Origin of the sequence: Candidatus Accumulibacter meliphilus (assembly GCF_036625345.1) — a bacterium.
In the GTDB taxonomy this organism is placed as follows: Bacteria; Pseudomonadota; Gammaproteobacteria; order Burkholderiales; family Rhodocyclaceae; genus Accumulibacter; species Accumulibacter meliphilus.
The window spans coordinates 112,416-170,086 of record NZ_JAZKTZ010000005.1; the positions used below are offsets into that span (position 1 = coordinate 112,416).

At 63.8% G+C, this 57,671-nt stretch carries 49 protein-coding genes (2 of these 49 cut by a window edge); 27 read left to right on the forward strand and 22 right to left on the reverse strand.

Translation table 11 applies throughout. The features are described from left to right. The 7 genes from V5B40_RS11575 to V5B40_RS11605 form a co-directional block, all read left to right on the forward strand. Positions 1–628, forward strand: partial view of an MATE family efflux transporter gene (locus tag V5B40_RS11575; RefSeq protein ID WP_332354633.1) — the final stretch only. It extends 707 nt beyond the left edge of the window; the window shows 628 of its 1,335 coding nt (coding positions 708–1,335); the start codon falls outside the window, past its left edge; it ends in the stop codon at positions 626–628. A 348-nt stretch (positions 629–976) separates the two neighbouring features. Further along, a complete protein-coding gene (locus tag V5B40_RS11580) occupies positions 977–1,336 on the forward strand; it encodes an Hpt domain-containing protein (RefSeq protein ID WP_332354634.1) in 360 nt (119 codons plus the stop codon). Then, positions 1,323–2,210, forward strand: coding sequence for a response regulator (locus V5B40_RS11585; protein WP_332354635.1), 888 nt, complete (start codon positions 1,323–1,325; stop codon positions 2,208–2,210). The genes V5B40_RS11580 and V5B40_RS11585 overlap by 14 nt, the downstream gene beginning before the upstream one ends. Further along, complete coding sequence (locus V5B40_RS11590) at positions 2,207–3,268, forward strand: GGDEF domain-containing protein (protein WP_332354636.1); 1,062 nt, start codon at positions 2,207–2,209, stop codon at positions 3,266–3,268. The genes V5B40_RS11585 and V5B40_RS11590 overlap by 4 nt, the downstream gene beginning before the upstream one ends. Before the next feature lie 51 nt (positions 3,269–3,319). Continuing rightward, positions 3,320–4,219, forward strand: coding sequence for a fructosamine kinase family protein (locus tag V5B40_RS11595; protein ID WP_332354637.1), 900 nt, complete (start codon positions 3,320–3,322; stop codon positions 4,217–4,219). Between the two features lie 13 nt (positions 4,220–4,232). Next, the gene (locus tag V5B40_RS11600; RefSeq protein WP_332354638.1) at positions 4,233–5,735 is read left to right on the forward strand and encodes a bifunctional aminoglycoside phosphotransferase/ATP-binding protein; all 1,503 of its coding nucleotides are present in this window, start codon (positions 4,233–4,235) and stop codon (positions 5,733–5,735) included. Positions 5,736–6,222: 487 nt separating this feature from the next. Beyond that, the gene (locus tag V5B40_RS11605) at positions 6,223–6,579 is read left to right on the forward strand and encodes a hypothetical protein (protein WP_332354639.1); all 357 of its coding nucleotides are present in this window, start codon (positions 6,223–6,225) and stop codon (positions 6,577–6,579) included. 67 nt (positions 6,580–6,646) lie between these two features. On the opposite strand, the gene V5B40_RS11610 is transcribed toward V5B40_RS11605, so the two are convergent. After that, positions 6,647–8,143, reverse strand: coding sequence for a CHAD domain-containing protein (locus V5B40_RS11610; RefSeq protein WP_332354640.1), 1,497 nt, complete (start codon positions 8,141–8,143; stop codon positions 6,647–6,649). Between the two features lie 304 nt (positions 8,144–8,447). Here V5B40_RS11610 and V5B40_RS11615 point away from each other — a divergent pair, with 304 nt between their 5' ends. From V5B40_RS11615 to V5B40_RS11630, 4 genes are all read left to right on the forward strand, one after another. Then, a complete protein-coding gene (locus V5B40_RS11615; protein WP_332354641.1) occupies positions 8,448–9,080 on the forward strand; it encodes a class I SAM-dependent methyltransferase in 633 nt (210 codons plus the stop codon). 94 nt (positions 9,081–9,174) lie between these two features. Next, entirely contained in the window at positions 9,175–9,843 is a 669-nt protein-coding gene (locus V5B40_RS11620; protein WP_332354642.1) for a hypothetical protein, read from the forward strand. Between the two features lie 59 nt (positions 9,844–9,902). Next, the gene (locus tag V5B40_RS11625) at positions 9,903–10,460 is read left to right on the forward strand and encodes a hypothetical protein (protein ID WP_332354643.1); all 558 of its coding nucleotides are present in this window, start codon (positions 9,903–9,905) and stop codon (positions 10,458–10,460) included. Between the two features lie 19 nt (positions 10,461–10,479). After that, positions 10,480–11,373 carry a sensor domain-containing diguanylate cyclase gene (locus V5B40_RS11630; protein ID WP_332354644.1) on the forward strand — a complete coding sequence of 298 codons (894 nt, stop codon included), beginning with the start codon at positions 10,480–10,482 and terminating at the stop codon, positions 11,371–11,373. A gap of 299 nt (positions 11,374–11,672) precedes the next feature. Here the strand turns inward: V5B40_RS11630 and V5B40_RS11635 are convergent, their stop codons facing one another. Genes V5B40_RS11635 through V5B40_RS11660 form a run of 6 tightly spaced genes read right to left on the reverse strand, consistent with a single transcriptional unit; the run spans position 11,673 to position 17,520 of the window. Next, entirely contained in the window at positions 11,673–12,473 is an 801-nt protein-coding gene (locus V5B40_RS11635) for an enoyl-CoA hydratase (RefSeq protein ID WP_332354645.1), read from the reverse strand. 57 nt (positions 12,474–12,530) lie between these two features. Next, positions 12,531–13,148 (reverse strand): ABC-type transport auxiliary lipoprotein family protein, encoded by a 618-nt coding sequence (locus V5B40_RS11640; protein WP_332354646.1) that lies wholly within the window; start codon positions 13,146–13,148, stop codon positions 12,531–12,533. Next, positions 13,145–14,089: an MlaD family protein gene (locus V5B40_RS11645; protein ID WP_332354647.1), complete on the reverse strand. Its 945-nt coding sequence runs from the start codon at positions 14,087–14,089 to the stop codon at positions 13,145–13,147. The genes V5B40_RS11640 and V5B40_RS11645 overlap by 4 nt, the downstream gene beginning before the upstream one ends. A gap of 2 nt (positions 14,090–14,091) precedes the next feature. Next, positions 14,092–14,871, reverse strand: coding sequence for an ABC transporter ATP-binding protein (locus V5B40_RS11650; protein ID WP_332354648.1), 780 nt, complete (start codon positions 14,869–14,871; stop codon positions 14,092–14,094). A gap of 14 nt (positions 14,872–14,885) precedes the next feature. After that, complete coding sequence (locus V5B40_RS11655; protein WP_332354649.1) at positions 14,886–16,001, reverse strand: ABC transporter permease; 1,116 nt, start codon at positions 15,999–16,001, stop codon at positions 14,886–14,888. A gap of 7 nt (positions 16,002–16,008) precedes the next feature. Next, positions 16,009–17,520 carry a Ppx/GppA phosphatase family protein gene (locus tag V5B40_RS11660; RefSeq protein ID WP_332354650.1) on the reverse strand — a complete coding sequence of 504 codons (1,512 nt, stop codon included), beginning with the start codon at positions 17,518–17,520 and terminating at the stop codon, positions 16,009–16,011. A 213-nt stretch (positions 17,521–17,733) separates the two neighbouring features. Between V5B40_RS11660 and ppk1 the strand changes: the two genes are divergently transcribed. After that, positions 17,734–19,854: a polyphosphate kinase 1 gene (gene ppk1, locus V5B40_RS11665; RefSeq protein WP_332354651.1), complete on the forward strand. Its 2,121-nt coding sequence runs from the start codon at positions 17,734–17,736 to the stop codon at positions 19,852–19,854. Between the two features lie 61 nt (positions 19,855–19,915). Here ppk1 and V5B40_RS11670 read toward each other — a convergent pair whose 3' ends face one another. Further along, positions 19,916–22,141: a RelA/SpoT family protein gene (locus tag V5B40_RS11670; RefSeq protein WP_332354652.1), complete on the reverse strand. Its 2,226-nt coding sequence runs from the start codon at positions 22,139–22,141 to the stop codon at positions 19,916–19,918. 38 nt (positions 22,142–22,179) lie between these two features. On the opposite strand from V5B40_RS11670, the gene V5B40_RS11675 reads away from it, so the two are divergent. The 3 genes from V5B40_RS11675 to V5B40_RS11685 all read left to right on the forward strand — a co-directional run bounded on the left by V5B40_RS11675 (position 22,180) and on the right by V5B40_RS11685 (position 25,274). Next, positions 22,180–23,112, forward strand: a complete 933-nt coding sequence (locus tag V5B40_RS11675) for a DMT family transporter (RefSeq protein ID WP_332354653.1) — start codon at positions 22,180–22,182, stop codon at positions 23,110–23,112. Then, positions 23,109–23,897 (forward strand): zinc-dependent peptidase, encoded by a 789-nt coding sequence (locus tag V5B40_RS11680; protein WP_332354654.1) that lies wholly within the window; start codon positions 23,109–23,111, stop codon positions 23,895–23,897. The genes V5B40_RS11675 and V5B40_RS11680 overlap by 4 nt, the downstream gene beginning before the upstream one ends. Before the next feature lie 117 nt (positions 23,898–24,014). Further along, positions 24,015–25,274 (forward strand): amidohydrolase family protein, encoded by a 1,260-nt coding sequence (locus V5B40_RS11685; RefSeq protein WP_332354655.1) that lies wholly within the window; start codon positions 24,015–24,017, stop codon positions 25,272–25,274. A 99-nt stretch (positions 25,275–25,373) separates the two neighbouring features. Here V5B40_RS11685 and V5B40_RS11690 read toward each other — a convergent pair whose 3' ends face one another. Both V5B40_RS11690 and V5B40_RS11695 read right to left on the reverse strand, forming a co-directional pair. Next, a complete protein-coding gene (locus V5B40_RS11690; RefSeq protein WP_332354656.1) occupies positions 25,374–26,261 on the reverse strand; it encodes a ketopantoate reductase family protein in 888 nt (295 codons plus the stop codon). A 54-nt stretch (positions 26,262–26,315) separates the two neighbouring features. Continuing rightward, positions 26,316–28,202, reverse strand: coding sequence for a sulfatase-like hydrolase/transferase (locus V5B40_RS11695; RefSeq protein WP_332354657.1), 1,887 nt, complete (start codon positions 28,200–28,202; stop codon positions 26,316–26,318). 270 nt (positions 28,203–28,472) lie between these two features. Between V5B40_RS11695 and sodC the strand changes: the two genes are divergently transcribed. After that, the gene (gene sodC, locus V5B40_RS11700) at positions 28,473–28,994 is read left to right on the forward strand and encodes a superoxide dismutase [Cu-Zn] SodC (RefSeq protein ID WP_332354658.1); all 522 of its coding nucleotides are present in this window, start codon (positions 28,473–28,475) and stop codon (positions 28,992–28,994) included. A gap of 25 nt (positions 28,995–29,019) precedes the next feature. On the opposite strand, the gene V5B40_RS11705 is transcribed toward sodC, so the two are convergent. After that, a complete protein-coding gene (locus tag V5B40_RS11705) occupies positions 29,020–29,919 on the reverse strand; it encodes an alpha/beta fold hydrolase (RefSeq protein ID WP_332354659.1) in 900 nt (299 codons plus the stop codon). Positions 29,920–30,408: 489 nt separating this feature from the next. Here V5B40_RS11705 and V5B40_RS11710 point away from each other — a divergent pair, with 489 nt between their 5' ends. Next, positions 30,409–30,666 carry a hypothetical protein gene (locus V5B40_RS11710; RefSeq protein ID WP_332354660.1) on the forward strand — a complete coding sequence of 86 codons (258 nt, stop codon included), beginning with the start codon at positions 30,409–30,411 and terminating at the stop codon, positions 30,664–30,666. Between the two features lie 35 nt (positions 30,667–30,701). On the opposite strand, the gene V5B40_RS11715 is transcribed toward V5B40_RS11710, so the two are convergent. The 5 genes from V5B40_RS11715 to V5B40_RS11735 form a co-directional block, all read right to left on the reverse strand. Further along, complete coding sequence (locus tag V5B40_RS11715; protein WP_332354661.1) at positions 30,702–33,989, reverse strand: two-component regulator propeller domain-containing protein; 3,288 nt, start codon at positions 33,987–33,989, stop codon at positions 30,702–30,704. 171 nt (positions 33,990–34,160) lie between these two features. Further along, positions 34,161–36,581, reverse strand: coding sequence for a DNA internalization-related competence protein ComEC/Rec2 (locus V5B40_RS11720; protein WP_332354662.1), 2,421 nt, complete (start codon positions 36,579–36,581; stop codon positions 34,161–34,163). Between the two features lie 48 nt (positions 36,582–36,629). Further along, complete coding sequence (locus V5B40_RS11725; protein ID WP_332354663.1) at positions 36,630–38,651, reverse strand: methyl-accepting chemotaxis protein; 2,022 nt, start codon at positions 38,649–38,651, stop codon at positions 36,630–36,632. A gap of 85 nt (positions 38,652–38,736) precedes the next feature. Beyond that, positions 38,737–39,423, reverse strand: coding sequence for a lipoprotein-releasing ABC transporter ATP-binding protein LolD (gene lolD, locus V5B40_RS11730; protein ID WP_332354664.1), 687 nt, complete (start codon positions 39,421–39,423; stop codon positions 38,737–38,739). Continuing rightward, the gene (locus tag V5B40_RS11735) at positions 39,416–40,663 is read right to left on the reverse strand and encodes a lipoprotein-releasing ABC transporter permease subunit (RefSeq protein ID WP_332354665.1); all 1,248 of its coding nucleotides are present in this window, start codon (positions 40,661–40,663) and stop codon (positions 39,416–39,418) included. Before V5B40_RS11735 ends, lolD begins: the two co-directional genes overlap by 8 nt. A 241-nt stretch (positions 40,664–40,904) precedes the next feature. Between V5B40_RS11735 and V5B40_RS11740 the strand changes: the two genes are divergently transcribed. The 10 genes from V5B40_RS11740 to fliR all read left to right on the forward strand — a co-directional run bounded on the left by V5B40_RS11740 (position 40,905) and on the right by fliR (position 51,401). Further along, a complete protein-coding gene (locus tag V5B40_RS11740) occupies positions 40,905–41,975 on the forward strand; it encodes a hypothetical protein (protein ID WP_332354666.1) in 1,071 nt (356 codons plus the stop codon). Further along, the gene (recJ, locus tag V5B40_RS11745) at positions 41,975–43,714 is read left to right on the forward strand and encodes a single-stranded-DNA-specific exonuclease RecJ (RefSeq protein ID WP_332354667.1); all 1,740 of its coding nucleotides are present in this window, start codon (positions 41,975–41,977) and stop codon (positions 43,712–43,714) included. Before V5B40_RS11740 ends, recJ begins: the two co-directional genes overlap by 1 nt. A gap of 840 nt (positions 43,715–44,554) precedes the next feature. Next, positions 44,555–45,659, forward strand: a protein-coding gene (prfB, locus tag V5B40_RS11750; RefSeq protein ID WP_332354668.1) for a peptide chain release factor 2 whose coding sequence is annotated in 2 segments (ribosomal slippage) — positions 44,555–44,635 and positions 44,637–45,659 — 1,104 coding nt in all. Because the reading frame shifts where the segments join, the coding sequence is not laid out codon by codon here. A 3-nt stretch (positions 45,660–45,662) separates the two neighbouring features. Further along, positions 45,663–46,172 carry an Ivy family c-type lysozyme inhibitor gene (locus V5B40_RS11755; RefSeq protein WP_332354669.1) on the forward strand — a complete coding sequence of 170 codons (510 nt, stop codon included), beginning with the start codon at positions 45,663–45,665 and terminating at the stop codon, positions 46,170–46,172. A gap of 33 nt (positions 46,173–46,205) precedes the next feature. Continuing rightward, positions 46,206–47,720, forward strand: coding sequence for a lysine--tRNA ligase (gene lysS, locus V5B40_RS11760; RefSeq protein WP_332354670.1), 1,515 nt, complete (start codon positions 46,206–46,208; stop codon positions 47,718–47,720). A 20-nt stretch (positions 47,721–47,740) separates the two neighbouring features. Continuing rightward, complete coding sequence (gene mnmC / locus V5B40_RS11765) at positions 47,741–48,946, forward strand: FAD-dependent 5-carboxymethylaminomethyl-2-thiouridine(34) oxidoreductase MnmC (RefSeq protein WP_332354671.1); 1,206 nt, start codon at positions 47,741–47,743, stop codon at positions 48,944–48,946. A 183-nt stretch (positions 48,947–49,129) separates the two neighbouring features. Next, positions 49,130–49,582 (forward strand): flagellar biosynthetic protein FliO, encoded by a 453-nt coding sequence (gene fliO, locus V5B40_RS11770; RefSeq protein ID WP_332354672.1) that lies wholly within the window; start codon positions 49,130–49,132, stop codon positions 49,580–49,582. Beyond that, entirely contained in the window at positions 49,569–50,342 is a 774-nt protein-coding gene (gene fliP / locus V5B40_RS11775) for a flagellar type III secretion system pore protein FliP (RefSeq protein ID WP_332354673.1), read from the forward strand. The genes fliO and fliP overlap by 14 nt, the downstream gene beginning before the upstream one ends. Next, entirely contained in the window at positions 50,339–50,608 is a 270-nt protein-coding gene (gene fliQ, locus V5B40_RS11780; RefSeq protein ID WP_332354674.1) for a flagellar biosynthesis protein FliQ, read from the forward strand. Before fliP ends, fliQ begins: the two co-directional genes overlap by 4 nt. A 7-nt stretch (positions 50,609–50,615) precedes the next feature. Continuing rightward, the gene (fliR, locus tag V5B40_RS11785) at positions 50,616–51,401 is read left to right on the forward strand and encodes a flagellar biosynthetic protein FliR (RefSeq protein WP_332354675.1); all 786 of its coding nucleotides are present in this window, start codon (positions 50,616–50,618) and stop codon (positions 51,399–51,401) included. Here fliR and V5B40_RS11790 read toward each other — a convergent pair. The 6 genes from V5B40_RS11790 to V5B40_RS11815 form a co-directional block, all read right to left on the reverse strand. After that, positions 51,398–51,940, reverse strand: a complete 543-nt coding sequence (locus V5B40_RS11790; RefSeq protein ID WP_332354676.1) for a hypothetical protein — start codon at positions 51,938–51,940, stop codon at positions 51,398–51,400. The two genes, fliR and V5B40_RS11790, sit on opposite strands and share 4 nt — an antisense overlap. Positions 51,941–51,949: 9 nt before the next feature. Further along, positions 51,950–53,281, reverse strand: a complete 1,332-nt coding sequence (gene flgL / locus V5B40_RS11795) for a flagellar hook-associated protein FlgL (protein WP_332354677.1) — start codon at positions 53,279–53,281, stop codon at positions 51,950–51,952. Between the two features lie 10 nt (positions 53,282–53,291). Next, entirely contained in the window at positions 53,292–55,337 is a 2,046-nt protein-coding gene (gene flgK, locus V5B40_RS11800) for a flagellar hook-associated protein FlgK (RefSeq protein ID WP_332354678.1), read from the reverse strand. Positions 55,338–55,420: 83 nt separating this feature from the next. Beyond that, complete coding sequence (gene flgJ, locus V5B40_RS11805) at positions 55,421–56,440, reverse strand: flagellar assembly peptidoglycan hydrolase FlgJ (RefSeq protein WP_332354679.1); 1,020 nt, start codon at positions 56,438–56,440, stop codon at positions 55,421–55,423. A 39-nt stretch (positions 56,441–56,479) separates the two neighbouring features. Continuing rightward, a complete protein-coding gene (locus tag V5B40_RS11810; protein ID WP_332354900.1) occupies positions 56,480–57,595 on the reverse strand; it encodes a flagellar basal body P-ring protein FlgI in 1,116 nt (371 codons plus the stop codon). A 43-nt stretch (positions 57,596–57,638) separates the two neighbouring features. Next, positions 57,639–57,671, reverse strand: the final stretch of a protein-coding gene (locus tag V5B40_RS11815; RefSeq protein ID WP_434735871.1) for a flagellar basal body L-ring protein FlgH. The gene runs 660 nt beyond the window's last position; only the last 33 of its 693 coding nucleotides appear in the window; its start codon lies beyond the right edge, outside the window — the gene reads right to left on this strand; the stop codon is at positions 57,639–57,641.

Genomic DNA, 57,671 nt, shown 5'->3' on the forward strand with positions numbered 1-57,671 from the left:
GCGTCTCGGCCTGCCGATGGGTTTTTCGAGCTTCGTCGAGATTTCCTCATTCACGCTGATGGCCTTGTTCATCGCCCAACTCGGCGCAACGGTCGTCGCCGGTCACCGCATCGTCGCCAACCTCGCCGCGATCTGCTACATGCTGCCCCTGGCGCTGGCCATCGCCACGCTGGCCCAGGTCGGACATGCCGCCGGCGCACGCGACTGGCGGCGGGCCGAACTGTCGATCAGCGCCGGACTGCTGCTTGCCGGTGTGCTGTCGACGCTGCTCGGCCTCTTGCTGTGGCTGATCGCGAAGCCGCTGACCGCCGCCTACACCGACGATCCGGCGGTACAGGCGGTGGCCCTGGCGCTGATCGGCTACGTCGCCCTGTACCAGGTCTTCGACGCCATACAGACGATTGCCGCGCACGCCCTGCGCGGCTACAAGATTACGTTCGTGCCGATGCTGGTACACGTCGTCTGCTTCTGGGGCGTCGGCCTGTTCGGTGGCTGGTGGCTCGCCTTTCATGCCCGACAGGCAATGGGCGCCGCCGGCTTCTGGCTGGCCTCGCTGCTCGGTCTGATCCTGGCGTCGATTCTGCTCGGCTACCTGCTGCGCCGCGCCGTACGGGCGGTGAAGGCGTAGCCGCTACTGCCGGATGATGGCCGCAGGTTGGCCATCATGGTGCCCTCTGCCGACCCCGCCATGTCGTCCAAGGCCCGTGCGTCGCTTTCGACCATCCGGGTTCTGCTCCCATTCCCCGTTCATGGCGGTGGTCCGCCAGCTCGCGGCGAGGGCAGCACACGCGAATGTCGACCGGGTGATGATGGACGACAAACACACGCTCCGGGCTAAAGCTCTTGCCGCGGATTGCCGTTAGGTTTATTGCCTTGAGAAAAAGACGATTAACTTAATGTGACAGTCGCGCAAGCGACTCACGAATCGCCCTTCTCCCCTCGCGGGAGAAGGGTCGTGGAAGAGGGGAAAACGGTCATGACTTTCATGATCTGGGCTGTCTCGATTGTCATGACCGTTAGCAAGCCCTTCTCCCGTGAGCGCCTGCTCGCCACTTTGCAGCGCTGGCTGCCACTGGCAACAACAGCGACACAAACCGCTGCCGCAGCAGGCGACGCCGAAGCCCTGCGCAAGACGGCGCATGCGCTGAAATCCAGCAGCTCGAATGTCGGCGCCGAACAACTGGCAACGCTATGCAGGGAACTCGAAACACTCGCCCGCAAAGAAGCCGTGGACGGCGCGAAGCCACTGCTGGAAGTAGTAGAATTCGAGCTCCCGCGCGTACTCGCCTTGCTGGCGACCATCCTTGCCGAAAGTCCAGACCATGCAACTGCCTGAGGCAGCCACACGACCGAGAGTCCTAAGCGTCGACGACGACCCTGTGATGCGCATGCTCGAACAGGAAACGCTGGCGCAGTTCGACTTCGAAGTCAGCGTCGCGGCCGACGGCGATGAAGCGATCGAACTGCTGGCTGGGCCACCTCCCGCGCTGGTCCTGCTCGACGTCGACATACCGGGAGTCGACGGCTTTGCCGTTTGTAGACACATTCGCCAACGCTGGGACATGAGCGAGGTGCCGGTGATCATGGTCACCGGCATGGATGATATCGAATCGGTCAACCAGGCCTACGAGTCGGGTGCCAGCGACTTCATCTCCAAGCCGATCAACTGGCCGCTTCTCGGTCACCGGGCGCGCTACGTGTTGCGTTCGGCGCAGGAGGCGCGACAGTTGCGCACGCACGACTTCCTGGGCTCGGTTGCAACAATCATCGCCGCGACGGGCAGCGAGGCCAGCCAGCTCGAACTCGAACTGACCGAGAGCATCCTGATGGAGCCGGAGGCACGACGGATCGACGGTTTCCATCGTCGGCGCAAACTCGGTGTCCATTTTTCGATCGACCAGAGCTTCGTCCGCGGCCTGCCGGACAATGGCGATGATGCCGGTATCACCACTGCCATCATCGCCATGGCGCACAGCCTCGGGCTGGAAGTGATCGCGGAAGGCGTCGAAACCCGCGCGCAGCTTGAGTTCCTGCGCCAGGCCAACTGCCCGAAGATGCAGGGTTATTTGTTCAGCCGACCGCGGCCACCTGAAGGGTCGAGCATCTGCTACGGCAGGGCAGCATCAAGCCGCCGCCCTAAGCAAGCCCGGCAGGTGAAGAATTTGCAACGACCGCTTGCTGATCACCAGGACAAGAGAGAACGACAATGAGGTACGAGCACACTTTTGAGCAAAGCGCCGAGTTTCTGCGCCAGGCAGTGAAACGCATGAGCCAGCAGGGTGCCGGCCTGCACCCGTTCAGCTACGCGATCTGGTACGAATATGTGTCGGGCATCAATCGGGACCTGCAGATAGCACTCGACGCGCGCCTCACGACCGAAGGCAAGCTCGACGACCCCGCCGCCTGCGCGCTGTATTACAAACACGTCGCCGACCTGGACGCGAACACCGCGCTGCGTATCGGCGACAGCGTCGGCCATCTGGTCGACCAGGTAGCCGCCTCGGCAACCCATGCCGGTGATCAGGCCTCACATTACAGCGACTCGCTGGAACGTTGGGGCGAGACGCTGCAGCACCCGGCAAATGCCAAGGGGGCACAGCCATCCCCACCCGGTCTCGCCGACATCCTGCGCGGTACACGCGACATGCAGAAGGCGATCAGTGACCTGCAGGAGCAGCTGGCGAACAGCAGTCGTGAAACGCAGGAGCTCAGACAGGAGGTCGCGCGTGCCCGCGAAGAAGCCCTGGTCGACGGCCTGACCGGGCTGGCCAATCGCCGGGGATTCGATCTGGCCCTGACCGCCTGCCTGCAACAAGACCTCCCTTCCGGCCCCGGACCATGCCTGCTGATGATCGATCTGGACCGTTTCAAACGGCTCAACGATACCCACGGTCACCTGTTCGGCGACAAGGTGCTGGCCGGTGTCGGCGACATGCTCAGGGCCAATGTGAAAGGCAAGGACACAGCTGCTCGTTATGGTGGCGAAGAGTTTGCCGTGATCCTGCCACGAACGCCGCGCGGCGGCGCGGTCGGCCTGGCCGAGGCCTTGCGCGCATTGGTCGCTGCCAGCCGTATCAGGACCAGCGGCAGCAAGCAGCTCTTGATCGGCAACATTACCGTTTCCATCGGTATCGCCGATTACGTCGCTGGCGAGTCGGCCGCGGAGTTCATCGCACGCGCCGATCAAGCGCTCTACGCGGCCAAGGGCGAGGGTCGCAATCGTGTCAATCTGGCACCGCGCCCGCAGGCTGAAGTGGTCAACAAGTGAGCTGACGTCAGCCTCGGCCCTGGCGGGAAGCACATGAAATCGAGCTTGGCCATGAATGCTGCACTGGGCGACGCGCTGCGTGCGCTGATCGATGGCGACAGCGAAGAGCAGCCCACCGCGATCGACGCCGCCACACCGATTGGGGGTGCTTCGATCTCGCGCACGCTGCTGCTCGAGAGCGGCCAACGGCGCTGCTTCGTCAAATTGAATGACGCCAGCCTGCTCGACATGTTCGTCGCCGAAGCGGACGGCCTGCAGGCGCTGGCGGCCTGCCCGGCGCTGCGCGTGCCGCACGTCGTCGGCCACGGCTGCGCCGGCGGGCAGGCCTACCTGGTCCTCGAACACCTGCGCCTGCACGGCCTGCGAGAAGAGAAGCAGGTGGCGGCGGCGGGCCGCTCGCTCGCCGCACTGCATCGCATCAGCGGCCCACAGTACGGCTGGCATCGCGACAACTTCATCGGCAGTACGCCACAACACAACGCCGGGCGGGCTAGCTGGCCGGCGTTCTTTGCCACGCAGCGATTGCAACCACAGCTCGCACTCGCCGCAGCTCGCGGCTACCAGGGCAGACTGATCGCCAAAGGTGAGCGGCTGGCGGAGAATCTTGCCGCCTTCTTCGCCGCTCACCGGCCAAGCGCCAGCCTGCTGCATGGCGACCTGTGGTCCGGCAATGCAGCCATCGACGAAACGGGCAGGCTGGCGCTGTTCGACCCGGCGGCCCATTTCGGCGACCGCGAATGCGACCTGGCAATGAGCGAACTGTTCGGCGGCTTTCCGGAGCGCTTTTACGCCGCCTACCGCGAGGCCTGGCCAGTGCCCGACGGCTACCAACAGCGGCGAACGCTGTACCAGCTCTACCACGTACTCAACCACCTGAACCTGTTCGGCGGCAGCTACCTGCGCCAGGCAGAAGCGATGATCGCCTCGCTGTTGGCCGAAGTCGGCCGCTGATCGGCGCCGGCAAGTGCTACCCCCGCTGATCGCCGCCCTGCTCGAAGCCGATCGCTATCCGGACCCGGCGACCGGCGTCGAACTCGTCGAAACGCACGCCTCATGGCTGCTCCTGGCCGGGGCCTTCGCCTACAAGATCAAGAAGCCGGTGCTCCTGCCCTTCCTCGACTACAGCACGCTTGCCAAGCGCCAAGCCTGCTGCGAGGCCGAGCTGCGCCTGAATCGTCGCTTCGCGCCGGACCTCTACCTGCAAGTCGTCGCCATTGTCGGCACGGCGGCCGACCCGCAGATCGGCGGCAGCGGCGAGGCCATCGAGTTCGCGGTCAAAATGCGCCGCTTCGCCGAAGCGGGTCGACTCGATCGCCTGTGCGGGCGCCGAAAACTGCATGCGAAACAGATGTCCGCCCTGGCCGCCACGATTGCCGAGTTTCACGAGCGGGCGGCAGTGGCACCGGCCGGCACGCATTTCGGCGAACCCGAGCAGGTGCTGGCACCGGCCCTCGCCAATTTCTCCGAGCTGGCGCCGCTGCTGCCAGGCCGGGAAGAACAGACCCGGCTGGCACGGCTCGCCGCGTGGACGCACCGCGAATTCGAGCGGCTGGCACCCCGCTTCGCCGCCCGCAAAGCGGCCGGCCGGGTACGCGAGTGTCACGGCGACCTGCATCTGGGCAACCTGGTTGTGATCGACGGCAGCGTACGCCTCTTCGACTGCATCGAATTCAGTGAAGATCTGCGCTGGATTGACGTCGCCAGCGAGATCGCGTTCACCTTCATCGATCTCCTCGACCACGATCAGCCCGGTCTGGCCGCCTGGCTGGTCAACGAGTGGCTGTCCTGCAGTGGCGACTACGATGCCGTGCAGGTGCTACGCTTCTACGCCGTCTATCGCGCACTGGTGCGCGCCAAAGTGGCGGCGCTGCGGGCCACGCAGACGAGCAGTGATGGCGGCCACGCCGACCATTACCTGGCGCTCGCCGAACGCTTGGTCAACCCGCCACCTGCACGGCTGATCATCACCCACGGAGTCTCCGCGTGCGGCAAGAGTCGCGCCGCACGCCGAGTCTTGCTGCACGATCCCGCCGCGGCGACGCTACGCCTGCGCTCCGACGTCGAGCGCAAGCGCCTGTTCGACCTCGACGCAGCCGCGCGAAGTGGCTCGCCGGTAGACGGCGGCCTCTACACCAGGAACGTCAGCGAACTGACCTACCGCCGCCTGTACGAGCTAGCCGAGGAGCTGCTGGCAGCCAACTGGTCGGTGATCGTCGACGCCGCCTTTCTCGAACGCGCCCGGCGCGACAGCTTCCGAGCCCTGGCCGCGCAGGCGGCAGTCGCTTTCTTTATCGTCGCGCCACAGGCCAGGCCAGCGGTGTTGCGCGCGCGCATCCTCGGCCGCCTGCGCAAAGGTCGTGACGCCTCCGAGGCGACATTGGCCGTACTGACGCAACAGCTGGCCAGGATAGAAGCACTCGCTGCCGACGAAAGCGACTGCCTGTTGCAGAGTGCGCTGGACGCTTGAAAGCTGCATCGGCAACGGCCCAGCAAGCCGTCAATGGAAACGCCGAATGTCATTCGCCGACTGGCTCACTCGCCCACTCGCGCGCGGCAAGTGTCGATAAATTTTACACGGCATTTCTTGCCGTTAAAACGCAGCAACTCTAAGCTATTGCTTTAATGGCGTCACCTTATTTATGCCAAAGTGGCAAGGTTTTTGCTTCTATCAAGATACGTCTGCTTGCTGCGATAGCTGGAACGGTCTCCCGACGGGTCGCTGTGGACAGTAACGGCGGTGGCCGGCCAGCTTCCCACCTTCGGGCAGGACTCTTAACAAGCTTGCTTGGTTTGCAAATCTCTGAATTAACACATGACCAAATCTGCGAAGACAACTATTGACGAAGCACATCACGGCATTCGGCCTACTTCCGAAAGGCGGCGCAGCCTTGATTTGTCGGCTAGAATGGTGAGTCGCTTGGCTACTTGGCATTGAAAATGGGGGCGGGAACACTATGAATATGCTCAATAACTGGAAAACTCTGGAACTGATCACCCGTGAGGGCGAAAGACTGGTGTGCATCGAAGGGCGCGTGTATGGCACTAATCCGCGCTTTCCCTCGTCCTCGCACATCAGGACGTCGCCGATCACTGGCCACAGATTCGAGTCCAATTCGATGGTCGTGATGACCAAACGCGGCTCGGAGTATCTACTGGGCAAGCCCGACCCTGCGGAGACTTTTGCGCAGCAGCGCCTGATGCGACGCCTGTCGCGTTTGAGCCAGCAAGCGCCTTCAGCTTTCAACGAGCTCGAGTCGCAACTTACCGGTTACGTCGAGGTGCAAAAGGACAGCACGACCAAGGAAAGCTGAGACGACCTCAGTAGCGCTCGCTGTAAACCTGAAAAAAAAAAAAGCAACCCGCCGCAAACCCACACGTTCACGGCGACGGCGCTGACCACGGCGCGTCTTGACGTCGAAAAGCGTCCAACAGCGTTTCCAGTTCCGGTAGCAGTGCCTCGCTTTGCGTCGCCAGCCAGTCATGAACACCTTCGGCTCGGCGCCCCGGCAGCGCCTCAACGACCAGTTGCATGGCGACGGCCAAGTCGTTCTGCTGCCCGAGCTGTTCCTGCAGGGCGGTAAGCGACTGATGATAGTTCTGCAACACGGGCCCGGCGAAAATTGGCGAAAAGAATTCGAGCGCGTAGCGCAATTGCTTGAACGCCAGGCGCAGACGGTGACGAGCCTCGTCGCCGCCCTGCTGTGCCTCTGCGGCGCGCTGGTTGACGCGCTGGGTACACTTGTTGAGCCAGGCGGGAACAAAGTCTCCCAGCGAACCGCGCTTCGCTTCGGGCAACGCCTGAAGAGCTGCCGAGAAGTCGAGCAACAGACGCGAATAGGTGGCCGACTTGAAAGCGGCTCGCGCGGCCCGGCGATTGTTCGTGCAGCGCCGGCGGGCGTAGCGGAACAACAACTCTATTTTCGTCTGATCTTCTGCCCGGTCGGCAAAGGCCGCACTCAATAGCGGCGCGGTATCGGCCAGGAAAACGTCCCAGTTGCGTACCCCCCCCAGATGTTTGGCGAGTTCTTGCCAGAGAGGATCAAAACGGGCCACGAATGGTGCCGGCAGGTGGCGCTGCCAGACACGTACGGCCGACCGCAGGCGGCGAATGGCGACGCGCGCCTGGTGCACAAACTCGGGCGCATCGGTCGCGAGAATACCTTGCTCGTTGCTCTGCAACTGGTTGACGCAGGACAGGGCAATGCGACGAAATGCGCTGATGCTCGACAAGCTGGCGTCGATCGCAACCGGCAGCGCTTTGGCCGCGGTCATCGGCGTGTCGAGCATCAGGCGATAGGCGCGATCGGACTTGCTGCGAGCTTCCGGATGCAAAGGCAGGCTGGCCTGCAGCGCAACGGCCAGGTCGAAAAGATCGCCGATGGCTCCGGACAGCAGCTCCAGCTCGACCTCACGGATTGGCTGGCGACGACCGCTGGCCTCGATCGTCCCGCGGTCGAGCGCCAGTTCGATGCGCACGCCCTCGCGCGGTTCCAGCAGCCAGGTGTGGCGCTGGAAGCGGGTGACAAACGCCGACTGCAACTGATCTCGCAAGGACTCGAGAAGATCGCGAACAGCGCTTTGGTCGACATGCGAAAAGTCGAACTCGCCGGGCCGACCAGGGCACTCCCACTCCTGGCGCTGGGCCAGCCCACCGCTGAGTTGAGCAGCAGTCTTGACGCCCAACAGCCAGTCGCCCCCTTGCTGACGATAGCGCACGATCAGCCGCTCGCTGCGCAGGCGGCAATCGGGCGTATCGTAGTAGGTATTGATCAGCAGTTGCCGCTGCGACGGCACGCCCGACAGCAAGACATGGCGGCTCAACTGGCTGGCCGCGCGCGCCGACAGCGATAGCTTCATTTCGGTTTCAGTGGCCATGGCGAACCCTCGTAGAGGAAAAGGCATGCCTTCCCCGGGTCATATTATGTCGTCTCCCCTGGCGTCAGCCCGTCATCGCTCCCACTGCAGCGAGCCCGGCAAAGCCGCACGCCGTCACGTAGATTAGCACAGGAATATTTCTTTTCCTGTTTTCGGCAGCCGGTCGCGCCAAGCTGACCTTGTCGGCGAGCAAACGCAGCTCGTCGAGCCAAATGGCGGGCCTATGGTTTACCATCAATGGCCACCTCCGTTCCGCCATATTCCATCTTGCCCGCTGCTCATAACCCGACCGCCCACACCAGCCATGCCATTACGTCCCGACGATCTCGACCTTATCACCACCCAGACCCTGGCCCATTACGACCAGCGCGCCGAGGACTTCCGTGCAGGCACTCGCGAGCACGACGTGACGCAAAACATCGCCGCACTGTTGCGCCATATCCACGGCCAGGCACCTTTCACGGTTCTCGACTTCGGCTGTGGGCCGGGCCGCGACCTCAAAGCGCTTACCCAGCTCGGCCATCTGGCGATCGGACTCGACGGCTCGCGGAACTTCGTCGACATGGCACGCCAGGACAGCGGCTGTACGGTCTGGCAGCAGGACTTCCTCAAGCTCGATCTGCCTGAAGCACACTTTGACGGGGTCTACGCCAATGCCTCGCTGTTCCATATCCCACGCCAGGAACTGCTACGCGTCCTGCGACAATTGCGCGCCACCCTCAAGCCCGCCGGGGTCTTGTTCTGCTCGAACCCGCGTGGCGACAACGAGGAAGGCTGGAGCAGTGGCCGCTACGCCAGCTACCACGACCTCGCCGCCTGGCGCGAACACATGGCGGCGGCGGGCTATCTGGAGATCGAACACTATTATCGTCCGACCGGCCTGCCGTGCGCGCAGCAACCCTGGCTGGCGAGCGTCTGGCGTCGGACCAGCGCATGAAGCAAAATGGCGCTTCCTTCCGCAAGACGGCAGACGGGCACTTTTCTGTTCGTGAGTCGCGGACGCGACTTTCACATTAAATGGCACTCTGACCATGCAAGATAAACGCTTCTCGAAACGCAACGCGCAGCTCAAGGCAGGGCCCCGAATCGCCGAGGCGATTCTCGACTTCGTCGGCCAGACACCGCTCAGTACGGAACTTGAAGCACGCAAACCGGAACTTCGCGCGCGCGCGATTGCCGCCAGCGCAGCACGACGCGCTGCCGTGACGTCCAGCGGACTCAGCCTGCCGCCCGGCCCGCTCGGCTGGCTGACCCTGCTTCCGGAACTGCGCTCGCTGTGGCAACTGCAGACCCAGCTGGTCGCCGACATCGCCGCTTGTTATGGAAAAACTGCAGAATTGGGCCGCGAGGAAATGATCTACTGTCTTTTCCGGCATACCGACGCGCAAGCGGTTCGCGACCTGGTCGCCCAGATCGGGCAACGTTTTGTCGTTCAGCGGGCTTCGCGGCCGCAGGTCCAGGCGGTAGTGCTGAAGATCGGCATGCACATCGCGCAAAGGCTGATCGGCAAGGGGATTTCCCGCTGGATACCGGTTTTTGGCGCGCTTGGCGCTGGCGCCTACGCTTACTACGACACCACGCAGGTTGCCGACACGGCGATCGAGTTCTTCGCCGGGGTCATCGATGTTGAGGCCGAGGACGCCAGGGTGGTCGGCGACGACGAGCGGGACGTCGACGACGAGCGGCGCTGGCAGCGTTAGCGCGACTACGCTGCTAGAATGACTCTCCGTGTGTGACAGCGGACTACGCTGCAGACAGCATGTGTCAGGGGGCCACCAGCAAGCATCTTGAGGAATGGGCGAGCCCGCGAACGGTCATCGTCTTCTCGCTGCTGTTTGTCGCGGCCTTGTGGGCTGCCGTGAGCTTCTGGATCGTCTCGGCTCGCGATGAACGCGTCGCCACGACGCGCGAATCCCTGCAGCGCATGACCCACGCCGTCGAAGACCAGACGCGGCGGCAGTTTCGTCTGGCCGAGGTCATTCTTGCCGCGTGTGCCAACTGGCTGGCGGCAGACCCCGACCTCGACCCAGCCAGTGCCCCCGGTTTTCGGCGCTTGCTCAAGGACTTTCGCGACCACACGGCCGCCACCATAGAGATTCGCCTGCTCGCTGCCGACGGCACGGCGAGTAGCCCCACTTTCCGACGCCTCCGAGCCATTGGCAAACGTCGCCGACAGCGACTACTTCAGAAGCACGCCGGCAGGCGGTGGCCTGTTCATCGGCGCCCCCACACGCAGGAAGCCGGAGGGAAATCCCGAACTACCCATCGCCAGCCGTCTGCCCACGCAGGCTTTCCCAATCCTGGTCGCGGTGATTGACCTGAGCAAACTGACGACCGTGTACGAGAAACAGCGCCGCAAGCCGGGCGGGGTAATCACCCTCCTCCGCTCTGACGGCACAATTCTGGCACGAGCACCCGACGACCCGCGACTGCTCGGCCAAGCGATCACCGGCGTCACGCTTCCCGGCGCGCAGCTCCTACAGAAGGAACAGGCGGTGGTGCTCGAGGAGAGCAGCGACAAGCAGCGGCGACAGTTCACCAGCTACTCGTCGGTCCCCGATTTCCCCTTGCTGGTGGCCGTCTCGGTAGCCTACGACGAGGCACTCGCGCTGTGGCAGAAACAAACCCTGTGGATCCTCATGCTGGCCACCTGCGTCACCGTGCCACTGGCCGTGGTGGCTTTTCGATCCTTGCAGCTGCTGCGCACGCTGGCCAATCAAGACGCCGAGCTGCAACATCTGGCGACCACCGATCGGCTGACCGGCGTCAGTAGCCGGCAGCACTTCGTCGCAGCGTTCCACGCGCAATTGCAGCAAGCAGAGCGTGCGCAGAGACCGCTATCGATCCTGGTAGTCGACATCGATTTCTTCAAGCGCATCAACGATGGTTATGGCCACGCCACCGGCGACCAGGCGCTGATCTCGTTTGCCGAGGCCGCCACCACCTGTCTACGCGGCGCGGATATGATCGGGCGACTCGGTGCCGGAGAGTTTGCCATGCTCCTGCTCGACACCGATATCAGCGCAGCGATCGCGGTTGCCGAGCGCATCCGCAAGGCGGTTGCCGACATCTCGATCCCGACCGAGAACGGCACCGTCCAGTTCACGGTCAGTGTCGGCGCCAGCCAGGCCAGCGCCACGGACCAGTCGTTCGAGGACGTGCTGAAGCGCGCCATCGAGGCACTGCACGCTGCCCGAGCCAGCGGCCCCGATCAACTGGCAGTCGTCTGAGTCGCCGCTGGCCGCCTAACGGTCATGACACGTGGCGACACCCCAAGTCATGAAAGTCATGACCGTTTCCCTCCACTGGCAGTGCGCATTCCGGCTTGCACGCCGGAATCGTTCGACGGGCTGGGCGCATGCGCCCAGAATTCCCCGTCTCACCCCCGACCCTTCTCCCGCGAGGGGAGACGGGAGTTTCGTGAGTCGCGTGCGCGACTTTCACATTAAACCAGCACGCAATGACGGTGGGTGGGAAATGGTTGCCGAAAGTCGGTTGCCGAAAGTCTCATCAAGAATGCAACACTACATCAACGACCCCTCCACTCCGCCTTGCGTTTGCCGATAAAGGCATCGATTCCCTCGCCCGCGTCTTCGCTCATCATGTTGCAGGCCATCACTTCGGAGGCGTACTGGTAAGCGCCTTCGAGACCCATTTCGAGCTGTTTGTAAAACATCTGCTTGCCCATGCCAATGGCCACCGACGACTTGGCGATGATCGAGCCGGCAAGCCTGTCGACCTCGGCATCGAGCGCGTCGCCAGCCACCACGCGATTGACCAGCCCCTGCTGTAGAGCGGCCCGTGCATCGATGAAATCGCCGGTGAGCAACATTTCCAGCGCCTGCTTGCGCCCCAGGTTGCGCGACAGGCCGACACCCGGCGTCGCGCAGAACAGGCCAACATTGATTCCCGAGGTCGCAAAGCGCGCGCTGTCGGCGGCAACGGCGAGGTCGCACATCGAAACCAGCTGACAGCCGGCCGCGGTGGCAATGCCATGCACGCGCGCGATCACCGGCTGTGGCATCTGGGTCAGGGCCATCATCATCCGGCCGCAGCGCCGGAAGAGGTCCTGCATGAAAGCCTTGTCGTGATTGGCACGCATCTCCTTGAGGTCGTGTCCGGCACAGAAGGCCTTGCCGGCCCCGGCAATGACCAGCACGCGCACGGCTGGATCAGGCGCGATGGCGTCAATCTGCGCCTGCAGGGCGGCGATCATCGCCTGTGATAGCGAGTTGAACTGCTGCGGGCGGTTCAGAGTCAGCGTGGCGACGCCCTGGTGATCGCTGCGAACAACGTAGGGGTCGTCCTGAATTGGCATATCGGTGCTCATCTTGCCTCCTTGCTCTGTCGATAGAAAAAGCTTCTGCGCGGGCCAGGGCAAAGCCCCTCAGTCAGCGATCGTCGCCGGGCACTGCTTCAGCCGGCCAAGTTTCTCGAGTTCCTGCAACCAGCCGGCGAGTTGCTGCCCGAGGGCGTTGCTGGCCACAACCAGGGCGCCCACGCCGCCACTGGCATCGGCGCCGGCTGCCGGCTGCTCGATGCTGAACGCACGTTCGGCGACGATCTGGTGCCTGGCGTCAAGTATACGCGCCGTTCCCTGCAACACGCCACGACTCAGCAGCGGCGTCTCAAAGACCTGCGAGAACTCCTGCAGCTCAAGGCGCAGCAGGCAGCTGACGGCTGTACGTCCGCTGCTGTCGAGCAGCCCCAGTTGTTGCCGCAGGTGCTGCGCGAGCAGCAGTCCGGGCGCACCAGCCCAGCGGCTGGCGGCGTAGCTACGCAACTTCAGAGGATCGTCGTAGAGCAGGCGATATTCGATACTCGGCGAGTCAAACCAGTACGCTGCGCGAATCTCGAGAGCCAGCTTCGACCAGCCGCTGCCTTCGGCCAGACGCGCGGCCGGCAAACCGAAGTCATAGACCTCGGCGGGGGTGTTGTTGCGTGCCCCGCCTGCGCAGGCGGCGAGCAACAGGCACGCTGCAAGGCAGATCGACCGTCTCTTCATGGAGATCCTTCACGCTTTGGTGGGGCTACGAAACCGGCTTCGCCGGGTCCGGGCGAATGCTTTGGCGAGCCAAAAACGAAACTTTGTGGCGCATCCTCGAGCATCTGCAACACCCGCTGCAATTGTCGCGAGTTGGCCGACAACTCGCTACCGAGTTCGTTGAGACGCGGCGCGAGCGCGGCGACCCCGCTCGGCGACGGGTCGCCAAGCAAACCATCGACGCGCTTGCTGACCGCCTGCAAACGCACGACCAGTTCACGTGTTTCGAGCAGCAATGGTGTCGCATGGCCCGCCGCCTGCTCGGCATGAGCCAGCGTGGCGTTGAGCCGACGCAGGCTTTCCGGAGTTTGCGCCAACAACTGACGAAACTCGCTGATCGTTTCGTTGGCGTTGGCGGTGGTCGCTTCGAGATTGGCCAGAATACCCGCGAAACGTTGCTGGTTGTCGTTGTCGAGCAGTTTGTTGGCCTTGCCAAGAAACTCTCCGGCCGCGCGCAAGGTGGCACCACCAGCATCGGACAGTTCCTCGATCAGCGATGGCCGCATGAGAATGCGCGAAGCCTCCCCGGCATTACCCGGCAGTGGCTGCGGATCGGCGCCGGTTTCTTCGAGCAGGACATGCGCAATGCCTGTTACTCCCTGATAGCCCATTTTGGCAACCGTCCCACGCGTCACCGGTACCGAATCGTTTACGCTGATGCGAACGAGGATGTTGCGCACATCATCCGGGTCGAGTTCAATGGTCTGCACTTTGCCGACGCGAATGCCGCGGTAGCGGACCTGTCCTTGCAGGCTCAGTCCGGTAACGTTCTGCCGCGTCACCACGATATAGTCGCGGCTGGTCTCGTGCTTGCCGCCGATCCACCACACCGAGAGCACCACCGCAACTCCCAGCAACAGGGTGAACAATCCGGCCAGCAGCGCGTGCGAACGGTTTTCCATGGCTAGCTCGCCTCCTGTCGAATCGCTGCCGCGGCGCGCTTCGGAGCAAAGAAGTTGCGCACGAAGGGATGATCGACGGCCAGCACTTCTGCCGCCGTGCCGCAGGCAACGATCTCCTGATCCGCGAGTACCGCCAGACGCGTCGCCAGGCCAAGCAGGGTATCGAGATCGTGCGTCACCATGACCACCGTAAAGCCGAGCTCCTGCTGCAGTAGTTTGAGCAAGGTGATGAAGTTCTCGCTACGGTCGGGGTCGAGCCCGGCCGTCGGTTCGTCGAGAACGAGAAGTTCCGGTTCCAGGGACAGGGCACGCGCCAGCGCCACGCGCTTGATCATCCCGCCCGACAATTCCGCAGGCATCAGCTGAGCGTGGCGCGGCTCAAGTTCGACCATCGCCAGTTTGAGCAGGACCAGATCACGAATCATTGCTTCGTCAAGGGTGCGCAGTTCGCGCAGCGGAAAGGCGATATTGTCAAAGACCGAAAACGCCGAAAAGAGTGCGCCTTGCTGAAAAAGCATTCCGAAGCGGCGGCGAAGCGCTCGCCCCTGCTCATGATCGCCGTCGAACAGCGTCTGGCCAAAGAGTTTAAGCGTCCCCGCGCTGGGCCGCAACAGACCGACGATCTCGCGCAACAAGGTCGTCTTGCCGCTGCCCGAGCCGCCGACCAGGCCGAGTATCTGCCCGGCTTCGACCGCGAGATCGATGTCGCGATGAATCACCACCGCATCGAAGCGCGTACACAAGCCGCGAATTTCGATGGCCGGTACCGTTGTTCGGGCCACCTCTCCTGCTGCGCTCACAGCGGCAGTCCGATATTGCGAGTCAGAATTGCAGCCACGGCGTCGACCAGAATCGCCACCGTGATCGCCGTCACCACCGAAGCGGTCGTCTGCGAGGACAAGCTTTCGGTATTCGGCTTGACTCTGAGGCCGAAGTGACAGGCAATCAAGGCAATCAGAAAGCCGAAAATCACGCCCTTGCCCATACCGATCCACAGATTGGCGACCGGCACCACCTTGGGCAGGGTATCAATGAAAAAGCCATACGACAGGTCCATCTGCAAATTGGCCGAAACCATGCCGCCGAAAATCCCCGCCGCCGAACACCAGATCACCAGCAGCGGCATCGCCACCGAAAGCGCAGCGACCTTCGGCAAGACCAGGCGCTGGCTTTGCGAAACGCCCATCGTGGCCAGCGCGTCGATCTCGTCGGTGACCCGCATGACGCCGATCTGGGCCGTCATTGCCGACCCCGAACGACCGGCGACGAGAACGGCGACCAGCACCGGCCCCAGTTCGCGCACGATACTGATGCCAAGCAGATTGACGATGAAGACGTCGGCACCAAAGCTCGCCAACTGCAAGGCCGAAAGGTAGGCCAGAACGACTCCGATCAGGAAACCGATCAAGGCCGTCACCGGCAGCGCCTGCGCACCGCTCTTGAAGAGGTTTGCCGAAAATTCTCGCCAGGGGATGTCCCCTGGGTGCCGACAGAGGTAAAACAGGTCCAGGACAAGCTGGCCGATCAAGGCCACCAGGCCGGTGAAGTGACTGGCCGCGGCGAGGACCAGCCGACCGACGGCGAGCAGCACCGACAGGCCGTCGCGCGAACGCGCCGACGGGAGATCAAGCGGCATGAGCTCAACACGCGTAATCAAGGCTCGATGCCGGCTCGAAATGATCAGCGACGGCGGCCACTGTCGGCCCCAGGCGCGCCACAACAGAATTCCGCCGGCGCTGTCCATACGCGCGATGGCCTGCAGGTCCCACGCCGGATTGCCGGCTGCCAGCTCGCGCAGGCGCCGCTCGAAGCTGACAATCGGCTGCGGCATCGTCGCCAGCGTCCAGTCCCCGGACAGGCGCAACTGCAGCCCCCCCGGCTGCTGCACCAGATCGATCGCGGCGACGTTCATCGGAGCCTCACTGGCACGTCCCTGCAGGCGGCAGGGCAGTGAGCTGCAGCTCACTGCCGATACCACCCCAGAGCAGGGACTCTTCGCGCAAAGCGGCAAGAGCCAGCGGGTTAGCGTCCAGCCAGGCGGCCGCGACAGCGAGCTGGAAACCCACGGGCGACTCGCGGATCACCAGCTCTGGCGGTGCCTGCTCGTGACGCGAACGATGCAGCAAGACCGCCAGCCGAAGACAGAAGAGCAACCGCCAGTTCGGATCACCGGCAGGCAGCGAGGCCATTTTCTGCAGCCTGCCGCGCTGGCCGAGAAGCAGCAGCGCCAGGCGCGACTGATCGCGCTGCGAAAATCCCGGCATGTCGGCGTTGCTCACGAGATACGCGCCATGCTTGTGAAAGCTGCCGTGCGCCACCGAAAGGCCGATCTCGTGCAGGGAGACGGCCCAGCGCAGGAAGTGGACTTCGCTCTCGTGCTCAGGAGAATCGAGCTGTATCAGTTGTCCGAGCACGGCCAGGGCGGTACGCTCGACGCGCCGAACCTGCTCCTCGGCGACCCGATAGCGGCGCATGAACTGCGCGACGGTCAGGTCGCGCGTGTCATGATGCTCGAAACGGCTGCGCAGATCGTGCAGGACGCCGAGTGGCAAAGCCCCCGCCGAATAGGTCATTTGTTCAAGTTCGAGCGAGGAAAACACCGCCGACATGATGGCCAGGGCACCGGGGAAGATTTGCAGGCGTTCGCGGTGCAGGCCTTTGAGCGGCAGCCGTTCCGCCGCGCCGGCGGCGATGATCATCTGCCGCAGGCGGGTCAGCCCCTGGCGACTGATGCCGCCGCAGCGCTCAGGGTTGAGGCCGTTCAACTCAAGCACGGCGGCAAGTTCCTGCGCCGAACCCGAGGCGCCGACGGCCTCGTGCCAACCGCAGCCCCGGTAGTCGGTGACCACCGCTTCGATCTGCCGAGCGGCCGCCACTTCGGCGGCGCTGAAGCGCTTCTGGTCTACCTTCCCGCTCGGGAAGAAACGCTGACGGAAATTGATCCCCCCCATGAATAGCGACTCCATCAGCAAGGGTTCGGACCCCTGGCCAATGATCAACTCGGTCGAGCCACCGCCGATATCGACCACCAGACGCCGATGCGGCGCGGCCGGCAGTGCATTCGCGGCGCCGATGAAGATCAGCCGGGCTTCCTCGCGCCCGGCGATGATTTCGATCGGGAAGCCGAGCGCGGCCTCGGCTTGCGGCAGAACGAGGGCGGCATTGCGCGCGACGCGCATCGCGTCGGTAGCCACCGCTCGCACCTGCTCCGGAGCGAAACCGCGCAGCCGCTCGCCAAAACGGCGCAGGGCAGCAAGCGCGCGCTGCTGTGCGGCGTGATCGAGGATTTTCTCCGTGCTCAGACCGGAAGCCAGGCGAACAGGCTCCTTCAGGCTATCGAGCGTGTGAATCTGATCGCCAACGATACGCCCAAGTTGCAGGCGAAAAGTGTTGGAACCCAGATCGACACCGGCAATCAGTTCGTAACTCATGCCCGTTCTTCTTCTGTCCACACGGCGAAAGAGGTTTGCAGGATGAGCATGTTACCACCGCCGACAGCCCTGCCAGCACGCGACACCTGATCAAACAGCCCCGTTCTGACAACAAAACAGGGCTATTGGCGACCAGCGATAGAGCGATGGTTGTAATATGTTTGCTGTCTTCAGCAAGCCTGCCTGATCCATCAATTTTCGCGGAAGGAACCCATGAATACCGTCGCCACGCCCACCGAAACCTCTCTCACCAAGGCCACTGACGGCTTCCCGTCGGACTACTTCCAGAATCGCGAGATGGGGCTGCTGGCTTTCAATCGGCGCGTGTTGTGGCAGGCCAGGAACCCCAAAACCCCACTGCTCGAACGTTTGCGTTTCCTGTGCATCGTCAGCAGCAACCTCGACGAGTTCTTCGAAATCCGGGTTGCCGGCGTCAAGGAGCAACTCAAACTGGGATCGGTAGCGCTCACCACCGACGGCAAGACGGCGCGCGAAGTCTACGCCCTGGTCAGCGACGAAACACACGCCCTGGTCAAGGAACAGTACGCGCTGTTTAATGAAGAGATCCTGCCGCAGCTGGCGAGTGAAGGCATTCGCTTCCTCAAACGCGGCGACTGGAGCCCCGCCCAGCGCGAATGGATCAGCGCCTTCTTTTTCCGCGAAGTGATGCCGGTGATCACCCCGATCGGCCTCGACCCCTCGCACCCCTTCCCGCGCGTGCTCAACAAGAGCCTCAACTTTGCCGTCGAACTCGAAGGTCGTGATGCTTTCGGGCGCAGCTCGAACGCGGCCATCGTGCAGGCGCCACGTGTCCTGCCCCGCGTCATCCGGCTGCCACGCGAACTCGGCGACAGCGAATACTGCTTCATCTTCCTGTCGTCGATCCTGCATGAGTTCGTCCACGAGTTGTTCGCCGGCATGAAAGTCCTTGGCTGCTACCAGTTCCGCGTCACGCGCAACAGCAACCTGTTCGTCGACGAAGAAGCGGTCAAGAATCTGCGCGCCAAGATCCAGGGCGAATTGCCGCAGCGACACTTTGGTAATGCGGTCCGCCTCGAGGTCGCCAACAACTGCTCGGAAACGATGGCCGAGTTCCTGCTCGGCCAATTCGACCTCACCGAGCGCGACCTCTTTCGGGTCGCCGGGCCGGTCAATCTGGTCCGCCTGATGCAGGTTCCCGACTGGGTGCTGCGCGACAACCTCAAGTTTCAACCCTTCAAACCCGGCACACCGAAAGTGCTGCAGAAGAATGCCAACCTGTTCGACGCCATCCGCGGCGGCGACATCCTGCTGCACCATCCCTACCAGAGCTTCAATCCAGTCATTGAACTACTCGAGCAGTCAGCCGCCGACCCGCAGGTGGTGGCCATCAAGATGACCGTTTACCGAACCGGCACGGACTCGGTGCTGATGCAGTCGCTGTTGCGCGCGGCACAGAATGGCAAGGAAGTCACCGTGGTCGTCGAACTGATGGCGCGCTTTGACGAGGAAGCGAACATTGGCTGGGCGACCAAGCTTGAAGAAGTCGGCGCGCACGTCATTTACGGCGTTGTTGGCTACAAGACGCACGCCAAGATGCTGATGATCGTCCGCCGCGAGGAAAGCAAGGCCGGCGGCAGCGTCCTGCGCCGCTACGTGCACCTCGGTACCGGCAACTACCACCCCAAGACGGCCCGCCTGTACTCCGATTTTGGTCTGCTCACCTGCAACGAAGACATCGGTGCCGATGCCAACGAGGTGTTCAAGCAGCTTACCGGCCTCGGCCGCGCGCAGACCCTGAAGCACCTCTGGCAGGCGCCTTTCTCGCTGCAACCGAATGTCGTTGCCGGGATCCGTGCCGAAGCCGAGGCAGCACGCACCGGCAAGCGTTCACGAATCATCGCCAAGATGAATTCGCTGCTCGAACCCGAGACCATCGCTGCTCTCTACGAAGCCTCGCAGGCCGGCGTCAAGATCGACCTCATCGTCCGCGGTGTCTGCGGCTTGCGTGCCGGCGTCAAGGACCTGTCCGAGAACATCAACGTCTGGTCGATCATCGGTCGACAACTCGAACATCATCGGGTGTTCTATTTCTTCGCCGACGGCGAAGAAAAAGTCTATCTATCGAGCGCCGACTGGATGGAGCGCAATTTCTTCCGCCGCATCGAGCTCGCTTTTCCGATCCTCGACCGCAAGCTGAAGCGCCGGGTAATCACCGAGGGGCTGCAGATCTACCTCACCGACAATACCCTGGCCTGGGAACTCGGAGCGGATGGCAGCTATCATCAGCGGCGCGGCTCACGGACCACTCCGCATTCGTCGCAAGCCGAGCTGATTGAACTGCTGAAGGACTGACGAGCAGCTGAAGCACTGGTCAGCGCCGGTCTGGCAAAACCTGCCAGGCCGGTGGTGCGACTCAGGCGCGCCTTGCAGCCACCACGCCCTCGACACCGTGCAGCAGGCTCAGCGTGCGGTTGAGCTGCGGGATGCTGCCCACTTCGGCAGTGAAGCGCATCAAGGCCTTACCCAGCCTGGACTGCGTATTGACCGCGATAACGTTGAGTTTTTCGCGCGCGAGGACGTCCGAGACGTCGCGCAACAAGCCTTGACGATCGTGAGCGTCGATGACGATATCGACCGCAAAAATACCTTCCTCGCCGCCGCCCCAGGTGGTTTCGATCACCCGCTCGGAATTCATCGCACGCATGTTCGAAAAATTGCTGCAATCGGCACGATGCACCGACACCCCTTTGCCACGCGTGACGAAGCCGACAATGGGATCCGGTGGCACCGGCTTGCAGCAACCCGCCAGCTGCGTCAGCAAACGCCCCATGCCGACGATCAGAATGCCCTTCTCGGCGTCATCGCTTGGCCGCAATCTGGACACCGCCAACTCGGCGAGATCGTCTTCGTCCGGAGGTGCCTCGCCGCCACGCACCGCCAGCTGCAACTGGCGCATGTTCAACTTGGCCCGCGCAACGGCAATGAACAGGTCGTCAGGGCGGGCAAAACCGAGCCGGTCCGAGAGCTCGTCGAGACTGACGCTCGATTGCCCCATGCGCTGCAGCTCGCGAGTCACCACCGCCCGCCCCTCGGCGAGCATGTCCTCGAGCGCCAGATTGGCAAACCACTGCCTGACCTTGGCGCGCGAGCGATGAGTGAACACGTAGCCCAGCGAGGTGTTGAGCCAGTCGCGTGACGGGCCGCCGTGCTTGGCCAGAACGATTTCGACGCGCTGTCCGGTGGTCAGTTGCGTATTCAGCGGCACCAGTGCGCCATCGACCTTGGCGCCGCGGCAGCGATGGCCGATGTCGGTGTGCACGCGGTAGGCAAAATCCACCGGCGTCGCACCACGCGGCAGGTCGACGACGCGCCCCTGTGGGGTCAGGATGTAGATCGTGTCGTCGAAGGCCGCTTTCTTGTAGTGTCTGACCCAGTCCGACGAATCGACGGACTCGTCCCGCCAGGTAAGCAGTTGCCGAAGCCAGGCGATCTTCTCATCGTAGCGGTCTTCCGGGGTCGCCTGGCTGCCCTCCTTGTACCGCCAGTGCGCGGCAACTCCCAACTCGGCATGCTTATGCATATCGGGAGTCCGGATCTGCACCTCGAGCGCGCGTCCGTCCGGGCAATGCACGGCCGTGTGCAGCGAACGGTAGTCGTTGCCTTTCGGGTGGGCGATATAGTCGTCGAACTCACTGCCGATCGGCGACCAGATGTGGTGCACGATACCCAGAGCCGTGTAGCAGTCCTTGACATCCTTGACGATGACCCGCAGCGCACGTATGTCGTAGACCTCCGAGAAAGCGACATCCTTCTTGCGCATCTTGTTCCAGATACTGAAAATGTGCTTCGGTCGGCCGTAGACCTCGGCATCGCCGACAGCAGCGTCAGCCAACTCGCGCTTCAGGCGATCGACCGCGTCGACGATGAACTGCTCGCGCTCGGTCCGCTTCTCGTCGAGGTGTTGCGCAATATCCTTGTAGATCGCCGGATGCATGAAACGGAAGGAGAGATCCTCGAGCTCCCACTTCAGCTCCCAGACGCCGAGCCGATTGGCCAAGGGCGAATACAGTTCCAGCGTCTCGCGCGCCACCGCCGCGCGCAGCGGATCGGGCTCGACGGCGTAGTAACGCAGGGTCTGCGTGCGCGAGGCCAGGCGCAGCAAGACGACGCGAATGTCTTCGACCATCGCCAGCAGCATCTTGCGCAGCACCTCGACCTGCGCCTTCATTTCCTGCGGCTTCTTGTCGTCACTTTCCGACGAATGAGCGACGAAACCACGAGTGATCGGTCGCACGCGGTTCAGACGCGAAATGCCGTCCACCAGATGCGCAACGCTGCGCCCGAACTCTTTCTCGATCAGCGCCAGGCCATGCTCCTGCTGCGCCGGCAGCGCGAAGAGCAGCGCCGCCAGCCGCGCATCGGCGTCGAGCTTTAGCCCGGCAACGATCAGGGCCATCCCCAGGGCGTGCCCCCAGACGCTTTCGCCACTGCCCAACTGGCGCTCGCCATAGGACGACCGGGCAAACTCCACCGCGCGTCGAATGCGCTCGCCGTCAGCGACCGGCACTCCGTCAAGCAGGGATTGCAGGGAATGTTCGAAGTCGCCCTGAGCGGCGACCGAGTGAGTAACTGAAACCATAAGGCAATTATAATGGACTCGCCGGCGCATCAGGCATAATGCGCCTTTGCCGCCCCTTGCCGCCGATGTTCGCCCGCCTGCAAAACCCCTACCTGCTGCTCACGCTGACCGTCCTGTTCTGGTCCGGAAACATGGTTCTTGGCCGCGCCATCCGCGACCAGGTGCCGCCGCTGTCACTCGCGTTCTGGCGCTGGGCGATTGCTCTGGCACTGGTCCTGCCGCTCGCCCTGCCGCAGCTGCGCGCACAGTGGCCACTGCTGCGGCGCGGCTGGAAGCCGGTAGTCGTGCTTGGCCTGATAGGCGTCGCCACCTACAACACGCTGGCTTACGTGGCCTTGAACTACACGGCGGCGACCAACGCCGTACTGCTCAACTCGTTCATCCCGATCGCCACCATTGCCCTGTCATGGGCCTTCCTCAAGAAGCACCTGCACGGCATCGAGTGGCTCGGGGTGCTGCTTTCGTTCGTCGGCGTGACGATCATCGTCTGTCGTGGCGAAGTGCAGACGCTGGCCAATCTCAGTCTGAACATCGGCGACCTGTGGATGCTGGTGGCCGTATTCTCCTGGGCGCTATACACCATCGGACTACAGTGGCGGCCAGTCGGTGTCGACCCGATGTTGCTGCTCGCCGCCTTCATCGCCGTCGGCCTGATCGCCCTCGCCCCCGCCTATGCCTGGGAGATTTCCCGGGGCAAGACGATCCACATTTCGCCCAGCTCGCTGGCCGGTATAGCTTATACCGGCGTTTTCCCGGGCTTTCTCGGTTACGTCTTCTACAACCGCGCCGTCGGCGAAGTCGGTGCCAGCAAGGCCAGCCTGTTCATCCACCTGATGCCGGTCTTCGGCACTCTCCTGGCGGCCATCTTCCTCGCCGAGATTCCGCGCTCCTACCACTACCTCGGCATTGCCCTGATCTTCACCGGCATTTACCTGACCACCGCCGCGCCGGGAAAGGTGAAGACGTCATGATCGGCAAGCTGATCGGCTGGCTGCGAAAACAGCCGCAGACCGCCGAGATTCCTGATGCCCTGTGGCAGGAAATTGTCTCGGCACTGCCTTTCCTCAGAGCGCTCGACGCCGACGAACAGCAGCGGCTGCGCGCCTTGGCCCAGGAATTTCTCGCCGAGAAGGAGTTCACCGTCGCCGGCGGCCTGCAACTCAGCGACGAGATCTGCGTCTCGATTGCCGCTCAGGGCTGCCTGCCGATCCTCGAACTTGGCCTCGACTATTTCCGCGGCTGGGTCGGCATCGTCGTTTACCCTGACGAGTTCGTCATTCCGCGCAGCGTCGAGGACGAATTCGGCGTTGTCCATGAATACCAGGAACTGGCCTCGGGCGAAGCCTGGGCTGGTGGGCCGCTGCTGATCTCCTGGCGCGACGCGCAAATGGCCGGCGCCGGTTACAACGTCGTGATCCATGAGTTCGCGCACAAGCTGGACATGCTCAGTGGCGAAGCAAACGGCGTCCCGGCCCTGCCACCGGAAATCTCGCGAGCCGATTGGCAGCAGATTCTGCTCGCCAGTTACGAAGACTTCTGCGCGCAGGTAGACGAAGCGGAAGCCAGCGCACAGGACACCGTTTTCGATCCCTACGCGGCAGAGAATCCGAGCGAATTCTTCGCCGTCATGAGCGAAGCATTCTTCGAGATGCCGGAAGTGCTGCGCGCGCAATATCCGGCCTTCTACGAACAGCTCGCGGCTTTCTACCGCCAGGACCCGGCAGCCCGCATGCCAACGGCGAGTCGCCTGCAGTAAAGGCGCAGCGCTGCTTGCCCTCCTTGAGCATTGCCAGCGCCCGGGTCCGCACACATTGCCGGCATCTGCCGGCTATGATCTCGTGGCGGGTATAGACAGGAAATCATGGTATCCCGAATGAGAAGGCGCCTGTTTCTTGGTGCTGCCGCCCTGAGTTTCGCTGCCGGTGCAGCATGGTGGGGACGCGACTGGCTGCCGCTGCGCGGCCTGATCAACCCCTGCCTGGCGCCGGCTCTGCCCGACCGACTGGCCGAGCATCCTGTCGTCAGGGATGTCCTGGCCGGTCTCGATCCGGCCAAACTATGGGATTGCCATGTGCATCTGGTCGGCACCGGCGATTCGGATCCGGCAAAGGTATGGGTCAATCCAGCGCTCGACAGCATCTGGCACCCTTCCCAATTCCTGCAAAAAAGGCTGTACACCAACGCCGCCTGCGTTGATGACGCGGGCGGCGGCGACGCGTCCTTCCTCGCACGCCTGGCCAGTTTGATCGACCCGCATAGCGGGATGCGCCTGATGCTGCTCGCCTTCGATTACAACCACGATGTGGATGGTCGGCGGCGCCCCGAATTGAGCACTTTTTTCGTCGCCAATGAGTACGCCCAGTCGGTGGCGGCGGCGCGCAGCAACTGGGAATGGATCTGCTCGGTTCATCCCTATCGTGAAGACGCGCTCGAGGCCCTGGAATGGGCCGCCGCACACGGCGCGCGGGCGGTGAAATGGCTGCCACCGGCGATGGGAATGGATCCCGCCTCGGCACGCTGCGACCGCTTTTACCAGACCCTGCAGCGGCTTGACCTGCCGCTGCTGACACACGGTGGTCATGAATTGGCGGCAGAGGGCGGCGGACATCAGGACTATGGCGATCCACTGCGACTGCGGCGTCCGCTGGAACAGGGCGTGCGCGTCATCGTCGCGCATTGCGCATCGCTCGGGGAAACCACGAAGGGTGGCGAGAGCGGCAATCCATCCCGAGGCCTGCGCAACTTTCAGGCTTTCCTGGGCATGATGCGTGAGCCCGCGCACGAGAAACTGCTGTTTGGCGATCTATCCGCGGTCACCCAGATCAACCGTGCGCCCGAGGCACTGCAGACGCTGCTGCTCGCGGAAGATCTGCACCACCGTCTGTTGAACGGCTCCGATTATCCCTTGACCGGCATCCTGCCCTTGTTCTCCCTGCATCAACTGGAGCGACTTGGGCTGCTTGATGCGCAGACGGCCGACGTCGTCGCGGAGATCCAGAAACACAATCCCCTGCTCTTCGACCTGGTGCTGAAACGCAATCTGGTCTGGAACGGGCATCGCTTTCCGCGTCAGGTATTCGAGACGGCCGATTTCTTCCTGCCCAAAGCTCATCACGGGCAGAGACACCCCTGATGATGACGGTCGTGACCATCCCCCTCTTTCCCGACCCTTATCCCAGGGCAGAAGAAGGGAGATTCGTGGGTCGCGGAAGCGACTTTCACGGTAAGGCGCCTATCGTGCTTCAAGCAGTTTGACGATGGCGTACAGGGCGCGATTGACCGGCGTCGCGATGCCCAGTGCCTCGCCTTTGCGCAGCACGTAGCCGTTGAGATGGTCGATCTCGCTGGGCTTGTTGCGCGCCAGGTCCTGGGCCGTTGACGAGAGCTGGCCGGGCATGGTGCGCGCGATCTGCTGTACGGCGTGCCAGGAGTCGCCGGCGACACTGACCCCTTCTGCCTGCGCCACGGCGAGACACTCGCTTACCACGTCGCGCAGCACGCCTTCGACAGCATCCCCTTGCACCAGACGACCATAGGGGAGCTGCGTGATCGCGGACAGGGCATTGTAGGCGCAGTTAACGATCAGCTTGGCCCATAGCGCACCCGCCACGTTGTCGGAAATGGTGACCGGCACGGCGGCGTCGGCGAACAGCTTCAGCAAGTCCTCGCTGAATGACGACGCTCCGATGACCAGTTCTCCTCGCCCATGATGTTTGACGCAGCCAGGGCCGGCCATTTCGGTGGCCACGTAAACGACCGCCGGAGCGACTTCCCGGCGCAGCGCGGCTTGCAGCCGCTCGGCGTTGTCGACGCCGTTCTGCAGACTCAGCACGAAAGCATCGGCGTCCAGATGTGGGGCCATTTCTGCGGCGGCACTTTCGGTATCGGGCGACTTGACGCAACAGAGCACCAGCCGCGCACGGCGTACGGCGCTCGCGTCGGTACTGGCCTGCATCGGCACCTGCTCCTGGAAGGATTGCGTATCCATGAACAGGCCATCGCGAGACACCGCAGCCACATGCGGCGCTCTGCCAATCAAGAGCACCGCATGTCCCGCACGAGCCAGCATGCCGCCGTAGTAACAGCCAACCGCACCGGCGCCCATCACTGCAATTTTCATTTTGTTCCTTGAAACCAAGGCGTCGTCAATACCAGCCTCGGAAAAACTCTGCCTTTACTGCACAAAGCGACGACTCTCGGCGATAACCCGCTTGAGGGCGGTGCTACTGGCGTCGATTCCCGCCTGGCGCTGATCTCTGCGCAGTCTCTTGTCCTGCCCATCATAGACATCGTAGCGGAAGAACTCGCTGCCGGTGAAGGGGAAGACGAGCTTGCTGTCACCGTTCTTGATGCCCATGAAGTTGTAGTTGCCAAGAACCAGGAAGTCCTCGCTCTGGAACAGGTCGCCGGCCAGAGTATACGCTTGCGCCGGAGTCGAGACACCCAGGTAGTCCATCAGCGTCTTCGGGATTTGCAGGTGCGAGGTGACATGTTCAAAGGACTGCGCCGGGTAACCGGGAAGGTGCAGCAGCAGCGGTACCCGGATCTGCTCTTCGGGAAAATAGTTGCCGTGGCCATGCCCCCAATGGCCGTTCTCCATGAACTCCTCGCCGTGGTCACCGGTGAACAGGACCACGGTGTTGGCCAACTGCTTGCTGGCCTGCAGGGCGTCCAGGATGCGCCCGACCTGCGCATCGACGAAGTGGGCGGCGTTGATATAGCGCTGGTGGATGGCATCGACGTTGGTCAGCAAATCCAGCTTGGCGTAGTTCACCTCGTGCAGGTAGTCTGGCCGAATGACCGCCGACTCCGGGAAGGTGTACGGGGCGTGCGTGGCCTCGAAAAACATGAACATGAAACGCGGCCTGGTGCCATCGGCGCCCGCCAGTTCGGCGAGGATGTTATCGATGTTCTGCTCGTCACGCCGCCACGGCTCGCCCTCGTTCAAAGCCTGCATCAGGGTCCCCGCGGGCATGTCGGCAAAAACGGTATCGTCCAGCTCCGGATAGGTAAAACTCTGGCTGGTACGCAATGAGAACAGGTAGCCCTTGTCGATCAGCAGGTCGATCAGCACCGGCCGCACCCGCTGCTTCTGGAAAGCGTACCAATAGGGCGCGTGCAAGCCGTAGAACATCGAGAACATCCCCATGCGCGTACGATTGCCGCCACTGTAGTGACGTTTGAAGCTCAGCGACGTCTTGGCGAAGGCCCAGAGATTCGGCGTAATCTCCGCGCTGAAAAGATCCCAACGGAACGACTCAGCGGTCAGCCAGATAATGTTCGGGTACTTGTCCCGGGCCGTCGCGGTGATCGGCTGCAAGGGATAGCTGACCTTTCCCGCGGCCAGTTTCAGGGTGTTCGATTTTTCCGCCGGCGCCACGCCGAGTCGGCCCAACAAGCTGCTAGCACTGGTATTCAGGTGAAACGGCAGCACTGACGCCGCCTGCAAATACGACTCCTTGCCGGTGTAAGCGCTGAAGGCATAGACTCCTTCGGTGACGAGCAAGGTCAGGAACAGAAGCGCGGCCAGGCTTGCAGCCATGCGCGGCGCGGAACGTCCCGGTTCGGAAGGCGGTTTCGCCGCCGCGCGATGCAGCACCAGCAGGAGAACGGCCAACACAAGCGCTGCGACAGCGACCAGGGCGACGACGGTAGAGATGGTTTCCTGGCTCGCTCCCAGCGCAGCAAGCCCCCCTGGCGTGGTCACCAGATTCCACACGAAAGCGTTGATGTGGTATTCGTAAAGCTTGAAGAGTTGTAGATCGATAAACACCAGCAACACGACAATCAGGCCGAGCAAGCAGACAGGCCCATAGACCAGCGCCAGCTTCCAGCGTGGAATGGCTTCGCCGCGGGGGCGAACGAGCATTTCCAGCACCCAGCCAGTCAGCATGACCGGCGACAGAAAGATCGCCGCGTAAGCAAGCGACGAGAGCGCAGTGAAGAGAAGAACGCTCGGCTCGGGGGCCTCGATGTACGGCCAAAACTGCACCAGCAGCAGGCACAGCACAACGAACATCACCAGGTAGAAGCGCCGCAGTGCGCGCTGAATTTGTGTCATCGGAAGACCTCGACAAGAAAGCTTGGCGCATGAGAGTGCCACGCCAAGCTTAAGTGGGATTTAAGCGCAGCCGAAAAAGTACTTGCCCCGGCAGCGGCCTTGCGCTCGGCTTCAGCAAGTCGTTATCATGGCCGCACGACCCGTTCTGGCGGCCTCTCGCACCGTGACCGGTCCCCATCCCTTCCCGCCGCTGCTGGCGCAGCGTTCAACAAGGCTGCTCACAAGCACTGGCCCGCCGAGTGAACCGCTCTTCCACCCAAGGAGTCACCCATGAAAGCTCCCCTTAGCGTTGTAGTCTGCCTGCTGTGCCCGGCTCTCGTTTTCGCAGCCGAGACAAGCGTCACTATGAACCTGGCGAGCAGCCAGGGCGTCGGCTCTGCCGTGGGAACGGTACGCATCGTCGAAACGCCATACGGCCTCGCTTTCTATCCTGACCTCAAGGGCTTGCCGCCTGGTCTGCATGGCTTCCACGTACACGAAAAGCCGGCGTGCACCCCCGCTGACAAGGAGGGCGTGGCAGTCGCAGCGCTGGCGGCGGGTGGGCATTTCGACCCACAGGGAACGCAGCGGCACGGCGAACCGTGGGGCGACGGGCATCTCGGCGACCTGCCAGCGCTCTACGTTGCCGCCGACGGAACGGCCAGCACCCCGGTGCTGGCGCCAAGACTGAAGCTCTCTGACGTGCGCAATCGTTCGCTGATGATGCACGCTGGCGGCGACAATCACTCGGACCACCCGGCGCCGCTCGGCGGCGGTGGCGCTCGTGTCGCATGTGGCGTGATCGGCGGCTGATCGACGAAGGGCGCGTTCAGCTGGCTCAGACGAGCAGCAGGAAATCGCGCACCGCTGCGATCTGCTGAGCGTCGAGAAAGGTCGGCGCGTGTCCGACGCCGGGAATCTCGACAGTCTGCGGGCGCGGACCGCGGCTCGCCATTTCCTGCAGCGTCGCGCGCGTCAGGACAGTCGAGTCAGCGCCACGAACGACCAGCGTCGGGCAGCGAATGGCATCGTAGAGCGGCCACAGATCGACGTCGCCAACGCTGATCTGGCGCCGGAACGGGTCACCGATTGCCGGGTCGTAGCGCATCTCGAGGCGGCCATCGTCGGCCCGCTGCAGGCTGCACTCGGTAAGATGGCGCCACTGCGCGTCAGTCAGGTGGCCAAAGGGCTCGCTGACCAGGCGCACATACTTTTCGGCGTCTTCGTAGGTCGCGAACTTCGGTGCCCGACCGACGTAGTCGCCGATCAGTTGCAGCGAGGCCACCGGAATAAGTGGGCCGACATCGTTGAGCACCAGGCGGGAAATCGGCGAGTCGTCCTGGCTGGCAATCCACATGCCGAGCAGCCCGCCCATCGAAGTACCCAGCCAATGGACCCTGTCGACATCGAGGCGCGCGAGCAACACCATCAGGTCGGCCACGTACTGCGGAAAAACGTAGTGCGCCGAGTCGCGTAGCCAATCGCTGCGCCCCCGCCCGACAACATCGGGGCAAATGACACGGTAGTCGGCAGCCATCGCCCGCGCCAGATCGTCGAAATCGCGCCCATTGCGGGTCAGGCCATGCGCGCAGACCAGGACTTTCGGATTGTCGCGCTCACCCCACTCGGTATAGGCCATGCGATGCAAACCGGCGGCTGAGGCACAACACACCTCGCGTTCAAGGATTCCCGGCGGCGACCCAATGAGCCAAGGTGAGCGGTCAGCGCGGACATTCATCTGGTAAATCTCCCTGCAAGTTTCATTTTCCCTGGCTATGCGGCCACTCGGCAAACTCGTGCCGGCGCCCGCCTGTCTCTGTCTATTGGCCACCGCTTGAGCTTGCGTCGTGCCTGCCGCCGGCAGCGCTTGCCCCGGCGCGAAGGGCGAGACTCTAGCACAGGCCTGGAATCCGCGCCCACGGACCCGACGCGGTCAGTACCGGAACTACCCCGCCCGAATCTGCACCCGTGTCAGTTTTTTACCACTAGTGGCGACAAATGCTTGTCAGCGTCGGATCAGGCTTGACAACCCCCCCCAGCCATGGAAAACAATAAGCCGAGCTTACAGAAGCTTAGCGACCACAGTTAAAGTCGCTTATCACCTCATAGACTCTGAAACTCGAACGCTGGACCCAAGAAACGCTTCAAGAACGACTCAGGATGGCCGTTGCAGAAGTATCAGCCAGATCATTGCGGCCAGTAGTACTCTCCTCAAGGAGCGAAGCCCATGAACATTTCAGATGACACCGTGCTGCAGTTCTTTCGCGATCTCGTCCGCGACTTTTCGCAACCGCATTTCTCGGAGGCGGAATTTCTCCAGCAGCAATACGCCGTAATCGAAGCGTATGTAGAGCACTTCCCGGCAAACGAGAGGGACTCCCGGGCGCTGGCATGGATCGAGGCCAACGCCGGGCAGTACCGTCAGCAGTGGCACCTGCAGGCGGCAAGCGGCGGACGCCAGATGCAATCCAATCTCAGCCACTAATCCCCTCTTGCGCAAGCGCACCGACAAGCCCAAGCTCACTCCACGGCGGAGGCTGAGCTGATCTCAGGCGAGGACGCCGGGTCCAGAAAACCGGCTGCCCGCAGACCGTCGTGATGCGGCGAGCAGACGAGCTTCAAGCCACCCGAGCGCGTCCACTCAGCCAGAGGCCTGCGCGACCGGGCAAGCAAGGCTTCGGCCGACTCGCCGCCAGCGCTGAGCGCCCCGAGCCAGCCATTGCGACCAGCGCCCTTGACCGCGTAGAGCGCTGCATCCGCAATCTTTACCGCGGCAGCCCAATCCAGAGCGGCGGCATGCTGCATTGACAGCGGAAAGCAGCAAAAGCCGATCGAGCAGGTCTTCGACAGGAAGCGGCCATCCTCCAGTTGGAAAGCCTGATCGGCCACCGCCGCCCGTGCCCGCTCGGCGAGGTCCGCCGCGTGCGAGCGCGGCGTCGCGCGCGCCACGACAAGGAATTCCTCGCCACCCCAGCGAACCAGATAGTCGGTGTCACGAAACGCCGCAACCAATCGCGCACTCATTTCCCTGATCACCGCGTCACCCGCGGCATGGCCATAGCGGTCGTTGACCTGCTTGAAGCAATCGATGTCGAACAGAAAGAATATCAAGCCAGCCTCCGCGCGCAGCTTTGCTCCGTACTTGAAGTGACTCTCGTACTCGCGTACCGCCAGGGCGGCATCGGCGTCGATGTGCTGGGCCAGGAAGCGGCGGTTGCGCAGGCCGGTCAAGGGGTCGGTCAAGCTCGACTCTTCAAGGGCGGCCGACTTTCCCTGCAACGCCAGCGCCAGCGCCTCCAGTTCGGCCGTGCGCTCGTGCACCATCTGTTTCAGTTCGATCTGGTGCAAGCGCAGATGGCGGGTTCGCAAGCGCACCAGCGCGTTGACCAGCGCCAGCAGCAGGGCCAGCATGAGCAGCCGAAACCACCAGCTCTGCCACCAGGCGGGCATCACATGCACCTTGATCGCCAGTTGATGCGGACTCCAGGCGCCGCTGCGATTGGTGGCGCGCACGCGCAGAACGTAGTCGCCGGGGTACAGATTACTGTAACTGGCGACCCTGGAATCGGCGCTGGTTTCGATCCATTCAGGGTCGAAACCCTGCAGTTGGTAGGCATAGCGCACACGGCCCGAGTCGCTGAAATCGACCGCCGTAAAAGCCAGGCTGAAGCTGCGCTGATCGGGCGCCAGTTCGAGACCGTCGAGGATTCCTCCAGCCGGCTGGCGCTGGCCGTTGATGGTCAGCTCGGCGATCAACAACGGTGGCGCGTAGGCCGAGGCGTCGAAGCGCTCGGGCCTGACCACCAGAATGCCCTTGCTGCCGCCAAACAGTAGTCGCCCATCAAGCGTCTTGGCTCGTGAGAGAAACCAACCGGTGCCCAGATCGGCACCGTCGGCGGCAGTCAACTCGTCGAGCCGATCGTTGGCGGGATCGTAAACATACATCTGCGTCCAGATGCGTCCGCGCGCATCTTCCAGCAAATTGCCACCAAACGGCCGCCCGATGATGCCATGGCGTTCGCTGACGCGCTCGAAAATTGCCTGCCGGCCATCCCAGCCGCGCATACGATGCAGACCACTCACGGCCGTGTCCACCCACAGCGTCTGCTCGCTGTCGAAGAGAAGGCCAATGACACTAGGGTTGCCAAGGCCGGCGCCGGCGGGCGCTTCGACCGGCAACAGCTCGTCGCCACCAGCAGCAACGCGAAACAGCCCCTTGCCGCTACCCACCCAAACGCTCCCATCAGACGCCTCGGCAAGAGCATTGATATCGGCGCGCAACGCTTGCCCCTGCGGCTGACTGATACGCACGACTTCGGCCGAACCGGGCCGCCAGCGGAAAACGCCATCCTGCGTAGCCACCCACAGCGAGCCATCTCTGGCGGCGAGCAAACGGCGTACCAGGCCGCCAGCATGGGGCAGCGTTTGCAGTTGCCGATGATCCTGGCCGAACTGATAGAGCATTGAATCAGCGCCCAGCCAGACGCTGCCATCGCCGGCCTGGGCCATCGCCTCGACGCGTACCGGCGGCAACGGCTGCCCTTCTGCCTGGCTGGCCGCCAGCGCCTGTTTCGGCGTCCGCGGCCACAGCGCACCGGTGACGCGCAGCAGGCTGTCCATGACCGCCACGCCGCCCCTGTTGGTCGCCGCCCAGATTTCGCCACTGTCGACTTGCAGCAGGCTGCGCACGTCGGCCTGAGAAAAAGGGCTACCGATTTGCGCATCGGCGCCGCGCAACCAGATGCTCTGGTTATTCGGATCATTGCGCTGCAGACCGACACCAAAACCGCCCACCCAGATCAGGCCGGCCTGATCGCGGAGCAGCGCCGTCACTTCGTTGCCCGCCAGGCCCGAGCGCCGGCGCGGATCGTGCCGCAAGCGCTGCACCAGGCGACCGTCGGCGACCGTGTGCAGATCGATGCCGGTCGATCGACCGACCCACATTTGCTCGCCCGACGCCTCGATCAGACTGGAAACGGCGCCCTGGTTGGCAATGTCCTGCGCGTAGTCAAGGAACAGGCCCTTGTCCGTCGCCGGGTCGACGATCGCCACATCGCCCTGCTGCGTGCCCACCCAGATGCGCCCGTCCGATGCCTGGAACAAGGCCTGCACGATGCGCCCGGCGAGGCTCGCATGGCCCTCCCCGTCGCCTGAGAAAACCGGCTCGAAGCGATCACTACCGGCCTTGCGACGGCTCAAGCCGGCCCAGCTACCCACCCACAGCGAGCCCTGATCGTCGATCAGCAGTGCCTGCACACGATCATCGGGCAGGCTTCCCGCCTGCGGCGAATGTCGGTAGTTGACGACACTGCCGTTGCTCGGCTGAAAGTGATCCAGCCCGCCGCCCTCGCTACCCGCCCAGATACTGCCGTCGCGATCCTCGGCCAGGGCGCGGATGGTCGGCAGCACGCCGGCATTCTCCTTGCTGTCGCCGCGCCAGGAAGTGACACGCTCGGTCGCCGGGTCATAGACCGCCAGGCCATCCCATTCGGTACCTATCCACAGACGACCATCGCTGCCGGCGAGCAGGGCGCGGATCCAGCCCAGGTTGCGCGCCGCCGGGTTCGCACTCTCACGTTCCTGCGCACGGAAGCGATAACCGTCAAAGCGCACCAGACCGTCGCCGGTCGCAACCCACAAGAACCCCGCCCGGTCCTGGACCATCGTCGGAACGACATCGCGCGGAATGATGCCGACCCCCACCGACTCGAAGCGTGGCTCGGCCAGCGGGTTGCCAAGGTTGAGAGGAAGCAGGGGGTCGGCGTGCAGCGCCGTGACGCTGAGCAGCAAGAGCGCCAGCAGCCTCATCGGGCGGCGCTACGGGGTGAGCGAAAAGACGCGCACGCCCCGGGCAATGGTGATCTCGCAGACATGCCACATTGTAGCCGCCAAGACCCTACCGTGGTCAGTGCTCTGGCTCGGCAAGCAGGTCGGCGACAAGCGGCCGTGGGTCAGATAGCTTTGCGCTGCCCATTCCGCTCACTGTCCGTACCAGTAACGCCGATGTTCGCTGCGATACGCGGCAAGCGCCACGCCGCCGGCGAGCTCGATGCGCACCGCGCCGTCGGCATCGCTGCGCCACACGCGACTTCCTGCATAGCGCGCGACGACATCCGGCCGTGGATGCTGGTAGCGGTTGCGATAGCCAACGGGGATGATCACGTCGCGGGCAGCAACGGCAGCAATGAACGCCAGCGTCGACGAGGTGCCGCTGCCGTGATGCGGCACCAGCAGGACTTCGCTGCGCAACAGCGCTGGCGCGCGATCAAGCAGTTCCTGCTCGTCGCGAGCCTCGATGTCCGCGCTGAGCAACATGCTCCCGGAGGCATTTTCCAGGCGCAGCACGCAGCTCATGTTGTTGGTTTTGGCGGTCTGGAGTCGGTAAGCGGCGGCGTCAGGGTGCAGCATCGTGAAGCGAACGCCATCCCACTCCCAGCTCTGGCCGGCCGCACAGCGCTCACCGTCCAGTTCCGGCAGCGAGCTGAGCAGGCGGCCGACGGGCAAGGCTTCCCGGATGGCGACCAGGCCGCCCGAATGATCCTTGTCGCGATGCGTGACAATAAGCGCATCGAGCCGGTCGACGCCGATCGCTCGCAGGTAAGGGAGGACGATGCGCTGCCCGGCGTCGGAGTCGGAGTCGGCGCTGTACAGCGGCCCGGTATCGTAGAGCAGTGTGTGCTCGGCGGTGCGCACGACGACCGCCAGCCCCTGGCCGACGTCGAGCACATCGACCCAGGCGTCGCCCGGCGCAGGGCGTGCGGCCGGCCAGAACAAGGCCGGCAGCAGCAGGCAGAAACCAAGCCAGCGTGCCGGAAAGCCGCGCGGCAGCAGCAGGCACAGCACCCCGAGCAGGGCCAGCAGCGTGGCCAGCAGCGGCGGTGCCGGCTGTTGCCAGAGCGGCCAGCGCGCCAGCCATTCCAGGACGATCATCAGCAGCGACAACAGCCAGTGGTCGAGCTGCAGCAGCGGCGTCCAGGGAACGATGGTATAGAGCAGGGCGAGCGGAGTGATCAGGAAGCTGACCACCGGGATGGCCAGGGCATTGGCCAGCGGCGAGACCAGCGAAAACTGCTGAAAGAGAAGCAACAGTAAAGGCAGCGTACCGACCGTCACCGCCCACTGCGTTGTCCCCCAGCGGGCCAGTGTCGCACGCCAGCCAGGCCGCACTCCGAGGCGCGCCGTACCGACGAAAAAGAGCACCCCGACCGCCGCGAAGGAGAGCCAGAAACCCGGCGCGAGAACCGCCCAGGGATCAAGCACCAGTACCAGCAACAAGGCCAGCAAGAGGCTGCGGCTGGCGCCGAGATTACGCCCCGACCATAGCGCCAGCGCCACCACGCTCAACATGTAGAGCGTGCGCTGCGTCGGTACGGCAAAGCCGGCGAGCAGGGCGTAGGCGAAAGCGGCCAGCCAGCCGGCGGCGATCGCCGCTTTCGCTGCCGGCAGCCACAACAGCAAGCGTTCGCTGCGCCGCCAGAGCCAGCCGACCAGCGCCGCAAAGAGCGCGGCGACCATAGTCACGTGCAGCCCGGATATCGACATCAGATGAGTGACGCCGGTCTGCCGAAAAACGCGCCACTGCTCTGTCGAAATTGCCTGCTGGTCGCCGATCGCCAGTGCGGCAAGAATCCCCACGTAGGGCGCCTCCGGCAAGGCGGTGCGGAAAGAGCTGCGAATCCGCTTGCGCAGGCGCTCGATCGCATAGCCCGGCCCGAAAACGAAGTCATCGAGGCGCTGCGCCACGCCTTTCGGGCGCACATAGCCTGTCGCCCGCAGGCCGCGCTCGAAGAGCCAGGCTTCGTAGTCGAAACCGTGCGGGTTGGCATTGCCGTGCGGTTTTTTCAGACGCACGGTGAATCGCCAGCGCTCGCCCGGACGAGTCCTGGGCGCTGCCGGGGGCACTGCGGTCAGCGCTTCGTAGCGCTCGTCGGCGCGCTGGCCGTGGTACCAGGAGAGCATGATTCGCGGCGGCACCCGTGCCTGCGGCAAATCAAGCGAATCGACCGCCTCCACCGCCTCCACCGCCTCCACCGCCTCCACCGCCTCCACCGCCTCGACGGACTCGACGACGAAGGCGAAGCGCTCGCCGTTTTCGAAGTCCTGTGGCAAGCCGGCGACCACCCCGACGAGCTGCAGGTCGCGGCCTTCCGAGTCGGCCGGCAAGCGCTCCTGCAAACGCTGCTCGGCGAGCAGCGCTGCCCACGCCAGGCCCAGCACGGCGCAGGCCAGTACCGAAATGCTCCGCCAGGCGAGCGGCGCCGGCTGCCGACGCGCACCCGCCCGGATCAGCCAGGCGGATGCGCCGAAAAACATCGCCACGACCAGCGCGAAAGGCGGCAAACTTCCCCAGGTCTGGAGAAGCCCGACCCCCATGGCGAAGGCGAGAATGTTGGCGCGCATGCCGCATTAGAACGGAAAATCGCCGTCACGCGCGCACTTCAACGGGAGTCAGGCGAGTTTGAAGCGGCGGACTTCGGCGTCCAGGCCTTCCGAAAGGCTTTCCAGCTGCGCCGCAGTCCCGGCATTGCCGGCCACTGCCGCGCAGTTCTCCCCGGCCATCTGGGCAACACGCTCGACGTTGCGGGCAATCTCGGCGCTGACGACGCTCTGTTCGCGCAGTGCGCTCGAGATACGCGCCACGCTGTCCACCACCTTGCTGGCATTGCCGCCAATTTCGCCGATCGCTTCGCCGGCCTGGGTGGCCAGCGCGACGCCCGCGCTGACCCGGCTGACGCCCAGCTGCATGCTGCTCACGGCATCACGAGAGCCATTCTGAATGGCGTCAATCATGCTCGAGATCTCCTTCGTCGAGCGCGTCGTCCGCTCGGCCAGCTTGCGTACCTCGTCGGCGACGACCGCGAAACCACGCCCCGACTCGCCGGCGCGCGCCGCTTCGATCGCCGCGTTGAGCGCCAGCAGGTTGGTCTGATCGGCAATTTCCTTGATCACATTGACGATCGCCGAGATCTTCTCCGAGCGCCCACCCAAGTCGGCGATGACCGACGCCGCATGGTTCACGATCTCCGCAATGCGCTCGATCTCGTGCACGACGTCACCGACAACGCGGCTGCCGTCGGTCGACAACTCGCCAGCGCGGCTGGCCAGCTGATTGGCGTCCTGGGCGCTGGCCGAGAGGTTTTCGATGCCCACCGTCATTTCTTCCACCGCCGCCGCCATTGCCGAAGCGGCATCCCTCTGCTGTGTGCTGCTGCTGGTAATGTTCCCCGCCGAGGCAGCAAGGTTCTGGGTGGCCCCGAGCACCTCGCCGGCACTGCGCTGGACTTTCTGGATCAGGACACGAAAACCCTCGCTCATTTCGTTCAGGCTGTCGCCGACCAGCTTCAACTCGTCACGGGTACCGAGATCCACCCTGACGCTGAGATCGCCGGTGGCAATCATTCGCGCATTCGCTGCCAGGCGCTTGATGCTGCCAATCGTCGCAAAATAGAAAGCGATCGACACGTAAGCGTAGATCAGCAGAATAAGCGCGGCGACGGCGATACTGATGGCCAATTCCCGCTGTGCTCGCTGTACCCGCTGCAGCAGCAGCTGTTCGAGGGTCGGGAACAGGCTGTCGAACATCTCCTTGTAACCCTTCTCGATCGCCCGCGTCGTCACCGCGAAATAGACCGCCGGCAGCATCTCGTAGCGCTCGCTGAGGATGTCTTCGTTCACCATGGCGCCGAACTTTTCCGCCGCCGCGCCCATGTCCTTGCCCGCAGCGTCGAGCGCCGCCTGCAAGCCCGGATTGTAGTGCGCGGTCTTGGCGAGATTTCGCCGCAGACCATCCACCGCTGCATTGAGCCTGCCCAGCGCAGACGCCAACTCGACCTGTTGCGCCATCGCCAATGGCTCCTTCCGGCTCAGCGCGCCGGTGCCGATCGCGCGCAGCTGGCCCATGTTCTCCAGCGCCAGCGGCAACTCGTCAACCAGTGTATCAATGAGATAGCTCGAGTCGATGTCAGGATCGTTGGTAAGGGAGTTCTGATCGGCGATGACGCGCTGGAAGCGGGCAAGCTCGTCGATCAGGGCGGTATGCGTCGAGAAGTTCTCGCCTACCGGCAGCTTGAGGCCTTCCTTCTCGATCGTCGCCCAGGCGGCGACGAGCTTCGGCCACGGATCCGCCACGGCCAGCTGCGGCGGGAGGCTCGCGGCGACGGCCTGCAGCGCTTGCTGGATGTCTTTTTCCCTGGCTGCGCGCCGGTATTCCATTTTCTCGTCGCCATTCAGAACCCCTGACGAGAGGCCACGATGGACCTGCAGGTGCTGCACCAGAGTGGCGATCGGCTTGATTATTTCGAGACCGGCCAGCTCGCTCTGCGAACGCTCGATCACTTGCTGCGTGACATGGTAAAGATTAACCGCCAGAAGACCGATCGCGATCAGCGCCAGCATCCCCATGACCGTAAACTTCTTCGTGTAGCCAAGGCGGTTGAGCAGGGCAATGGCCGGGGCGAACAGGGTCTGCATGATGATCCGTCTCCAAAGGGTGCCACAAGACCCTTAACGACAGCAGGCGCCGAAACTTTAGGCGATTGGCGCGCCAGGCAGAATCTCAGCCCTCCGACGACTGCAAGCGACCGTCGTTCAGGGTCAGGATGCGTTCGGCACGGCCGGCAAGGGCCGGGTCGTGGGTGACGACGACGAAACTGGTCTGCCGCGAGCGGTTGAGCGCCAGCATCAGCTCGAAGACGCCGGCGGCGGTTTGCCGATCGAGGTTGCCGGTCGGCTCGTCAGCGAGCACGCACGCCGGCTCGGTAACCAGCGCGCGAGCGATCGCCGCCCGCTGCCGCTCACCTCCTGACAGTTCCGAAGGCGTGTGCTGCAAGCGGTGGCCGAGACCGACTTCGCGGAGCATCGCTGCGGCCCGCGCTTCTGCTTCCGCTTTCGCCAGGCGGCGGATGATCAGCGGCATGGCGACGTTCTCGAGGGCAGTAAATTCGGCCAGGAGATGATGAAACTGATAGACGAAACCGAGGTGGTGATTGCGCAGCGTCCCCCGTTGCGCGTCGCTGATGCTGTTCAGATCCTTGCCCATCAACTGCACGCTGCCGGCGCTCGGCGCGTCCAGGCCACCGAGCAGATGCAGCAAAGTGCTCTTGCCCGAACCCGAGGCGCCGACGATGGCCACCCGTTCGCCAATCTGGATTTCAAGATCGACGCCAAGCAGCACCTCGACTTCGCTATCGCCCTGGCGATAGATCTTGCTCAGCCCTTGACAGGCCAGAACCGGCTCACTCATAACGCAGGGCTTCCGCTGGATTGACCCGGCTCGCACGCCAGCTCGGATAGATCGTCGCCACCAGCGCGAGCACGAAAGCAACGCCGACGATCGTCGTCACATCGCTCCATTGCAGCTCCGAAGGCAGGTTCGAGATGTAATAAACCTCCTTGGCGAGAAACTGTGTGCCGAGCAGGCGCTCGATGAAGGGCACCACGACATCGACGTTGAGCGCCAGGGCGACGCCGCCGGCGACGCCAAGGCCGAGACCGATGAAGCCGATCAGCGCGCCCTGCACGATGAACACCAGCATAATGCTCATCGGGCTGGCACCGAGGGTGCGCAGGATGGCAATGTCGGCCTGTTTGTCGGTCACCGCCATGACCAGCGTCGACACGATGTTGAACGCAGCGACGGCGACGATCAGCGAGAGAATGATGAACATCATGTTTTTCTCGATTTGTACGGCGCGAAAGAAATTGGCGTGGCTGCGCGTCCAGTCGCTGATGAAGGCGTTGATCGGCAGGGAACTGGCCAGGGCGCGCGCCACCTGCGGCGCCTTGAACAGGTCGTCGAGCTTCAGGCGCACGCCGGAAACACGATCGTCCATGCGATACAGGCGCTGCGCGTCGGCGAGGTCAATCAGCGCCAGACCACTGTCGTACTCGTACATACCGACTTCGAACAGGCCGACGACGTTGAAAGTCTTCAGACGAGGGATCACCCCGGCCGGCGTCACCACGCCCTGCGGGGCGATCAGCGTCACCCGGTCGCCAACGCGGACGTCGAGCGCGCGCGCCAGCTCGCTGCCGAGGACGATGTTGAAGCTGTCGGGAGTCAGATCGTCGAGCTTGCCGCTCTTCATGTGCGGGCGAAAATCGGCGACCCGGTCTTCCTGGTCGGGCAGAATGCCGCGCACCAGGGCACCGCGCACCGCCTGCCCGGAGGTAAGCATCGCCTGCGCCTGTACGAAGGGCGCGGTCGCGAGCACGTGTGGCTGTCCGGCCGCCTGCTCGGCGACCACTTGCCAGCCCGCCATTTCGCCGCTGCCGCCAGTGATCTGGACGTGCGAGACGACGGCCAGAATGCGCGAGCGCAGCTCGGTCTGAAAGCCGTTCATCACCGACAGGACGACAATCAGCGCGGCGACGCCGAGCGCGATACCGAGCATGGAAATCAGCGAGATGAAGGAAATGAAGTGATTGTGCTTCTTGGCGCGCGTGTAGCGCAGGCCGATCAGCAGCTCGTAAGGAAGGGCCATCAGCGGCGGGAACTCATCTCAGGTTGGTGCTTCGAAGCGCCGAAACGGCAAAGCCGCTATGCTACACTTTTTCAGTCAAGGCCTGCCCCCATTCAGCCATTCCGCCTTGCTCGGACAGCGCCGGGCCACATGCAAGCCATCCGTCCACCACCGCCACCGCTTCATGTCCCCTTGTGCTCACCGCCTCGTCCACCGCTTCTCCATCGCTTCTCCACCGCCTCGTTTACTCCGGCCCGCCCGCATGCAGCTCACTCTTGTCGTCCCCGAACTCGTCTGGCCCGAACCCGACGACCGCGCAACTTTCGACGCCCTCGTCTGCCCCGGACTGAACACGCTGATCGCGCGCTGCCGACTGCAGCGACGGGCGCCACAGTCCTTCGAAGCAAGCCTCGGCGACGCCTTTGGCCTCAACGGCAGCGTCCCCTGGGCGGCTTTCCGGGTCCTCGGCGAGAGCCAGGCGCCGCCCGCCGCCGGAGCCGACCCGTGCTGGCTGTGTGCCGACCCGGTACATCTGCGCCTGCACCAGGACAAGCTCATTCTTGCCGACGGCAGCAGTCTCGACATCAGCCTCGACGAGGCGCAGGAGCTCATCGCCGAACTCAATCGCCAGTTCGCGGATGTCGGCACTTTCCATGTCGCCACGGCCGATCGCTGGTATCTGCAGCTCGCTGGCGAAACCAATCTGGGCCATTTCGACGTTCCGCCGCTGTCGGTCGTCGCCGGGCGCAAGCTCGGCCGGCAGTTGCCTGAAACGCCGGAGGCGCGCCACCTGCGGCAACTGCTCAACGAAGTCCAAATGGTCCTCTACGGGCAGCCAGCCAACGAAAAACGCGAGGAGACCGGCCGCTCGACGATCAACAGCCTGTGGTTGTGGGGCGCTGGCGCGCAAGCCGCAGCGAACAGCAGCGCCGGCGCCGGCAATTTCGCCGGCATCTGGGGCGCAGACGTACTGGCCTGCGGCCTGGGCCGCGCTTACGGCATCCCAACGCAACCACTGCCCGCCGACCTCGGCGCGCTGCTCGCACAGGCACCGGCCGGCGGCCGTCAGCTGGTAATTCTCGACACGCTGCAGCGCCCCGTGCAGTACGAAGACGCCGACGCCTACGGCAAAGAACTGGCCAGGCTCGACAAACACTGGTTTGCGCCACTGCAGAAAGCGCTCGCCAGCGGCAGGATCAAGCGCCTGCGCCTTGAAGCCGCGACCGCCTACGCGGCGCTGGCCTGGGAAAGCGGCCGCGGCGAGCAGTGGCAACTGTGGCGTCGCCCACAGCCGCTGGCGGCAACCGCGCAAGCGCTCGCCCGAGGCAAGTGATGACCACCCTGCACAGCCGTCGCGTCTCGCCGCGCATCCAGTGGCAACTCGAACAACAGGGCCTGCACCCCCTGTTGGCGCGCATCTACGCGGCCCGCGGCATCGTCATGCGCCACGAACTCGACTACGACTTCCCGTCGCTGCTGCCACCCGCGCGCCTGACGCATGCCGGCGAAGCCGCGGTGCTGCTCGCCGACGCCATCGCCCGGCAAGCGAAAATTCTTATCGTCGCCGACTACGATTGTGACGGCGCGACCGCCTGCGCGGTCGGCATCCGCGCGCTGCGCGCCTTCGGCGCGCGCGTCGATTACCTGGTGCCGAACCGCTTCACCTACGGCTACGGCCTGTCGCCGGACATTGTCGACCTGGCAGCGAAAAGCAGCCCCGACCTGATCGTCACCGTCGACAACGGCATCGCCAGCGTCGACGGCGTCGCCCGCGCCCGCGAACTGGGCATCGCCACGCTGATCACCGATCACCACCTGCCGGGCGACGAACTGCCCGCTGCCGCATGCATCGTCAACCCCAACCAGCCCGGCTGCGACTTCCCGAGCAAGGCACTGGCCGGTGTCGGTGTGATGTTCTACGTGATGCTGGCGCTACGCGCCGAGTTGCGCCAGCGCGACTGCTTCTCGGCCGCCAGCGGTCGCAGCGAACCGAAGCTGGCGTCCCTGCTCGACCTGGTCGCGCTGGGCACCGTCGCCGACGTCGTCAAGCTCGACCACAACAACCGCGTGCTGGTCAGTCAGGGCCTGCAGCGCATCCGCCAGGGTCGCCTGACGCCCGGCATCGCGGCCATTTTTCGCGCCGCCGGACGCACGCCGGCACAGGCTTCGAGCAGCGACCTCGGTTTCATCATCGGCCCGCGCCTGAACGCCGCCGGCCGCCTCGCCGACATGTCGCTGGGCATCGAATGCCTGATCACCGACGACCCGGGACGGGCAATGAACATCGCCCAGCAACTCGACGCCCTCAATCGCGAGCGCCGCGAAATCGAAGCCGGCATGCAGGAACAGGCGCTGCTGCTGATCGAAAAAGCCGGCGCCGACGCCACCCCGTCTGCGGACCCTCACTCGGCAGCAGTCGGCGTTTCGCTTTTTGACGCCGACTGGCACCAGGGCGTCGTCGGCATCGTCGCCGCGCGCATCAAGGAAAGGCTGCACCGCCCGGTTTTCGCCTTCGCCCGCGGCGAGGGGGATGGTGGCGAAATCAAGGGCTCCGGCCGTTCAGTCCCCGGTCTGCATCTGCGCGACGCGCTCGACCTGGTCGGCAAACGCGCACCCGGCCTGCTGCTGCGCTTCGGCGGCCACGCCATGGCCGCTGGCGTGACCATCAGGGAGTGCGATTTGCCGCGTTTTCGCGAACTCTTCGCGCAGGTCGCCGAGGAGTTACTGGCTCCGGCCGATCGCACGCGCACCCTGGAAACCGACGGCGGCCTCGAATCAGGCTACTACTCGATCGCCACTGCCCGCCTGCTCGAAGCAGAAGTCTGGGGCCAGGGTTTTCCGGCACCGCTGTTCGAGGACGAGTTCGTCGTCGAAAGCCAGCGCATCCTCAAGGACAAGCATCTCAAGCTGCGCCTGCGCAAAGGCGCACAAAGACTGGACGCCATCCAGTTCAACTTTTCCCACCCCCCGGGAAACACCATCCGCGCCGCCTACCGGCTGGCGATCAACGACTACAACGGCGTGCAGACGCCACAGTTGATGATCGAGCATATCGAGAACCCCTCGGCGTGAACCAGCCGCGGACGAGCCGGCGCAGCGGTGCGCTTGCCCAGTCTGCCCCTGGCCTCCCGACCCGACCGGGCAACAATAGCCACAGCTCAGGCGCACTCCACGGCGCTTCTGCGGTCAGTGTTGGCGCGACGTTCGCTTTTGCCCACGGCGTCCACGAAGCCGCGCTGCAAGGCGTGTGTCCGTCGGCGATCGTCTTCCCGGCGGTCGTCGAAGTGGGCGAAGCGGCATTGACAAGCTGCCACGTTACAGTCATTCAACGGAAAACGCGGCGCCTCTTTGGCGAGAAATCGTGTCCCCGCAAGTTGCCGTACCGCGGCACAGGAATGGCTCCCCTGTCTTATCACGACGCCACGGAAGGGCAGCTGGGAGTAGGGCACTGACTTTTCCCTGGTCGACGTCGGTCGCGCGCGTGCGCGCCAGAAAGACCAGGCGACGACGCCAAGCACGCAAGAAAGAACAATCAGCCAAATTGACATGCTTTCCTCCCGAGATCAGTTTCCTTTTCTTGACCACTCTGAAAGTCAGAGCACGCAGTTCGTAGGGCATGGTCAAGAACGTGGTGGGGCCGGCCACAGAGAGACTTCCCGACTTCGGCCTGCGCATTAGAATAACAAGAAATCTCACTAATATCAGCACTTAAACGAAATCAGACCCGACACAAGAGGGGGCTTGCTTTGCCCTACGCAAGCGAAGTGGCAAGCAGGGCGAGGGTGCCCTGACACAGCATCACTCGTGAACAGCGGCGAAGCTGCCCAGCGTCCGCGCGCCGAAGCTGCCGCCCGGCAGCTGGCAGCGGACGTATATAATGTGCGGTTCATTCTTCAAGCGATCAGAGAAAACATGGAAGCCGAACAGCTCAACCTCATCGAAAACCGACTCGACGACCTCGGTCAGCGAGCCGCCGAACTGCGGAGGTATCTTTGACTACGATCAGAAAGCCGATGAACTCAAGGCCGTCTCTCTAGAACTCGAAGATCCGAAAGTCTGGGACGACGCCGAGCGCGCGCAGGACCTGGGCCGCGACAAGCGCTCGCTCGAAAATATCGTGCTGACGCTGGATACGGTCGGTAAGGTCCTCCGTGACGCTGGCGAACTCTTCGCCATGGCCCGCGAAGAAGATGATGACGAAACGCTGCAGGCGATTACGGCCGACATCGACGGCATCGAGAAGGATGTCGCCGGCCTTGAGTTCCGGCGCATGTTCAACAACCCCGCCGACCCGCTCAATTGCTTTGTCGACATCCAGGCCGGCGCCGGCGGTACCGAAGCGCAGGACTGGGCGGCCATGCTGCTGCGCATGTACGTGCGCTACGGCGAACGCAAAGGCTACGCGGTCGAAGTGCTCGAGGAGTCCGAAGGCGACATTGCCGGCATCAAGACGGCCAGCATCAAGCTCAACGGCGAGTACGCCTACGGCATGCTGCGCTCGGAAACCGGCATTCACCGCCTGGTGCGCAAGTCACCTTTCGACTCGAACGCCCGCCGCCACACCAGCTTTTGCTCGGTAAGCGCCTACCCGGAAATCGACGACTCCTTCGAGGTCGACATCAACCCGTCCGACCTGCGCATCGATACCTACCGGGCGTCCGGCGCCGGCGGCCAGCACATCAACAAGACCGATTCGGCGGTACGCATCACGCACCTGCCGACGAATATCGTCGTCCAGTGCCAGAACGACCGCTCGCAGCACCGCAACCGCGCCGAAGCGATGGCCATGCTCAAGTCGCGCATCTACGAGGCTGAAATGCGCAATCGCCAGGCGGAGCAGCAGAAACTCGAAGACGCCAAGTCCGATATCGGCTGGGGCCACCAGATCCGCTCCTACGTTCTCGACCAGTCGCGAATCAAGGACCTGCGGACCAACGTCGAGGTCGGCAATACGCAGAGCGTGCTCGACGGCGACCTCGATCAGTTCATCGAAGCAAGCCTCAAACAGGGAGTCTGACCCATGCCACGAGCCTTCCTCACCAGCGCCCTGGCCGGCCTGCTGCTTGTGTCAACTTTCGTGCCGACCTTCGCCGCCGCGCTCGACAGCTCGCTCGACGCCTATGTCGGCCAGCAGCCGGAAGCACTGCTCAAGGCGAAGCCGGAGTTTGCCAAAGCTTACCGCAGCGCAGTCGGCGAACTCGACTTCCCGGCATGGACGCAGCGACTCGCCGCCGGCAAGCGAGCCGAGCGCGTCGACATCAACGGCACCGCCTACGTCCTGACTTCGGCCTGCAGCTCCGCGGGCTGCCTCGACGAACACCTCTACATCCTCTTTGACCCGCAAAGCGGGCGCGCCAGCGGCCTCTTCTACCTGCCGCCAGCGAGCGACGATCCGGGCGACACGCGTACCGCGTTTTCACGCTGGTACGGCATGCCTGCCGACAAGGCCACGGCCCAGGCCATCGGCGCTTTCCTGCTCGAGCGTGCAGCCACCGATGCGCAGACCCTGGCCAACCCCGCAAAGCAGTGATAACCCGCTGATCACCCGAGACCGACCGCCATCATGCCCGACACCGATACCCCGCAGGACAGCTCCGCGCAGCACGACGAGAACCGCATCATTGCCGAACGACGCGCCAAGCTCGCCGAATGGCGGCAGACCGGCAGCGCCTATCCGAACGACTTCGCACGCGAGAACACCGCCGGCAAAATCGTCGAACTGTACGAGGAAAAAGACCGCGAAGAGCTCGCCGCCTTGCCGGTCGAAGTGCGCGTCGCCGGTCGCATCATGCTCAAGCGGGTCATGGGCAAGGCCTCGTTCATCACTCTGCAGGACCTTTCGGGACGTATCCAGGCCTACGTCAGCCGCGACCTGATCGGCGAAGAAGCCTACGCGGCATTCAAACGCTGGGACATGGGCGATATGGTCGGCGCTGTCGGCACCCTCTTTCGCACCCGCAGCGGCGAACTGACCGTCGAATGCTCGCAAGTACGGCTACTGGCCAAGTCGCTGCGGCCGCTGCCGGAGAAGTTCCACGGCCTGACCGACCAGGAACAGAAGTACCGCATGCGCTATGTCGACCTGATCACCAACGAGCGCTCGCGCTTCACTTTCGCCGTCCGCAGTCGCATCGTGCAGTCGATCCGCAGCTACATGGTCAACGACGGTTTCCTCGAAGTCGAAACGCCGATGATGCATCCCATCCCCGGTGGCGCCTCGGCGAAGCCCTTCAAGACGCACCACAACGCCCTCGACATGGAGCTCTTCCTGCGCATCGCGCCGGAGCTATACCTCAAGCGCCTGGTCGTCGGCGGCCTCGAAAAAGTCTTCGAAATCAATCGCAACTTCCGCAACGAAGGCATCAGCCCGCGGCACAACCCCGAATTCACGATGATGGAGTTCTACGAAGCGTACTCCGAGTATCGCCGCCTGATGAACTTCACCGAAGGGCTGTTGCGCCACAGCGCGCGCGAGGCGTTGGGCAGCGAAATCTTCGCCTACCAGGGCCGGACCCTCGACTTCGCCAAGCCTTTTGCGCGCCTGACGATCATCGAAGCGATCCGCAAGGACCATCCCGGCTACCGCGTCGAACAACTCAATGACGCCGCCTGGCTGCGCGCGAAGCTGTCCGCGATGAAAGTCGAGATGAGTGCTACCGCCGGCCTCGGCACCCTGCAGCTACTGCTCTTCGAAGAGACCGCCGAAGCCGAGCTTTGGGACCCGACTTTCATCATCGACTACCCGGCCGAGGTCAGCCCCCTGGCCCGACGCAGCGACAGCAAGCCGGAAATCGCCGAGCGCTTCGAGCTGTTCATCGCCGGCCGCGAAATCGCCAACGGCTTCTCGGAGCTGAACGACCCCGAGGATCAGGCAGCCCGCTTTCTCGAACAGGCCAGGGCCAAGGACGCCGGCGACGAAGAAGCCATGTACTACGACGCCGATTACGTGCGCGCGCTCGAATACGGTCTACCACCGACCGCCGGTTGCGGCATCGGCATCGACCGCCTGATCATGTTGCTCACCGACTCGGCGAACATTCGCGACGTGATCCTCTTCCCGCAGATGCGGCCCGAGTAAGTGCCGCGCACCGCCCGGCCATGAATGCGCACGCGATCGTCATTGGCGCCGGCCTGGCCGGCAGCAGCGCCGCCGAACGCCTGGCCGCGCGCGGCTGGAAAATCGACCTCATCGAGCGCGCCCACGCGCCCGCCCAGGGCGCCTCGGGCAACGTCGCCGGCGTCTTGCGCCCGCTCCCTTCGCTCGACGACAACCGCCTGGCGCGCCTGACCCGGGCCGGCTTCGAACACGCCTGCCGCCATTTCGCGGCCTTGACCGCCGCCGGTGAGCCGCTGCGCTGGGGACAAACCGGCGTCCTGCATCTGGCTCGCGACGAAACGCACGCTGCCACCCAGCAGCGGGTCGTCGAGATCCGGAAGGCGGCAGCCGACCAACTCTACTTCGTCGATCGTCAGCAGGCGCGGAAACTCGCCGCCTGGCCGGTGGCCAGCGGCGGCTGGTGGTTCCCCGGCGGAGGCTGGGTCGATCCGGGGTCGCTGTGCCGCGCCAATCTCGCCCGCTACGCCACAGCCATCACTGCCCACTACGCCGCGGAGGTGGCGCAGATCGACCGCCCGGCCGATCTCTGGCGCGCCCGCAACGCCGCCGGCGACGTCATCGCCGCAGCACCGGTACTGATCCTCGCCAATGCGACGACCGCCCGACATTTCTCCGTTACCGCCCATCTGCCCCTGCGCGCCGCCCGGGGACAGGTTTCGCATCTCGCCGCAACAGCAGGGTCGGCGCCTGACGTCGTCGTCTGCCGCCTCGGCTACGTGACTCCAGCCATCGACGGCCTGCGCTGCGCTGGCGCCACTTTCAGCGTCGATGATGGCGAAGCCGCGCTGCGCGAAAGCGACCACGCCGAAAACCTGGCCAAACTCGACTTCATCCTGCCCGGCTACGGCAACGGGATTCAGGCACGCGACCTCGCCGGACGCGTCGGCTTCCGCCCCCTGTCCCCCGATCGCCTGCCGATGATCGGCGCCATTGGCGACGCCGCAGCGATCGACCCCGACGCACCCTCCCGAGCACTCTCCGAAATGCCGCGCCTGCCGGGTCTCTACCTGATCAACGGCTTCGGCGCCCGCGGCATCGTCTGGTCGGCTCTCGCCGGCGAACTGCTCGCCTGCCTGATCACCGCCGCCCCCCTGCCGCTGCCCGATGATCTGGTCGACGCCGTCGACCCCGGCCGCTTTCTCCTGCGCGGCCGAAGCCAGCGGCAGCGCGTCGAAAGAGAGCGGTGAACCGTCGCCTAGAGCGTGAGCAAGACCACCCCGGCTTCTCTGCTGCGACTGAAATAGATCACCCGCACACTGCCAGCCTTTCGCGAAGCGGCCCTTCCCCAACGAACTTTGCGAAGCACGGCGTATGCGCTTCGCCACGCTTGCTTTAAGATAGCGAGCAGCATTCTGAGCCGGCGGCCCCTCTTGCTTCGACACCTCAAGCCCTTTGTTTACCACCCGACGCTTAATGCGTGCTGGCTGCTGTGCGCGGTGTTTTCGGGCAGCACGCTGGCGCAGACCGCGCTTCCCGAGCCCCCTGGCCTGTCGCTGGCGACGATGCTGCAAAGCGTTCTCGGACTGGCACTGGTCATCGCTGTCCTGTTTCTGGCCGCCTACTTTCTGCGCCGGCTCAACGGCGGCCGTGGTTTCGGCAGCAATGGCCCGATGCGCGTCGTTGGCGGTCTGATCATCGGCAGCAGAGAACGCATCGTGCTGGTCGAGATTGGTGATACCTGGCTCGTTGTCGGCCTGGTACCCGGCCAGATCCGAACCTTGCATACGCTACCGAAAGGCGAGTTGCCATCGACCGGCGACGGCGAAAAACCTTTCTCGCAATGGCTCAAGCAAGTCGCCGAGCGCAGGAATGAAGGCCGCTAGACGCAGCCGCGGCGGCGTGCTGCGCGTGGTACTGGCGGTGGTGCTGGCTTCGCTCGCGCCACTGGCGGCCTGGGCTCAGGCCGGCGGCCTGCCGGCGCTGACCAGCACCCCGGGCGCGGCTGGCAGCCAGACTTTCACGCTGTCGGTGCAGACCCTGCTGACACTGACGGCACTGACCTTCATCCCGGCGGCGCTGCTGATGATGACCAGCTTCACCCGGATCATCATTGTCCTGTCGCTGCTCAGGCATGCGCTCGGGACGCAAACCTCGCCGCCCAATCAGGTACTGCTCGGTCTGGCGCTTTTCCTGACTTTTTTCATCATGTCGCCAGTGCTCGACAGCGTCTATAGCGAAGCCTATCTACCACTGTCGGAAAACAGAATCACCTATCTGCAGGCGATCGAACGCGGCGCCGTGCCCCTGCGCAAGTTCATGCTCAAGCAGACGCGCGAAGCAGATATCGCGCTCTTTGCGCGCATGGCCAACGCACCGCGCTTCCAGTCTGCCGACGACATCCCCATGCGGCTGCTGGTCCCGGCCTTCGTTACCAGCGAGCTGAAGACGGCTTTCCAGATCGGCTTCATCATCTTCATTCCCTTTTTGATCGTCGACATGGTCGTCGCCAGCGTGCTGATGTCGATGGGCATGATGATGATGTCGCCAGTGATGATCGCCCTGCCCTTCAAGCTGATGCTCTTCGTGCTCGTCGATGGCTGGCATCTGATCCTCGGTTCGCTGGTCGCCAGTTTCGCCACATGACGCCCGAACTGGTCATGGATATCGCGCGTCAGGCGGTCGAGATGACCTTGCTGCTGGCAGCGCCACTGCTCCTCGCGGCGCTGCTGATTGGCCTGATCGTCAGTGTTTTTCAGGCCGCGACGCAGATCAACGAGCAGACACTGTCCTTCATTCCCAAGCTCGTCGGGGTCTTTCTGATCCTCCTCCTGGCCGGCCCCTGGATGCTGGGGCTGATGGTCGACTACGTGCGCCGACTGTTCGAGAGCATTCCTCTACTGGTCGGCTAGGGCGGCGATGATCAGCCTGACCTCGGTCGAGATCAACGCCTGGATCGTCGCCTTCTTCTTCCCGCTGGCACGCGTCCTCGCCGTCCTGGTCAGCGCGCCGCCTTTCAACAACCCCGCCCTGACCGTCCGCATCCGGCTCATCCTCGGCTTGGCGATCACCCTGGCCATCGCCCCGGCGCTGCCGCCGATGCCCGCGGTCGACCCGGCGTCAGGTGCAGGTCTCCTGATCCTCGCGCAACAAATGCTCATCGGCTTTGCCATGGGTTTCGCCATACGCCTGGTGCTCGCCGCAGTCGACCTGGCGGGCAGCATGATCAGCCTGCAGATGGGTCTCGGCTTCGCCACCGCCTACGACCCTCTGACCGCCGGTCAGACCGGGGTGGTCTCGGAATTCCTCGGGCTGCTGGCACTGCTGATTTTCGTGGCCATCAATGGTCACCTGATGGTCATCGCCACCTTGGCGCACAGCTTCACCGCCATCCCCGTCGGTGCAGGACTACCGGAAACCGGCAGCTGGTGGCAGCTGGCGCGTTCCGGTGCGTTGATCTTCTCGTCGGGGCTACTCCTGGCGCTACCGATTCTTGTCGCGCTGCTAGTCACCAACCTGGCGCTGGCCATCCTGAGCCGCGCCGCACCGCAACTCAACCTGATCGTCATCGGCTTTCCGCTGACCATCACTCTCGGCTTCGCTGGATTGGTGTTCGGTCTGTCGTATCTGAGCCAACCCATGCAGCAGATTTTTGAGTACGGCCTGCAGGCCATGCTCGGCAATTTCTCCCCGGCCGCGCCCTAATGCACCGTCTCGAGATGACTTCGGACCAACTGGAAAGTGCCTTCCGCGTAGCGATGCGTAAAAGGCGTGCTCGATTCGACACCCTCGGAATAGTCCAGAATCCGGAAGCCCAGGAAGCCATGTTTGCGCTGCAACTGCAGCGCTCGCCGCTGGAGAATCAATCCGGACTCACCATCGCCGCCGGTGCGGAAACTCTTGGCGCGCATCGACAGCAGGTAAGTGTCGCTGCCGATCATCCGCTCTTCGATAGTCCAGTTCGGTGCCAGCGGATCGTAGACCACGTAGGCGATGATCGCGCCAGCAGCGGCCAAGCCGAGATTCGCCGCCGGCCCGGTATAGGCGGAGGCGGCATAGCCCACCGCCCCGACCATGGCGACGGCCTTGCCAGGCTCGACGCTGACGGTCGGATCGGGTGACTGCGCAAAGCGGCTGTCGGGGGGGCTGCTCGCTGCCCGCGGCGGCGGCTGCACGTCGACACTGCCACAGCCCGTCATCAGTAGAGTGACGAGAAAAAGGGTGGCAGGGAGGAGCCTGGGCATGTTCATCGCTTAAAGATAGCTGAACAGGCTCAGGCCACTGATCGTGACAAAGGACTTCTGGGCGGCTTCGAGACTCAACTGCTGACGCGTGAAGTCCGAGAGCGCTTGCGCGTAATCCAGGTCCTGAAGAGCCGACAGGCTCTGTTGATGCAGGATATCGACCGCCGCCGAGTTGCTGCTCAGATCATCCAGTGCCTGCAGGCGTGCACCGACCGATGCCTGCACGCGACTGACGTTGGCCTGCGCCTGGTCGAGATGGTTCAGGTGAGCTGCCAGCTGGCCGGTGAATTCGCTCCTCGCCTGGCTCGAAGCGAGTGGCGAGTTGAGCAGGCCGATCAGCTCCTGCATCGTCTGGAAAACGCTCTTGTTGCCACTCGGCGTGACGCTGAAGCTGTCGCCATCGGCCGGCAGGCCGTTGATTACCACCTGTGCGCCAAAGTCCGCCGCCGGCGCGATGCTCAGCAGTGGAATCGCCTGTCCGGCAGTAAATGGCAGCAGCCCACTGACTGACCGGGCCGGCAAAGCAGCGGCCGGCGGCGGCGGCGTCGAGACGTCGAACAGCTGGTAATGACTGGTCCCGGCGAGCGACGAGAATCTAATTTCCAGCGCCTGATTACTGCTTCCCTGCCAGAAATCCGAATTCAACGCACGCTGCCACTTCTGCGGGTCAAGCACCGAGCCGCCGTCAATCACCCCGGCACCCCGGTTGGCAAGGGTGCCACCGTCACCGCCAGCGGCGGCCAGGAAGCTGCCATTACCTTCACGGATGTTCATGAACAGATCGCTGCCGGCAACGCTGCTCGGCATCTGCTGTGCCGGCCCGACCTGCATCAGACGCTCGCCATCGTCACCGAAATAGCTGACCGAGGTCGGTGCTGCCGACGATGTCGCCGCACTGAGCACGAATGGCGTCGTCGCGCCCTGGTGACCGGCAAAGAGGTAATCACCGTCGGCATTCTTGCTGTTGGCAATTCCCAACAATTCCGCGAAGCGCGCCTCGAGTTCGCTGGCCACGGCCTGACGGTCACTGTCGCTGAGAATCGTATTCCCGGCCTGAATCACGCGCTCGCGAATGCTCTGCAGGAGACCGGTCACCGCACCGAGCTGACTGTCGACCAGCCCCAGGCGATCGGCTGCCGCGCCCTGATTACGCGCGTACTGGGCGGCAACCTCACGGGTCTGCGTGACGGTGAGCGCTCGCGCCGCCCCGACCGGATCGTCGGCCGGCGTGAGAATTCGCCGGCCGCTTGAAATCTGCTCCTGCAGCTTGAGCAGCTGGCTCTGGTTGCGCTCCATGCCACGCACACCGGCATCATAAAGTTGATTGCTGCTGATCCGCATCTAGGTCTCCTTAAGCCGCCAGTTCGAGAATGGTATCGAACAGGGAGGCGCCAATCTGAAATGCCTTCGCCGACGCCTGGTAGGCCTGCTGATAGCGAATGAGGTTCGCCGCTTCCTCGTCCAGATTGACCGCCGACAGCGAGTCGCGACTCGCTTGTGCCTGCGCCAACAAGTTCTGTTGCGCTTCGGAGCTGACCTGCAACTGGCGTGTCTTGTTGCCGGTTTCGCTCACCAGGCGCGCATAAGCGTCCTGATAGGAAGCCGTCTGCCCGGACATCGTGTGCTGCGTTTGCAGCTGCGCAAGGGTCAGCGCGTTGCGCCCGTCGGCCGTGGCCCCGCTGTTGATCTCGACCGTGAAGCGGTCGCCATTATTTGGCAAGCCGGTCATCACAAAGCTGAAGCCGGTGGGCGGGCTGACGCTGGCCGAACCCACCAGGGTGACCGTTGCGCCGCTGGTGTAGGCAATGCTCTGGTCGAGTGCGGTGATGTCCACCGGCGCTGCACCGTCGATCGACACCCGCGTACCGACCGGGAAGTTGCGCAGTTCGCCCGCGTTGTATTCCAGACTGATCGGCAATCCGGCCACGGCGTCCGCATAGCCGGGTCCGGCCTGGCCCGATGAAATGGTGGCCGTACCGGTATTTGCCGTGCCGACGGCGGCCCGCAGCGGTCCGGCCGCGGCGACCAGACGCGAGTCGGCGATCAGCGCAGGATTCACCACGATGCCGCGCGCCGCTCCCCGCGTCGGCTGAATCAGATAGCTGGAACCCGCCACCAGGGCCCCCGGTGAAGCCAGCTCAAAACCCTGCGGATCACTGCTCAGCTGTGCGTTCACCGCCGCCAGGTCGGCCCCCGTCCATTGCTTGTTGTCCGTCAAGCGGGTCAGGGTGAGGCCAGCGCCGTCGGCATTGAGTCGGTAGTCACTGTTGCCCAGATCGGCGTAGAAATTGCCATTGAAGGGCTGCGGGCTGACGAAAGCAGCGCTGACCAGGGGGCTACCCGGCGGATTCCGGGTGTTGCCGATCACCACTGGCGGAGAAACCGCAAAGAACTGCGGCGTGAAGCTGGTCGGCGGCGACGAAGCGAGCTGCGACTGACCGAAGAAATCCTGACCGAGCGCGTGTTGCGCATTGAAGGTCAAGGCCAGCGAAGCCGCGTTGCTGCCCAGATCGTTGCTCGCCCTATCCAGGGACTCGCTGCGGAAAGCCAGCAAGCCGCTCAAACTGCCACCGCTGATCAAGGACTCCGGCATCTCCTGGACCCCGGCCGCGGTCCGCAAACCGACCACCAGGCGAGAGGAATCGGCGCTCGACGCCATGGTCGCCATGCCGACCAGCTGCGAGCCGACAACCAGTTGCTGGCCGCTGCCGACGAAGACGTTGTAGCTGCCATCCGTGTTGGTCGTCGTGCGGGTACGGATCAATTGGTTCAGTTCGAGCACCATCTGGTCGCGCGTATCGAGCAAGTCATTCGGCGGTTGCCCGGTCGAAGCTTCGGCAACCGCAATGCGACCGTTCAGCGAGGCGATCTGTTCGCCGTAGGAATTGACGCTGGCGACGGCAGCCGTGATTCCATTGTTGATGCCATCGTACATCTCGGCCAGTTGATCGCTCAAGGACTGATAGCGGGCGCTCAGTGACTGCGCCGCCGAGACCATCGCCTGGCGGCTCTCCAAGCCCGAAGGATTGGTGGCAAGGTCCTGAACGCTGGAGAAGAACCCCTGCAGCGCTGACGACAGCCCGGTGCCCGGGTCGGCGAGCAAATCATCGATCCGGCTGATTTGGGCGTGGTAGGTCTCCAGTTCACTGGCGCTGCTCTGCGAACGGTCCACCTGCTCGGTCAGAAAACGGCTGTACATGCGCTCGACCGTTGCCACGTGCGCACCCTGCCCAACATAGCCGGCGCCGGTCAGCAAGCCGGCATTGCTCGCCTGGATGCTCCGCTGGCGTGAAAAGCCCGGCGTGTTGACGTTGGCAATATTGTGTTCGGTGGTCAGCAGCCCATACTGAGCGACGTGCAGACCGGTCACTGCGGTATTGATGATTCCTGAGCCCATGCGGTGAACTCCTGTTTGATTGTTCTGTTAACGGCAGGGCCGCGCGAATGTTTAGGCGATTGCCGACGCGCGCCATCGAGCGCCTAGCCGGCCAGGGCCTGGCGCAGGGTGTTGCCGGCAATGATGCGCGCCAGCTTGTCGGCGTACATCGGGTCCGTCGCGTAGCCCGCCTCCTGCAATGAACGGGCGAACTGTACGGCATCCTGCTGGCCAAGCACGCCCGCATAGCGTGGCTTGCTGGAGAGCAGCTCGGCGTAGTCGCGAAACGCCTCGGCGTAGGAAGCATAGGCGCGAAACGTCGCGCGTTCGGACTGCGCCACGCCATTGACAAACTCCGTCGTGTCGACCTCGACCGTCGCTCCCGACCAGTTGCGCCCGGCCTTGATCCCGAAGACGTTGAAGCTCGGAGAACCATCGGCAAGGCTGATCTCGCGCCGTCCCCAGCCGCTCTCCAGCGCCGAGTGGGCGACCAGGAAACGTGCCGGGACACCGGTGGCCGCGGCCGCGGCCTGGGCGTGTGGCCAGACACGATCGACAAAGTCACGTGGCGCCGAAGGCGATTCCACGGCCAGCGCTGCTGCGCGACTGCTGCCCGCCGTGCTCGCCAGCAGGCCCGCCCGGTGGCGAGCGCCACCGAGATAGCCCGCCGCAGTTGCCGGCGACAGGGAACTCAACGACTGCTGCAAGGCGTCGAGAGTTGTGCGGGTTGCGCTGCTTGCGAGGTTTGCGCTGGTTGCGACGTTTGCACTGGTTGAATGCGTGACCTCGGCTTGGCCGGCCTTGGCCGCTCGCCCCGACTGCTGTTGTTCGATCAATTCTGCCAGGCCCATGGGCATTTGGGTGGCCAGGTTCAGGGCCATTTGCTGATCGCCAAGGGCGGTAAAGAAGCTGCTTTGTTGGCTGTCCAGCATGCCGCCACTGATCGTCGCATCACGCATGCTTTTTAGCAGCAACTGCAGGAGCATGCCTTCGAACTGCTGTGCTACCTGCTTCATGCCGCCTTGCGAATCCTGAGCGAGCCGGGCGCGCAGATCGGCGACCGCGGCGGGATCGATGGCAAGGCGAGTGTTGGCAGTATCGCTGGCAAGCGTGATTGATTGCATGGGCGGATGCGCTGGTGGGATGGGGTCTTGAACGCGGACTCAGATGATCTCCAGCTCGGCACGCAAGGCGCCGGCCGCTTTCATGGACTGCAGGATGGAAAGCAGATCCTGTGGTCCGGCACCGAGCGCATTGATGGCCTTGACGACATCAGCGAGATTGACACCCGCCTTCAGCGACATCAAGCTACCGCCCCCCTGCTTGATCTCGATCTCGCTCTGCGTGGTGGTCACCGTCTGCCCCGCCGCCAGCGCATTCGGCTGGCTGACTTGCTGTTCGGTATTGATGACCACCGAAAGATTGCCGTGCGCGACGGCGCAGGATTCGATGGTCACCATCTGGTTCATCACCACCGAGCCGGTACGCGGGTTGATGATCACCTTGGCGATTCCTTTGGTCGGCCGTACTTCGAGACTCTCCAGATGCCCCAGGAAAGCGACCCGACTGTTCGCGTCTTCGGGGGCGATCACCTGCACCCGCCGACCGTCGAGCGCCTGCGCGGTGCCGGGACCGATGGCGCGGTTGATCACCTCGACCACCCGCTGCGTCGTTCCGAAGTCGGTCGTCCGCATCTCGTAGTGAACAAAGGGGCCCTGCCCCAAGGCCGTCGGCACTTCACGCTCGACGGTTGCGCCGCCGACGATACGGCCGGCAAGCAGGTGATTGATCGTCACCCGACTGCCGGCGGAGCCCGCGCCGACCCCGGGAACCAGCACATTGCCCTGGGCTTGCGCGTAGATCTGACCATCGGCGCCTTTCAGCGGCGTCATCACCAGCGTCCCACCACGCAGACTCTTGGCGTTGCCCATCGACGATACGGTAATGTCGATGACCTGCCCGATCCTGGCAAATGACGGCAGATTGGCGGTCACCATTACCGCGGCAACATTCTTCAGTTGCAGGGATTGCGTCGTCGGCAGGGTGGTACCCAGCTGCGCCAGCATGTTGATGATGCTCTGGGTGGTAAAAGGCGTTTGCGTGGTCTGGTCTCCGCTACCGTCCAGGCCGACGACCAGCCCGTAGCCGACCAACTGGTTGCTACGCACGCCCTGCACCGAGGCCAGATCCTTGATCCGTTCGGCCGCTACCGGAAAACTCAGCGATGAAAGGGCGAGCAAACCGGCAAGAGCGGCAAAAACCGCCGCACGACCCTGCATTTTGCCGGTTTGCCTGACGATAGTCGGGACCACTGTGTTCTCCTTAGAATGGCAGGACGGTAAGGAAGAATCGTGC

Excerpts from the sequence above, each read along its gene's own strand:
- V5B40_RS11710 (WP_332354660.1), top strand. The coding sequence starts at position 30,409 with ATGAACATTTCAGATGACACCGTGCTGCAGTTCTTTCGCGATCTCGTC.
- V5B40_RS11735 (WP_332354665.1), bottom strand. The coding sequence starts at position 40,663 with ATGGCCCTTCCTTACGAGCTGCTGATCGGCCTGCGCTACACGCGCGCC.
- V5B40_RS11740 (WP_332354666.1), top strand. The coding sequence starts at position 40,905 with ATGCAGCTCACTCTTGTCGTCCCCGAACTCGTCTGGCCCGAACCCGAC.
- V5B40_RS11640 (WP_332354646.1), bottom strand. The coding sequence starts at position 13,148 with ATGAAGAGACGGTCGATCTGCCTTGCAGCGTGCCTGTTGCTCGCCGCC.
- V5B40_RS11660 (WP_332354650.1), bottom strand. The coding sequence starts at position 17,520 with ATGAGTTACGAACTGATTGCCGGTGTCGATCTGGGTTCCAACACTTTT.
- ppk1 (WP_332354651.1), top strand. The coding sequence starts at position 17,734 with ATGAATACCGTCGCCACGCCCACCGAAACCTCTCTCACCAAGGCCACT.
- V5B40_RS11810 (WP_332354900.1), bottom strand. The coding sequence starts at position 57,595 with ATGCAGGGTCGTGCGGCGGTTTTTGCCGCTCTTGCCGGTTTGCTCGCC.
- V5B40_RS11690 (WP_332354656.1), bottom strand. The coding sequence starts at position 26,261 with ATGAAAATTGCAGTGATGGGCGCCGGTGCGGTTGGCTGTTACTACGGC.
- V5B40_RS11670 (WP_332354652.1), bottom strand. The coding sequence starts at position 22,141 with ATGGTTTCAGTTACTCACTCGGTCGCCGCTCAGGGCGACTTCGAACAT.
- V5B40_RS11720 (WP_332354662.1), bottom strand. The coding sequence starts at position 36,581 with ATGCGCGCCAACATTCTCGCCTTCGCCATGGGGGTCGGGCTTCTCCAG.
- V5B40_RS11595 (WP_332354637.1), top strand. The coding sequence starts at position 3,320 with ATGAATGCTGCACTGGGCGACGCGCTGCGTGCGCTGATCGATGGCGAC.
- V5B40_RS11685 (WP_332354655.1), top strand. The coding sequence starts at position 24,015 with ATGAGAAGGCGCCTGTTTCTTGGTGCTGCCGCCCTGAGTTTCGCTGCC.
- V5B40_RS11790 (WP_332354676.1), bottom strand. The coding sequence starts at position 51,940 with ATGCCCAGGCTCCTCCCTGCCACCCTTTTTCTCGTCACTCTACTGATG.
- recJ (WP_332354667.1), top strand. The coding sequence starts at position 41,975 with ATGACCACCCTGCACAGCCGTCGCGTCTCGCCGCGCATCCAGTGGCAA.
- flgK (WP_332354678.1), bottom strand. The coding sequence starts at position 55,337 with ATGGGCTCAGGAATCATCAATACCGCAGTGACCGGTCTGCACGTCGCT.
- sodC (WP_332354658.1), top strand. The coding sequence starts at position 28,473 with ATGAAAGCTCCCCTTAGCGTTGTAGTCTGCCTGCTGTGCCCGGCTCTC.
- V5B40_RS11680 (WP_332354654.1), top strand. The coding sequence starts at position 23,109 with ATGATCGGCAAGCTGATCGGCTGGCTGCGAAAACAGCCGCAGACCGCC.
- fliP (WP_332354673.1), top strand. The coding sequence starts at position 49,569 with ATGAAGGCCGCTAGACGCAGCCGCGGCGGCGTGCTGCGCGTGGTACTG.
- V5B40_RS11580 (WP_332354634.1), top strand. The coding sequence starts at position 977 with ATGACTTTCATGATCTGGGCTGTCTCGATTGTCATGACCGTTAGCAAG.
- V5B40_RS11605 (WP_332354639.1), top strand. The coding sequence starts at position 6,223 with ATGAATATGCTCAATAACTGGAAAACTCTGGAACTGATCACCCGTGAG.
- V5B40_RS11635 (WP_332354645.1), bottom strand. The coding sequence starts at position 12,473 with ATGAGCACCGATATGCCAATTCAGGACGACCCCTACGTTGTTCGCAGC.
- fliR (WP_332354675.1), top strand. The coding sequence starts at position 50,616 with ATGATCAGCCTGACCTCGGTCGAGATCAACGCCTGGATCGTCGCCTTC.
- V5B40_RS11655 (WP_332354649.1), bottom strand. The coding sequence starts at position 16,001 with ATGAACGTCGCCGCGATCGATCTGGTGCAGCAGCCGGGGGGGCTGCAG.
- V5B40_RS11625 (WP_332354643.1), top strand. The coding sequence starts at position 9,903 with ATGTGTCAGGGGGCCACCAGCAAGCATCTTGAGGAATGGGCGAGCCCG.
- flgJ (WP_332354679.1), bottom strand. The coding sequence starts at position 56,440 with ATGCAATCAATCACGCTTGCCAGCGATACTGCCAACACTCGCCTTGCC.
- V5B40_RS11675 (WP_332354653.1), top strand. The coding sequence starts at position 22,180 with ATGCGCCTTTGCCGCCCCTTGCCGCCGATGTTCGCCCGCCTGCAAAAC.
- V5B40_RS11715 (WP_332354661.1), bottom strand. The coding sequence starts at position 33,989 with ATGAGGCTGCTGGCGCTCTTGCTGCTCAGCGTCACGGCGCTGCACGCC.
- V5B40_RS11590 (WP_332354636.1), top strand. The coding sequence starts at position 2,207 with ATGAGGTACGAGCACACTTTTGAGCAAAGCGCCGAGTTTCTGCGCCAG.
- V5B40_RS11705 (WP_332354659.1), bottom strand. The coding sequence starts at position 29,919 with ATGAATGTCCGCGCTGACCGCTCACCTTGGCTCATTGGGTCGCCGCCG.
- V5B40_RS11615 (WP_332354641.1), top strand. The coding sequence starts at position 8,448 with ATGCCATTACGTCCCGACGATCTCGACCTTATCACCACCCAGACCCTG.
- V5B40_RS11585 (WP_332354635.1), top strand. The coding sequence starts at position 1,323 with ATGCAACTGCCTGAGGCAGCCACACGACCGAGAGTCCTAAGCGTCGAC.
- V5B40_RS11725 (WP_332354663.1), bottom strand. The coding sequence starts at position 38,651 with ATGCAGACCCTGTTCGCCCCGGCCATTGCCCTGCTCAACCGCCTTGGC.
- flgL (WP_332354677.1), bottom strand. The coding sequence starts at position 53,281 with ATGCGGATCAGCAGCAATCAACTTTATGATGCCGGTGTGCGTGGCATG.
- V5B40_RS11610 (WP_332354640.1), bottom strand. The coding sequence starts at position 8,143 with ATGGCCACTGAAACCGAAATGAAGCTATCGCTGTCGGCGCGCGCGGCC.
- V5B40_RS11695 (WP_332354657.1), bottom strand. The coding sequence starts at position 28,202 with ATGACACAAATTCAGCGCGCACTGCGGCGCTTCTACCTGGTGATGTTC.
- V5B40_RS11755 (WP_332354669.1), top strand. The coding sequence starts at position 45,663 with ATGCCACGAGCCTTCCTCACCAGCGCCCTGGCCGGCCTGCTGCTTGTG.
- fliQ (WP_332354674.1), top strand. The coding sequence starts at position 50,339 with ATGACGCCCGAACTGGTCATGGATATCGCGCGTCAGGCGGTCGAGATG.
- V5B40_RS11620 (WP_332354642.1), top strand. The coding sequence starts at position 9,175 with ATGCAAGATAAACGCTTCTCGAAACGCAACGCGCAGCTCAAGGCAGGG.
- lolD (WP_332354664.1), bottom strand. The coding sequence starts at position 39,423 with ATGAGTGAGCCGGTTCTGGCCTGTCAAGGGCTGAGCAAGATCTATCGC.
- mnmC (WP_332354671.1), top strand. The coding sequence starts at position 47,741 with ATGAATGCGCACGCGATCGTCATTGGCGCCGGCCTGGCCGGCAGCAGC.
- lysS (WP_332354670.1), top strand. The coding sequence starts at position 46,206 with ATGCCCGACACCGATACCCCGCAGGACAGCTCCGCGCAGCACGACGAG.
- V5B40_RS11645 (WP_332354647.1), bottom strand. The coding sequence starts at position 14,089 with ATGGAAAACCGTTCGCACGCGCTGCTGGCCGGATTGTTCACCCTGTTG.